The sequence below is a fragment of the Actinopolymorpha sp. B11F2 genome (assembly GCF_040195635.1).
Taxonomy (GTDB): domain Bacteria; phylum Actinomycetota; class Actinomycetes; order Propionibacteriales; family Actinopolymorphaceae; genus Thermasporomyces.
The window spans coordinates 57,672-114,821 of sequence record NZ_JBEFTX010000019.1 but is presented as its reverse complement, the minus strand read 5'-3'; the positions used below and the strand labels follow the sequence as shown (position 1 = coordinate 114,821).

Annotated in this window: 51 protein-coding genes, 2 pseudogenes and 1 riboswitch (1 of these 54 cut by a window edge); of the genes and pseudogenes, 24 read left to right on the top strand and 29 right to left on the bottom strand. The window is 68.2% G+C overall.

The window, feature by feature from the left end:
* The 4 genes from ABN034_RS28020 to ABN034_RS28005 all read left to right on the top strand — a co-directional run.
* A protein-coding gene (locus ABN034_RS28020; protein WP_349693976.1) for a cupin domain-containing protein crosses the window boundary here: on the top strand, window positions 1–302 show its 3' portion. The gene continues 67 nt to the left of window position 1, outside the view; only the last 302 of its 369 coding nucleotides appear in the window; the start codon falls outside the window, past its left edge; its stop codon occupies window positions 300–302.
* 188 nt (window positions 303–490) lie between these two features.
* On the top strand, window positions 491–2,293 hold the full coding sequence (locus ABN034_RS28015) for an ABC transporter substrate-binding protein (RefSeq protein ID WP_349693975.1): 1,803 nt from the start codon (window positions 491–493) through the stop codon (window positions 2,291–2,293).
* The gene (locus ABN034_RS28010; protein WP_349693974.1) at window positions 2,290–3,147 is read left to right on the top strand and encodes an NAD-dependent epimerase/dehydratase family protein; all 858 of its coding nucleotides are present in this window, start codon (window positions 2,290–2,292) and stop codon (window positions 3,145–3,147) included. Before ABN034_RS28015 ends, ABN034_RS28010 begins: the two co-directional genes overlap by 4 nt.
* 54 nt (window positions 3,148–3,201) lie before the next feature.
* Window positions 3,202–4,017, top strand: coding sequence for a phytanoyl-CoA dioxygenase family protein (locus tag ABN034_RS28005; RefSeq protein WP_349693973.1), 816 nt, complete (start codon window positions 3,202–3,204; stop codon window positions 4,015–4,017).
* Between the two features lie 30 nt (window positions 4,018–4,047).
* Here ABN034_RS28005 and ABN034_RS28000 read toward each other — a convergent pair whose 3' ends face one another.
* Together ABN034_RS28000 and ABN034_RS27995 are read right to left on the bottom strand one after the other, a co-directional pair.
* Window positions 4,048–5,880: an ABC transporter substrate-binding protein gene (locus ABN034_RS28000; protein ID WP_349693972.1), complete on the bottom strand. Its 1,833-nt coding sequence runs from the start codon at window positions 5,878–5,880 to the stop codon at window positions 4,048–4,050.
* Window positions 5,881–6,103: 223 nt separating this feature from the next.
* Window positions 6,104–6,316 (bottom strand): CsbD family protein, encoded by a 213-nt coding sequence (locus ABN034_RS27995; RefSeq protein ID WP_349329446.1) that lies wholly within the window; start codon window positions 6,314–6,316, stop codon window positions 6,104–6,106.
* 414 nt (window positions 6,317–6,730) lie between these two features.
* Between ABN034_RS27995 and ABN034_RS27990 the strand changes: the two genes are divergently transcribed.
* From ABN034_RS27990 to ABN034_RS27960, 7 genes are all read left to right on the top strand, one after another.
* Window positions 6,731–7,567, top strand: a complete 837-nt coding sequence (locus ABN034_RS27990; protein WP_349693971.1) for a class I SAM-dependent methyltransferase — start codon at window positions 6,731–6,733, stop codon at window positions 7,565–7,567.
* Window positions 7,540–8,145, top strand: a complete 606-nt coding sequence (locus tag ABN034_RS27985; RefSeq protein ID WP_502879104.1) for a DUF8737 domain-containing protein — start codon at window positions 7,540–7,542, stop codon at window positions 8,143–8,145. Before ABN034_RS27990 ends, ABN034_RS27985 begins: the two co-directional genes overlap by 28 nt.
* A 109-nt stretch (window positions 8,146–8,254) precedes the next feature.
* On the top strand, window positions 8,255–8,851 hold the full coding sequence (locus ABN034_RS27980; RefSeq protein ID WP_349693969.1) for a TetR/AcrR family transcriptional regulator: 597 nt from the start codon (window positions 8,255–8,257) through the stop codon (window positions 8,849–8,851).
* A gap of 108 nt (window positions 8,852–8,959) precedes the next feature.
* Window positions 8,960–10,519, top strand: coding sequence for a sodium:solute symporter family protein (locus tag ABN034_RS27975; RefSeq protein WP_349693968.1), 1,560 nt, complete (start codon window positions 8,960–8,962; stop codon window positions 10,517–10,519).
* Window positions 10,503–11,813 (top strand): AGE family epimerase/isomerase, encoded by a 1,311-nt coding sequence (locus ABN034_RS27970; protein ID WP_349693967.1) that lies wholly within the window; start codon window positions 10,503–10,505, stop codon window positions 11,811–11,813. The genes ABN034_RS27975 and ABN034_RS27970 overlap by 17 nt, the downstream gene beginning before the upstream one ends.
* The gene (locus tag ABN034_RS27965; RefSeq protein ID WP_349693966.1) at window positions 11,810–13,075 is read left to right on the top strand and encodes a neutral/alkaline non-lysosomal ceramidase N-terminal domain-containing protein; all 1,266 of its coding nucleotides are present in this window, start codon (window positions 11,810–11,812) and stop codon (window positions 13,073–13,075) included. The genes ABN034_RS27970 and ABN034_RS27965 overlap by 4 nt, the downstream gene beginning before the upstream one ends.
* A gap of 69 nt (window positions 13,076–13,144) precedes the next feature.
* Entirely contained in the window at window positions 13,145–13,702 is a 558-nt protein-coding gene (locus tag ABN034_RS27960; RefSeq protein ID WP_349693965.1) for a GNAT family N-acetyltransferase, read from the top strand.
* Between the two features lie 31 nt (window positions 13,703–13,733).
* Here ABN034_RS27960 and ABN034_RS27955 read toward each other — a convergent pair whose 3' ends face one another.
* From ABN034_RS27955 to metH, 4 genes are all read right to left on the bottom strand, one after another.
* A complete protein-coding gene (locus tag ABN034_RS27955) occupies window positions 13,734–14,825 on the bottom strand; it encodes a Gmad2 immunoglobulin-like domain-containing protein (protein WP_349693964.1) in 1,092 nt (363 codons plus the stop codon).
* Complete coding sequence (locus ABN034_RS27950) at window positions 14,822–16,504, bottom strand: ATP-binding protein (RefSeq protein WP_349693963.1); 1,683 nt, start codon at window positions 16,502–16,504, stop codon at window positions 14,822–14,824. Before ABN034_RS27950 ends, ABN034_RS27955 begins: the two co-directional genes overlap by 4 nt.
* 7 nt (window positions 16,505–16,511) lie before the next feature.
* Window positions 16,512–17,210 (bottom strand): response regulator, encoded by a 699-nt coding sequence (locus tag ABN034_RS27945; RefSeq protein WP_349693962.1) that lies wholly within the window; start codon window positions 17,208–17,210, stop codon window positions 16,512–16,514.
* An 80-nt stretch (window positions 17,211–17,290) separates the two neighbouring features.
* Window positions 17,291–20,986 carry a methionine synthase gene (metH, locus tag ABN034_RS27940; RefSeq protein WP_349693961.1) on the bottom strand — a complete coding sequence of 1,232 codons (3,696 nt, stop codon included), beginning with the start codon at window positions 20,984–20,986 and terminating at the stop codon, window positions 17,291–17,293.
* Window positions 20,987–21,002: 16 nt separating this feature from the next.
* Window positions 21,003–21,080, bottom strand: a riboswitch (S-adenosyl-L-homocysteine riboswitch).
* Between the two features lie 226 nt (window positions 21,081–21,306).
* Here metH and ABN034_RS27935 point away from each other — a divergent pair.
* Together ABN034_RS27935 and ABN034_RS27930 are read left to right on the top strand one after the other, a co-directional pair.
* Window positions 21,307–21,909, top strand: a complete 603-nt coding sequence (locus ABN034_RS27935; protein ID WP_349694015.1) for a ClpP family protease — start codon at window positions 21,307–21,309, stop codon at window positions 21,907–21,909.
* A 3-nt stretch (window positions 21,910–21,912) separates the two neighbouring features.
* Complete coding sequence (locus ABN034_RS27930; RefSeq protein ID WP_349329434.1) at window positions 21,913–22,533, top strand: ClpP family protease; 621 nt, start codon at window positions 21,913–21,915, stop codon at window positions 22,531–22,533.
* Here ABN034_RS27930 and ABN034_RS27925 read toward each other — a convergent pair.
* Window positions 22,520–22,852, bottom strand: a complete 333-nt coding sequence (locus ABN034_RS27925; RefSeq protein ID WP_349693960.1) for a helix-turn-helix domain-containing protein — start codon at window positions 22,850–22,852, stop codon at window positions 22,520–22,522. The genes ABN034_RS27930 and ABN034_RS27925 overlap by 14 nt on opposite strands.
* A gap of 114 nt (window positions 22,853–22,966) precedes the next feature.
* On the opposite strand from ABN034_RS27925, the pseudogene ABN034_RS27920 reads away from it, so the two are divergent.
* Together ABN034_RS27920 and ABN034_RS27915 are read left to right on the top strand one after the other, a co-directional pair.
* Window positions 22,967–23,242, top strand: a pseudogene (locus tag ABN034_RS27920) (aminoglycoside phosphotransferase family protein); the annotation flags it as partial.
* Window positions 23,243–23,383: 141 nt separating this feature from the next.
* A complete protein-coding gene (locus tag ABN034_RS27915; protein WP_349693959.1) occupies window positions 23,384–24,241 on the top strand; it encodes a sugar phosphate isomerase/epimerase family protein in 858 nt (285 codons plus the stop codon).
* Here ABN034_RS27915 and ABN034_RS27910 read toward each other — a convergent pair.
* Together ABN034_RS27910 and ABN034_RS27905 are read right to left on the bottom strand one after the other, a co-directional pair.
* Window positions 24,217–25,125 (bottom strand): HAD family hydrolase, encoded by a 909-nt coding sequence (locus ABN034_RS27910; protein WP_349693958.1) that lies wholly within the window; start codon window positions 25,123–25,125, stop codon window positions 24,217–24,219. The genes ABN034_RS27915 and ABN034_RS27910 overlap by 25 nt on opposite strands.
* Window positions 25,126–25,181: 56 nt before the next feature.
* Window positions 25,182–25,652, bottom strand: a complete 471-nt coding sequence (locus tag ABN034_RS27905) for a MarR family winged helix-turn-helix transcriptional regulator (protein WP_349693957.1) — start codon at window positions 25,650–25,652, stop codon at window positions 25,182–25,184.
* Window positions 25,653–26,023: 371 nt separating this feature from the next.
* Here ABN034_RS27905 and ABN034_RS27900 point away from each other — a divergent pair, with 371 nt between their 5' ends.
* Window positions 26,024–27,343 carry an MFS transporter gene (locus tag ABN034_RS27900; RefSeq protein ID WP_349693956.1) on the top strand — a complete coding sequence of 440 codons (1,320 nt, stop codon included), beginning with the start codon at window positions 26,024–26,026 and terminating at the stop codon, window positions 27,341–27,343.
* A gap of 72 nt (window positions 27,344–27,415) precedes the next feature.
* On the opposite strand, the gene ABN034_RS27895 is transcribed toward ABN034_RS27900, so the two are convergent.
* The 9 genes and pseudogenes from ABN034_RS27895 to ABN034_RS27860 form a co-directional block, all read right to left on the bottom strand.
* Entirely contained in the window at window positions 27,416–28,573 is a 1,158-nt protein-coding gene (locus tag ABN034_RS27895; RefSeq protein WP_349693955.1) for a Gfo/Idh/MocA family protein, read from the bottom strand.
* 176 nt (window positions 28,574–28,749) lie between these two features.
* On the bottom strand, window positions 28,750–28,950 hold the full coding sequence (locus ABN034_RS27890) for a hypothetical protein (protein WP_349693954.1): 201 nt from the start codon (window positions 28,948–28,950) through the stop codon (window positions 28,750–28,752).
* 47 nt (window positions 28,951–28,997) lie between these two features.
* Window positions 28,998–29,309, bottom strand: a pseudogene (locus tag ABN034_RS34610) (phosphotransferase); the annotation flags it as partial.
* A 33-nt stretch (window positions 29,310–29,342) separates the two neighbouring features.
* Window positions 29,343–30,137 carry an IclR family transcriptional regulator gene (locus tag ABN034_RS27885; protein WP_349329425.1) on the bottom strand — a complete coding sequence of 265 codons (795 nt, stop codon included), beginning with the start codon at window positions 30,135–30,137 and terminating at the stop codon, window positions 29,343–29,345.
* A 63-nt stretch (window positions 30,138–30,200) separates the two neighbouring features.
* Window positions 30,201–31,283, bottom strand: a complete 1,083-nt coding sequence (locus tag ABN034_RS27880; protein WP_349693953.1) for an ABC transporter ATP-binding protein — start codon at window positions 31,281–31,283, stop codon at window positions 30,201–30,203.
* Window positions 31,280–32,437 carry an ABC transporter ATP-binding protein gene (locus ABN034_RS27875; RefSeq protein WP_349693952.1) on the bottom strand — a complete coding sequence of 386 codons (1,158 nt, stop codon included), beginning with the start codon at window positions 32,435–32,437 and terminating at the stop codon, window positions 31,280–31,282. The genes ABN034_RS27880 and ABN034_RS27875 overlap by 4 nt, the downstream gene beginning before the upstream one ends.
* Window positions 32,438–32,448: 11 nt before the next feature.
* A complete protein-coding gene (locus tag ABN034_RS27870; protein ID WP_349693951.1) occupies window positions 32,449–33,522 on the bottom strand; it encodes an ABC transporter permease in 1,074 nt (357 codons plus the stop codon).
* Complete coding sequence (locus ABN034_RS27865) at window positions 33,519–34,511, bottom strand: ABC transporter permease (RefSeq protein ID WP_349329421.1); 993 nt, start codon at window positions 34,509–34,511, stop codon at window positions 33,519–33,521. Before ABN034_RS27865 ends, ABN034_RS27870 begins: the two co-directional genes overlap by 4 nt.
* A gap of 16 nt (window positions 34,512–34,527) precedes the next feature.
* The gene (locus ABN034_RS27860) at window positions 34,528–36,507 is read right to left on the bottom strand and encodes an ABC transporter substrate-binding protein (protein WP_349693950.1); all 1,980 of its coding nucleotides are present in this window, start codon (window positions 36,505–36,507) and stop codon (window positions 34,528–34,530) included.
* A gap of 256 nt (window positions 36,508–36,763) precedes the next feature.
* On the opposite strand from ABN034_RS27860, the gene ABN034_RS27855 reads away from it, so the two are divergent.
* From ABN034_RS27855 to ABN034_RS27845, 3 genes are read left to right on the top strand one after another with little or no spacing between them, the layout of a single operon-like run.
* The gene (locus ABN034_RS27855; RefSeq protein WP_349693949.1) at window positions 36,764–38,185 is read left to right on the top strand and encodes a hypothetical protein; all 1,422 of its coding nucleotides are present in this window, start codon (window positions 36,764–36,766) and stop codon (window positions 38,183–38,185) included.
* Window positions 38,186–38,199: 14 nt separating this feature from the next.
* Window positions 38,200–39,363: a Gfo/Idh/MocA family protein gene (locus ABN034_RS27850; RefSeq protein ID WP_349693948.1), complete on the top strand. Its 1,164-nt coding sequence runs from the start codon at window positions 38,200–38,202 to the stop codon at window positions 39,361–39,363.
* Entirely contained in the window at window positions 39,360–41,117 is a 1,758-nt protein-coding gene (locus tag ABN034_RS27845; protein ID WP_349693947.1) for a DUF4350 domain-containing protein, read from the top strand. Before ABN034_RS27850 ends, ABN034_RS27845 begins: the two co-directional genes overlap by 4 nt.
* A gap of 6 nt (window positions 41,118–41,123) precedes the next feature.
* Here the strand turns inward: ABN034_RS27845 and ABN034_RS27840 are convergent, their stop codons facing one another.
* The 7 genes from ABN034_RS27840 to ABN034_RS27810 all read right to left on the bottom strand — a co-directional run bounded on the left by ABN034_RS27840 (window position 41,124) and on the right by ABN034_RS27810 (window position 48,030).
* Window positions 41,124–42,113 (bottom strand): dihydrodipicolinate synthase family protein, encoded by a 990-nt coding sequence (locus tag ABN034_RS27840; RefSeq protein ID WP_349693946.1) that lies wholly within the window; start codon window positions 42,111–42,113, stop codon window positions 41,124–41,126.
* Window positions 42,114–42,220: 107 nt separating this feature from the next.
* Window positions 42,221–42,979, bottom strand: a complete 759-nt coding sequence (locus ABN034_RS27835) for an amidohydrolase family protein (RefSeq protein WP_349693945.1) — start codon at window positions 42,977–42,979, stop codon at window positions 42,221–42,223.
* Entirely contained in the window at window positions 42,976–43,866 is an 891-nt protein-coding gene (locus tag ABN034_RS27830) for an amidohydrolase family protein (protein ID WP_349693944.1), read from the bottom strand. Before ABN034_RS27830 ends, ABN034_RS27835 begins: the two co-directional genes overlap by 4 nt.
* Before the next feature lie 48 nt (window positions 43,867–43,914).
* Window positions 43,915–45,081 carry a mandelate racemase/muconate lactonizing enzyme family protein gene (locus ABN034_RS27825; RefSeq protein ID WP_349693943.1) on the bottom strand — a complete coding sequence of 389 codons (1,167 nt, stop codon included), beginning with the start codon at window positions 45,079–45,081 and terminating at the stop codon, window positions 43,915–43,917.
* Entirely contained in the window at window positions 45,078–45,860 is a 783-nt protein-coding gene (locus ABN034_RS27820) for an amidohydrolase family protein (RefSeq protein ID WP_349693942.1), read from the bottom strand. The genes ABN034_RS27825 and ABN034_RS27820 overlap by 4 nt, the downstream gene beginning before the upstream one ends.
* Before the next feature lie 2 nt (window positions 45,861–45,862).
* Complete coding sequence (locus ABN034_RS27815) at window positions 45,863–46,891, bottom strand: Gfo/Idh/MocA family protein (protein WP_349693941.1); 1,029 nt, start codon at window positions 46,889–46,891, stop codon at window positions 45,863–45,865.
* Window positions 46,892–46,989: 98 nt separating this feature from the next.
* Window positions 46,990–48,030, bottom strand: a complete 1,041-nt coding sequence (locus ABN034_RS27810; protein ID WP_349693940.1) for an acyltransferase domain-containing protein — start codon at window positions 48,028–48,030, stop codon at window positions 46,990–46,992.
* A 137-nt stretch (window positions 48,031–48,167) separates the two neighbouring features.
* On the opposite strand from ABN034_RS27810, the gene ABN034_RS27805 reads away from it, so the two are divergent.
* Together ABN034_RS27805 and ABN034_RS27800 are read left to right on the top strand one after the other, a co-directional pair.
* Window positions 48,168–49,289, top strand: a complete 1,122-nt coding sequence (locus ABN034_RS27805) for a glycoside hydrolase family 172 protein (RefSeq protein WP_349693939.1) — start codon at window positions 48,168–48,170, stop codon at window positions 49,287–49,289.
* Window positions 49,282–50,196, top strand: a complete 915-nt coding sequence (locus ABN034_RS27800; RefSeq protein ID WP_349693938.1) for a serine hydrolase — start codon at window positions 49,282–49,284, stop codon at window positions 50,194–50,196. Before ABN034_RS27805 ends, ABN034_RS27800 begins: the two co-directional genes overlap by 8 nt.
* A gap of 16 nt (window positions 50,197–50,212) precedes the next feature.
* Here the strand turns inward: ABN034_RS27800 and ABN034_RS27795 are convergent, their stop codons facing one another.
* Window positions 50,213–51,250, bottom strand: coding sequence for an aldo/keto reductase (locus ABN034_RS27795; protein ID WP_349693937.1), 1,038 nt, complete (start codon window positions 51,248–51,250; stop codon window positions 50,213–50,215).
* A 36-nt stretch (window positions 51,251–51,286) separates the two neighbouring features.
* Window positions 51,287–51,979, bottom strand: a complete 693-nt coding sequence (locus ABN034_RS27790; protein ID WP_349693936.1) for a polysaccharide deacetylase family protein — start codon at window positions 51,977–51,979, stop codon at window positions 51,287–51,289.
* 153 nt (window positions 51,980–52,132) lie between these two features.
* Between ABN034_RS27790 and ABN034_RS27785 the strand changes: the two genes are divergently transcribed.
* Window positions 52,133–52,933: a sugar phosphate isomerase/epimerase family protein gene (locus ABN034_RS27785; protein WP_349693935.1), complete on the top strand. Its 801-nt coding sequence runs from the start codon at window positions 52,133–52,135 to the stop codon at window positions 52,931–52,933.
* A 114-nt stretch (window positions 52,934–53,047) separates the two neighbouring features.
* Here ABN034_RS27785 and ABN034_RS27780 read toward each other — a convergent pair whose 3' ends face one another.
* Complete coding sequence (locus ABN034_RS27780) at window positions 53,048–53,638, bottom strand: TetR/AcrR family transcriptional regulator (protein ID WP_349693934.1); 591 nt, start codon at window positions 53,636–53,638, stop codon at window positions 53,048–53,050.
* A gap of 94 nt (window positions 53,639–53,732) precedes the next feature.
* Here ABN034_RS27780 and ABN034_RS27775 point away from each other — a divergent pair, with 94 nt between their 5' ends.
* On the top strand, window positions 53,733–55,523 hold the full coding sequence (locus tag ABN034_RS27775; protein WP_349693933.1) for a DJ-1/PfpI family protein: 1,791 nt from the start codon (window positions 53,733–53,735) through the stop codon (window positions 55,521–55,523).
* A gap of 87 nt (window positions 55,524–55,610) precedes the next feature.
* On the opposite strand, the gene ABN034_RS27770 is transcribed toward ABN034_RS27775, so the two are convergent.
* A complete protein-coding gene (locus ABN034_RS27770) occupies window positions 55,611–56,534 on the bottom strand; it encodes an NmrA family NAD(P)-binding protein (protein WP_349693932.1) in 924 nt (307 codons plus the stop codon).
* A gap of 99 nt (window positions 56,535–56,633) precedes the next feature.
* Between ABN034_RS27770 and ABN034_RS27765 the strand changes: the two genes are divergently transcribed.
* Entirely contained in the window at window positions 56,634–57,089 is a 456-nt protein-coding gene (locus ABN034_RS27765; protein ID WP_349693931.1) for a winged helix-turn-helix transcriptional regulator, read from the top strand.
* Window positions 57,090–57,150: the final 61 nt, after the last annotated feature.

Sequence of the window (57,150 nt, the reverse complement as noted above, 5' to 3'; positions counted from 1 at the left end):
GGCTGGTGTGGATGGTGTCGGAGAAGCTCGGCAACTCCACCACCATGACGGTGGGTCGGTGCTACATCGACCCAGGCATGGAGAATCCCCGGCACTTCCACCCCAACTGCGACGAGGTCCTCCACGTCCTGCAGGGGACGATCGAGCACAGCCTGGACGACCAGAAGATCATGATGTCGGCCGGCGACACGATCAGCATCCCGCAGGGCACCTTCCACAACGCGCGCAACGTCGGCGAGCAGCAGGCCGTCTTCGTGATCTCCTTCTCCTCCGCCGACAGGCAGACCATCGGCGAGGAGTGACCCACCAGCACGATAGGGGGAAGTCCATGACAACGAACCGTGGAAGCCTGCCCAGACGAGAACTTCTTGGTCTGGGTGGTGCCGCCCTTCTCACTCTGTCCTTGACCGGCTGCGATCTCTCCACCACACCGAAAGGGGATGGGCGAGCGTCCGGAAGTGACGGCCAGCTGGGGGCGAAGGAGGCACCCATGTGGGCGAAGCTCGTGAAGGACGGCGATCTTCCCCCGCTGAAGGAACGCCTCCCCGACAAGCCACTCGTGATCGAACCGGTCGAGCGGCCCGGCTTCTACGGCGGCACCTGGCACACCGCCCTGCTCGGCGTCGCCGACGCGGTCTGGATGGACCGCACGATCGGCTACGAAGGCCTGCTGCGGTGGAGTCCTGACTTCACCAAGATCATCCCGAACGTCGCCGAGTCCTACGAGAGCAGTGCTGACGGCACCACGCACACCTTCCACCTGCGGCCCGGAATGAAGTGGTCCGACGGCGAGCCGTTCACCGCCGACGACATCGTCTTCTACCAGAACGACGTGGTGAACAATCGGGAGATCACACCGATCGAGGCAAAGAACCCGTCGGTGGCGGAGAAGGTCGACGACCACACCGTCAGGTTCGTCTTCGAGCGGCCGGAGGGTCTGTGCATCAAGAAGCACGCGTCCAGCAGCGGTACGTTCGTACGCTTCCCGAAGCACTATCTCCAACAGTTCCACAAGTCCTACAACCCCGACGTCGACGCGCTCGTCGAGGAGGCCGGCGCCGACGACTGGGTGGAACTCTTCGGAACGAAGGCCTGCATCGGACTCGGTGCGGGCGAGACCTACATGAATCCCGAGTGCCCCACCGTCTATGCCTGGCGCACGATCACCGCACTCGGCGACGGCCAACGGGCCATCGTCGAACGGAATCCGTACTACTGGAAGGTCGACACCGAGGGCCGGCAGCTTCCCTACATCGACCGGGTGAACTACGAGATCCTTGGCGACGCCGAGGTCATGCTGTTGAAGGCGATGAACGGCGAGATCGACATGCAGAACCGCACGATCGGCAAGCCGAGGAACAAGCCCGTTCTCGCCAAGAACAGACAGAACGGCGACTACCGATTCTTCGAGACCGTTCCGACGTCGATGAACACGACCGTCATCGCGTTCAACCTCACCCACAAGGACCCGGCCAAGCGCGAGATCTTCAACCAGCGGGACTTCCGCGTCGGCCTTTCGCACGCGATCAACCGGCAGGAGATCATCGATGTGGTCTTCCAGCGGCAGGGTGAACCGTGGCAGACCAGTCCCCGCAAGGAGTCGGTGTTCTACGACGAGCGCCTTGCCACGCAGTACCTGGAGTACGATCCGGCCCTCGCCGACAGCATCCTTGACAAGACCGGCTACACCGAACGGGACTCGGCGGGTTTCCGCCTCGGCCCCGACGGCCGGCGGATCTCGGCACAGATCACGTTCGTCACCTCGTGGACTCCGCAGTGGGCGGACGTCGCCGACCTGTTGAAGTCGTACTGGAAGAAGGTCGGTGTCGACATCAGCCCGCAGGCCCAGGACAGGTCACTGTGGCTCGAACGCTCCGAGGCCAACGACTTCGACATCTCGATGTGGGAGGGAGAGCTCGGCTATGACGCCGACGTTCTTCTGCGTCCCATGTGGTATCTCCCGCTCGACGGAACCATCACCCCCGGGCCGCTGTGGCGGGAGTGGTACCACACCCGTGGCGCCTCCGGCGAGAAACCGCCCGAACTCGTCGCCCGGACGCTGTCGCTCTATGACGAGATCCAGGTGACGCCGGACGAGGCCGACCAGCACGCGCTGATGAAGAAGATCCTCGAGATCAACGCCGAGATGTTCAACGTGATCGGCATCAGTCTTCCGGCCAACAACTACGGCGTGGTCAAGAACAACTTCCGCAACGTACCAGCGTCGATGCGCGACTCGGTGACATGCCTGACGCCGGGCCTGACGAGACCTGAGCAATACTTCATCGAGTGAGCAGTCGCGCATCGAGCGTTCTTGTCGCCGGCGGGACCGGCGTCCTGGGAGCACGGATTGTCGACAGGCTCGTCCGGGCCGGTCACGACGTCTTCGCGACGACCAGGCGGCCCGAACGGACAGCCTCGATCGAGGCGTGTGGTGCCACCGCACTCCTCATGGACGCGTTGGTTCCTGCCGACGTGACGCGTGCGGTGGAGACGTCGCGACCAGACCTGATCATCCACGAACTCACCGACCTCGCGGAGTTCGACTTCGGCGGCAACGCCCGGTTGCGGGTCGAGGGGACGGCCAACCTCGTCGCCGCCGCCCACGCCTGCGGAGTGGACCACATGATCGCGCAGAGCATCGCCTGGGCGTACGAGCCCGGCGAGGGTCTCGCCGACGAGACTGTGCCCCTGGCGCGCGCCGAGGACGGGTCGCCCGCCTTCGGGTCAGTCGAGTCCCTGGAGGAGGCGGTGCTCAGCCTCGGGCGCGGAGTCGTCCTGCGGTACGGCATGCTCTACGGCCCCGGCACCTGGTACAGCCCGGAGGGCGGTGCCTTCCACCGCCGTGCCCGCGAGGGTGAGGTCGTGGCGACAACGGCGTGGACGAGCTTCGTCCACGTCGAGGATGCAACCGATGCGACGGTTGCGGCGCTCACCTGGCCTCGTGGCGTCGTCAATGTCGTGGATGACGCGGCGACCCATGTCGACGAATGGGGACCCGCCCTCGTCGCTGTCGCCGGGGGTGTCGTCTCCTCCATCTCCGCGCGGGCAGAGGGACGGGCGGCGAGCAATGCCCGCGCGAGGTCGCTGGGTTGGAAACCTCGCCATCCGTCGTGGCGAGAATCCTGGTCCCAGGACTACGAATGAACAGGTCAAGCTCTATACGCTCGAGGTCCTGCGTACACAGGAGGGACGAAGGCCGTGAGACACCAGCCGGACGTGTGGAAGGCCGCGTACGAACGCGATGGTTATCTGGTGGTCGAGGACTGCCTCGATGACAAGACGCTCGCGACACTTCGCGAAGCGATCGATCGCATCACCGACGACCCAGACGGAGTTCCGCCGCACCTGCGTTCGCATGTGCAGTTGGAACGGGACTACGCCCGCGACGGCGGTGACCGCCCGGACGCCGAGCGGGTGGGCAAGGCGGTCCGGCTGATCATGGAACTCCCGCTCTTCGATCCGGTGTTCGCGCGGTTGATCCGCTACGAACCTCTGCTGGACGTGCTCGAGACGCTGTTCGAGAGCAGGGAGTTCCACTTCCACAACTACAAGTGCATCAACAAGGAACCCCAGGCGAGCAGTGCGTTCGTCTGGCACCGCGACCTTCCGTACCTCTACCACTCCACGGCCAACCTGCTGACGGCGATGCTGTGTCTCGACGACATGACCGAGGAGAACGGCGCGACGGTCGTCCTCCCCGGCAGTCACCTGCTCGTCGACGAGAACGTCTCGGTGGGTGACCAGGACATCGACGAGGCCGACCTACCCGCCGGCATGGAACGCAGGACGGTCACCTGTCCGGCCGGGTCGGCCGTGTTGTTCCACGTCAACATCCTCCACGGCGGCGGCGCGAACCGATCCACCACACCGCGACGCAACGTCATCGGCATCTGGGCCGGACCGGACACCTATCCCATCGGCTCGAGTCGGTACGCCTACCAGGATCTCTACCCCCGCAGCGAAGATCCGGCGCGGCAACGTCAGCTCCGCATGACCTACGACGCGCTCGGCTGAGACTCGCACCGTGTGCCGGGCGCTGGTGTCTCAGCTGGCAGGCGCCAGCTTCCCGGTGAACATCGCCAGGATGGCGAAGTTGTCGGCGTACGGCGAGTTCTGCAGGATCGGATCGTCGTCGGCCGGCCAACCCTTCACCCGGGTGCCCTCCAATGCCGGGTTGTTTCCGTACCTCTCGAACAGCGGAATGATCGGGAGCAGTTCGTTGAACGCGAGTGCGGCCGTCGCCACGTTCTGCTTCTGCGCGGCCTCGTCGAGCCCTTCCCCTGCGGCGTTGACGATCTTCTCGAGGTCGACCGGCCCGAACGCGTCGGTGTCCTGGGTGAGTTCGAAGGCGATTCCCTTGCCACCCTGGTTGGCCGCGATAGGGATGTTGTGCGTGAACAGATCGGTGACGAACGAGAAGTGTGGGTGCGGGTGGCTCGATCCCCACGCCTGGATCGCCAGCTCGAACGCGCCCTTGTCGACGTCGATCGGTTGCTGGTTGGCGGTCACGCCGCGTGGACGAACGGCGATGCCGAACTTCGTCAGTTGCCGCGCGAGGTTGGTGCCCGAGGTCGACCAGTCGGCCCACTCCGCCGGGAACACGAGCGTGTAGCTCGCCTTCGTCCCGTCCGGTTTCTGCCACGCCCCACCGACCTTCTTCCAACCGGCGTCGGTGAGCATTGCCGCCGCCTTGGCCTGGTCGTACGCATAGGTGTCGAGCTTGGCCTGCTCCTCCTCGGACAGCCAGCCGGGAACCAGGATGTCGGAGAAGCCCGTCATCGACTCGACGCCCACACCCGACCTGCCGAGGGCGAACGTCCCGTTGGCCTTGCGGTCGATCGCGTGTGCCAGGGCGCGCCGCACCCGCACGTCCTTGAACTCCGGCAGCTTGTCGAGGTTGAACAGCAGGGCCGGACCTGAATAGACGGGCGGCCGGATGACCCGGACACCCTTTTTGACGAACTGCTGCTCCTCCGCGACCGCGAACCCGTGGGTGGCGTAGTCGACCTCCTTCGACAACACCAGCGGGGTGATCTGGCTCGCCGACTCACCGGCGTACAACGTGATCGTGTCGAACTTGATCCTGTCCGCGGCGAAACCCTTGTCGTTCTTGACGAGCGTGAGCTGCGCGTTGGTGATGCTGGCGAAGTCGTATCTGAACGGCCCGCTGGTCAACACGTCCCGTTCGGGATCCTGCGGGCGGTAGGCCTGGAGATCCTCGTTCAGGGTGCCGCCCTCGTCGGTGTCGAGATCCTTGCCGGACGCGAAGAGGTCCTCGGCCCGTTGCGCGAACTGGCCGTAGGTCGCGTCGGCCATGATGGGCGCCCGCAGCACGTACCGCTCGACGACGCTGGACGGATTGTTCATCGTGAACACGACCGTGCGCTCGTCGGTCGCCTCCATCGACGTCACGAAACCCCACTCGGTCTGCCGCATGATCCGCCGGCACCAGAAGGTCGTCATGACGTCCTTGCTGGTGAGTGGCGAGCCGTCGTTCCAGGTGAGGTCGGGCTTGATGGTGAGCGTGAACGTCTTCGCCGCCGCGTCGAACGCCCACGAGTCGGCGAGCAGCCGTTCCCACTTCTTGTCCTGCCAGTAGTACATGCCGCCGGGCAGGAAGATGAGGTCCTGGTAGATGCTGCCGGCGAGAATGCCGTCGGTGACGCCGGCCATGATGTTGAAGTGGCCCTTCGGCGGGACCTGGTACGGCCAGGCGCCCACGAACTCCGCCGTCCCGCCACCGCCCGCCCCGCGCCCTCCCTCACCGTCGCCGCCGCAGGCGCCCACGATGCTGGCGCCCGCCGCGCTCAGGCCGATGATCTCGAGCAGCCGGCGCCGGGAGAGGTCCGGGTGGTGGGCATTCGATGACGGACTCATTGGTCCTCCACGAGCTGGTGGCGGCTGGATTCTCCGCACGGTGCATGCGTCGTACCAGTGGAGTTGACCAAGACACAAGGCCATGCTCGAGGAGGGACCTGTAACGGACAGATTCACGTTCGTGGGGACAGCCAGATCGGACACCGACGTGCGACCCGACCCGCGCGATCCCGTCAGGCCGACGCATCCGGCCCAACGGGATCGCGGTTTCGGAGAAGTCGGCTCACTCGCTGTCGGTGAACTTCCGCTCCGCCGATTCCTTGACGTCGCGAGCGGCATCGCCCATCTTGTCGCCGGCCTGTCGTGCCTGCGCTTCCGCCTGCTCCGAACGTCCTTCCTTTTGGGCTTGTTCGTTGTGGGTGGCCTGGCCAACCTTCTCCTTGGCCATCCCCTTCATCTTCTTGACCTTGCTCTTTGCCTTGTCGGCCTTACTCATGCCGAGGATCTCCCTCCAGGCGCCACATGCCACGTCGTAGGACTGGCGCGGCCTCATCGCCTGGTCACCTACCCGCCTGGGCCTTGATTCCATTCGTCAGCTCCGCGCGTCCGCGACAGACAGGCGGGCATCGGCACGGTCGGTGACGCGGCGATCGGGCCAGTCCGGACAGGTGCTGCGCGTCTCGGCACAGGCGTTGTCGTACGGACAATCGGGAGGAATCGAGGTCTCGTTTCTCGGCGACGCCAGCCGAGGGCAGGCGATCTCGGCAACGCGGAGGACCCCGCAGCTACCTGAACACACCTGTTCAGGTTATCGTTAGCCAGGTACTATCCTTTACAACAGTGTTCAGGTTCCAGTCGGGGGGGTCACCCGCCCGGTGGAACGCGGAAGATCGACAGGAAGGGACCCCTCGTGCAATCGATCGTCAACACACACCAGGCCGAGGCGTGGAACGGATATGAGGGCGAGCACTGGGCTGCCCATCAGGACCGATGGGACGCGGTCAGCCGCGAGTTGAACGACCATCTGCTCGCCGGAGCCGCGATCGGCGTGCAGGACCGCGTGCTGGACGTCGGCTGCGGAAACGGACAGTCCACGAGGTCGGCGGCCGTCCGAGCGGCTCGGGGGTACGCCCTCGGAGTCGACCTGTCAGGGCCGATGCTCGAACGAGCCCGGGCCACCGCGGCGGACGAAGGCATCGACAACGTGCGCTTCGAACAGGGCGATGCGCAGGTGCACGCGTTCGAGTCCGGCGGTTTCGACGTGGCGATCAGCCGCGGCGGAGTCATGTTCTTCGCCGATCCGGTCGCCGCCTTCGCCAACATCGGACGCGCGCTCCGGACCGCTGGGCGCTTGTTGTTCGTGTGTCCGCAGGAGGTCCACCGGCAGAACTGGTTCGTCGCCCCGATGACGGCACTACTCGGTCGTCCGCCTGGACCTGCGGCACCAGGTGACCCCGGGATGTTCTCCCTGGCAGACCGGGACCACCTCGACAAGGTGCTGCGCGCCGCCGGGTTCGAGACGGTGACCGCCACGGAGATCGGCGTACGGATGACGTACGGCCGCGACGCCGACGATGCCGCCGAGTTCTTCCTCGGCATGGGCCCGGCTCGTTTCCTGCTCAGCCAGACCGGCCGGGCGCACACCGACGTCCGTCCCGCGGTCAGCGCGGCGCTGCGTCCGTACGAACAGGTCGACGGGGTTCACCTGCCGGGTCGCTTCTGGCTGGTCAGCGCGACCCGGCCCTGATCGAGACATTCTCCGGCGCCTACGTCCAGGGCTCCGGAGACGTCAGGCCATGGCTCGGACTCGCCGCCGTCTCGGTCCTCGCCGAAGTGCTCCTCGCCGGCCGGATTCCCCTCGTGTCCCGCATCCTGGCCCACCCTGGGGCTCTGTCCCTTCTCGTCCTCCCGAACGTATTCCGGATCGTCGGCGCAACGTTCCTGACCGTGATGGCGCTCGGGCACCTGCCCGCGGCCTTCGCGCTGCCCGCCGGTCTGGGAGACATCGCCGCCGGGGTGGCCGCGCCGTTCCTCGTCTGGCGGCTGGCACGCGGCGACCGGCGCGGTGGGGTGAGCTTCCACCTGTTCGGCATCCTCGACCTCGCTGTCGCCCTGGCCGTCGGCTACCTCGCCGGCCTAGGACCGGTCCAGCTCATCCACGTCGCCCCCTCTACGGAGGCGCTCGGGATGCTGCCGCTGGTGCTCGTCCCGACGGTGGCCGTCCCCCTGATCATCGGGCTGCACGTCCTGTCGCTTGGTCGGCTTCACGCCATGGCGCGGGCAAAAGTCCGCCACGCCCCGGAGCCGCTCCCGGCGGCCGGCTGATCCGCCGGCGTGCGCGGAGATCGGAGCGAGGCGTTCGCCCATCGGCATGGGTCTTCGTCCGCGCGGGTCATGTCCAGGCGCACCCCGTGCGTCGCCGTATCCTCACACCATGACCGGCGAGACGGCCGCGAACCGCGCCACGCCCCGGCGCCGACGCGCCGACGCGGAACGCAACGTCGCCACGATCATCGACGCCGCGTTGGACGGGATCCTCGCCGGCGGCGAGGTCAACATGGCGGCCCTCGCCCGTGCGGCCGGTGTCAGCAGGGTCACTCTCTACACCCATTTCCCTACTCGGGAGGCACTGCTCGAAGCCGTCGTGGACCGTGCCATCGCGGACGCGAAGGAACTGGTGAGTGAGCTGAGGCTCGACGATGGCCCGCCGCAAGAGGCTCTGTCCCGACTGCTGCGGTCCCAGTGGCGAACACTCGACCGGTACCGCACCCTCTACGCCCTCGCCGCCACCGATCTACCCCCACCCCGGCTACGCGCACTCCACGCACCGTTGTTCGGCCGGGTCGCGAAGCTCATCTCCCGAGGGCAGGCCGACGGCGAGTTCCGTACCGACCTGCCGCGAAGCTGGCTCGTCGCCAGCGTCTACGGCCTGATGCACCAGGCCGCCGAGGAGGTCAACGCCGGCCGCCTGTCCGCACGCAAGGCCGGCGACACGGTGACAGCGACGGTGCTGTCCGCCCTGGCCGGCTGACCGCAGGCTGGCTTGCCGAGTTGGCTTGCCGAGTTGGCTCGCCAGGTTCGCTTGCCAGGTTGACCGGCAACCGATTGCACGCCAAGGTGGCTGGCCAGGAGCCAGGCGGTGTCAACCCAGCGAGGAGACGTCATGTCGGCGTTGGACTGGACGGTGGTCGTCGGCTACTTCGTCGTGATGGTGGCCATCGGGATGTGGGCGAAGGCGCGCATCCACAACGCGGCCGACTTCTTCGCCGCAGGCGGCAGGATGCCGTGGTGGCTCTCGGGCATCTCGCACCACATGTCGGGTTACAGCGCGGCGGTGTTCGTCGGGTACGCGGCGATCGCCTACACCGAGGGGTTCGTTCTCTACATCTGGTGGGCGCTCGGCATCACCTTCGCCATGCTCGTGGGTGCTTTCGTGTTCGTACCTCGCTGGCCACGACTGCGCATGCGGCTCGGGGTGATCTCGCCGCTGGAGTACCTCAAGATCCGCTACAACCTCCCGACGCAACAGGTGCTCGCCTGGAGTGGCACGGCACTCAAGGTCTTCGACGTCGGCGCCAAGTGGACCGCCACGGCCCTGCTGCTGAACGTGTTCGCCGGCGTACCCCTCGCGTGGGGTGTCCTGCTCACCGGCGGCGTCACGCTGATCTACTCGACCATCGGCGGGCTGTGGGCCGACGCGCTCACCGACCTGGGCCAGTTCCTCATCCAACTCGTCGCCGGCGTCGTGATGTTCGTCGCGGTGCTGGCCCACCTCGGCGGCGTCTCGTCGATCTGGACCATGTGGGGCGACCTGCCCGAGGGCAACGCCGAACCGTTCAGCGGGCAGTACACCCCGTTGTTCGTCCTGGTCTACCTGCTCATCAACACCCTGTCCTACAACGGCGGCACCTGGAACCTCGCGCAGCGCTTCATCGCCTCGCCGAGGGGCAGCACCGCCCGCCGGGCCGCGCTGCTCTCCGCCGGCCTGTACCTCGGGTGGCCGCTGGTGATGTTCTTCCCCATGTGGGCGGCGCCACTGCTGCTGCCCGACCTCGCGAACCCGGAGCAGTCGTACGCCCTGCTCACCAAGGAACTGCTGCCGGTGGGGCTCGTCGGCCTCGTCCTCGCCGGACTCTTCTCGCACACCATGGCGATGACCGGATCCGACGCGAACGCCATCTCCGCAGTGGTCACCCGCGACATCCTGCCCGCCGTGTGGCGCGGCATCCGCGGCGCGGCAGCGCGCACGGAGCTCGTCGTCGGGCGGATCAGCGTCTTCACCTTCATCGCGCTGAGCATGGTCATCGCACTCACCGCCGACAGCTTCGGCGGCGTCCTCGGCCTGATCATCTTGTGGTTCGGCGCTCTCGTCGGGCCGATCGCGATCCCGATGCTGTTCGGCCTGCTTCCGGCGTTCCGGCGCTGCGGGCCGGCGGCCGCGATCCTGTCCTGGGCGGCTGGCCTGGCGACGTTCGTCGTCACGAGGTACGTCATCGACGCCTGGGTCGTCTCGCTGGCGCCCGACCTGGTGACGGCGGTCCAGGTCGGCGGACCGGTGGTCGTCGCGCTGCTGGCGTACATCCTCATCGGGTTGGTTCGGCCGTGGCACGACGTGCGCTCCGCCGAACTGGTCGAAGCCCTGTCCACCGACGCCGACGACGCCGGCACACCGGAGCGCGCCGATGCCCGAGCCGGCTGAGGCCGACCCGATCGGGGCCAATCCGATCGAAGCCAACACCGCCATCGGGCGGCACCTCGTCGATGATGTGCTCGCCTGGTGGATGCAGCACGGCCCCGACCGCGAGCACGGCGGCGTGTTCACCTGCTGGAACAACGCGGGTACGACGCTCGTGTCGACCGACAAGTACACCTGGTCGCAGGGGCGCTGGGTCTGGCTGATGGCGCGGGTCGCGACGGCCGCCGCCCGTGGGGTGGGCGATCTCGATCCCGCGATTTACCTTGCGCAGGCCCGGTCCACCGCTGCCTTCGTCCGCGACCACGCCGTGCGGCCGGACGGGACGACGGTGTTCGTGACCGACCGCGCCGGGCGGCCGAAGCCGGGTGCCGGTGAGGCCAGCGTGTTCGCGGACCTGTTCGCCGCGCTGGGCTTCGCCGGCCTTGCCCAGGCCGAGCGCGTCGTCGAGGCGCCGGACGGTGAGCGGTGGACCGACCTCGGCGAGCGGCTGCTCGCCACAGCCGCGGAACGCATCGCCGCCGGGACGTTCGAGTCGGCGCCCTATCCCGTGCCGGCCGGGCACGCGTCGTTCGCCCTCCCGATGATCCTGACCGGTGTGGGCGAGCAGGTGCACCGCGCGACGGGATCCGACCGGTCGGCGGGCATCGTCTCGGACGCCGTCGCCCAGATCGAACGGACGCACCTGCGCGAAGCGGACGTCGCCGAGATGCCCCCTCTCGTGTCCGGCCGGGACGACACCATGCTGGCGCGGCACCGGGCACCGGGGCACGTGCTCGAGGCCCTGTGGTTCCTGCGGCACGCGGCGGATCTCGCGCCGGGCAGCCTCGCCGACCGCCTGGACGACCTGTGTGACGTCGCGGTCCACGCCTGCCGGATCGGCTGGGACGACGAGCACGGCGGGTTGTTCCGGTTCGCCGACCGGGACGGGGGCGAACCGCGCGGCAGGCGTACGGACGATCGCTACGAGGCGCTGGTCGCCGACACCTGGGACACCAAGCTCTGGTGGCCACATGCGGAGGCGCTCTACACGTTGGCCCTGCTCGGCGCTCAGACCGGCCGGGCGGACGTCGCCGAGTGGTACGAACGGCTGCGTGCGTACACGATGGCGACCTTCCCGGCCGGTCCGGGACAGGAGTGGATCCAGATCCGCCGGCGCGACGGGAGTCCCTTGGAGGCCACCGTCGCGCTCCCCGTCAAGGATCCGTTCCACATCGCCCGCGCGCTGCTGCTCCTGGGCGAACTGGCCCACGACCCGCTGCCGCCGGAGGGTGGCCGCTCCGGGAGGGTGATCGCATGAGTGGCGAACGGACGGTACGCGCAGGGGCCGCCGTGGTCGACGTGACACCGCCCGCGGGCGCCACGATGTCCGGCTACGCGGCCCGCCTGGGCCCGGCGACCGGCGTCCACGACCCGATCACGGTGCGGGCGGTCTGTCTCGAGGACACGGCGCTGGTCGCGGTCGACGTGGTGGGCCTGCACGAGGACTTCTGCGCCACGGTGGCACGGCGGTGCCCGCTGCCCGATGAGGGCGTACGCATCCACGCCACGCATACCCACAGTGGTCCCGCCAGCGTGCCCGGCCGGCTGGGCGGCGGTGTCGACGCGGTCTGGCTGGCGAAGCTGGAGGACGCCTGTGTGGAGGCGATCGCCGCGGCCGTCCGGCGGCGCGTGCCCGTGCAGGTGCTGGCCGGCTACGCCGCCGAGGTCGACGTGGCACGCAACCGGCGGCGTATCGATGGTCCGGTCGACCACAGCCTGCCGGTGGTACGGCTCGTTGCCGACGATGGCGCTTCCGTCGCGGTGGTGATGTCGTACGCCTGCCATCCGGTCGTCCTCGGCGCGGACAACACGTTGCTCAGCGCCGACTATCCGGGCGTGGTACGCCGGCTGGTCGAGGCGCGCCATCCGGGCTGTGTGGCGCTGTTCCTCACCGGGTGTGCGGGCGACGCGAACACCGGACACGCGGCGAGCGCGTCCGTCACCCAGCAGGCCTCGATGTCCAGGACCTTCGCCGCCGCCGAGCAGGCGGGTGAAACGCTCGCGGCCGCGGTGCTGGACGCCCGCCTGGTCGCACACGCTGGGCCGGTGCGCGCGGCCAGGACCACGCTGGACCTGGACATCGCTGACGACCCTGGGGTGGACGGGGTCGACGAGTGGCGACGCCTCGCCGCCGATCCCGGCACCGACCCGGGCCTCACGGCACTGATGCGGTACTGGCTCGACTGGTCAGAACGCATCGCCGGCAGGGGCGAACGCCGGTGGCCCGCGCCCGTGGGGGTTCTCGACTGGGCCGGCGTACGGATCGTCACCCTGCCGGGAGAGCCGTTCGCCCAGCTCGGGCTCGACATCCGGGCGGCGGTCGGTCAGAGGCCCGCGGCGGTCACGATGGTGGCGGGCTACACGGACGGGTGCCCGGGCTACCTCCCGACCTCGCCGGAGTATGCGTTCGGTGGGTACGAAGTCGAGGAGGCTCACCGCTACTACGGCCTGCGCGGACCGTTCGCTCCCGGATCGGCGGAACGCCTGGTCGAGGCCGCCACAGCGCTGGCTCGGTCCTAGGCCCTGTCCTAGCCGGCACTCCGTCCGACCCCGCGTACGATCCCCGATCCCCGCAGACACCGCGCGCGAATGGTGTTGCGTCAGGCGGCGGTTGTCGTCGAGCCTGCCGTGGTGGCCACCTCGAATGTCAGCATCAAGCCGGTCGTTCCCGCGCTCCTGCCACCCACCATCCGGTTCCTGACCGACTGGGTGACCGGCAGCGAGGCGAAGGCCGACGAACACCTGGAGGACCACCCCTCCGGCGGCGGGTCCAGTTTCGTCGCCATGCACGGCGACGAGGCTGTCGGCATCGCCACCATCCGGTGGGAGTCCAGGTATGCCGGCTTCAGGGACCACGGCATACCCCTGCTCCACCAGGTCTCGGTGGCGGGACCATTCCGCCGGCAGGGCATCGCGACGAGGCTGATGGACACCGCCGAACGACTCGCCCGGGACCGTGGAGCCGCGACTCTCGGCATCACCGTCGGCCTGTTCGACGAGTACGGCCCGGCGCAGCGGATGTATGCCAGGCGCGGCTACATCCCCGACGGGCGCGGCGCGTGTGTCGGCGCCACGCCCGTCGGTGAGGGCACCACGGTGACCATCGGGCACGACCTGATCCTGTGGCTCACCAAGGATCTTCGCTGACCCGACTCCGGACCGCGATCATCGGATCGGGTCACGGACTGAGGGTGACCGGGATGTCGACCACGTGGATCCGTGAGCCGTTCTCGGCTGACACTTCGTACACCTGGATCGTCCCGGGTTGGGTTCTGCCGACCGCGAAGCGGACGGCTGTGGAGTAGCTCCCCCGGCAGCCGGTTCCGCAGGTGGCGGTGGTGAAGGCGGTCGCGATCTCGGCGCCCGAGGCGTCGAGAATGCGAATGCTCACCGTGGCCTCGAAGACGTTCGCGGTTCCGGAAACCGTGACCGGGCTGGTGACGGCCGCGCCGATGTGCGGCGACGTGACCACGATCGGCGGCAGCAGGTCGGCGTAGTCGGCTCGTCCGACCGGCATGTTTCCGGCGCCGTTGATCCGGAACTCCACCTTGGAGAACGTCGGATACTGCGTCAGCGTGTAGACGACCTGCGCCTGTCGTTGCCGAGCGAGGGTTCGACCACCGGTGAAGAACGACGACGGCAGGTCGATGCTGGCGACTCCTCGGGAGTACGACGCGATCGAGAACGCCGTGTCCGTACGAATCGGGCTGCGCATCCCGGCAGCGGCCTCGACCGCGGACGGCCCGGCGACCAGCTCGGTCACCGCGAGGTGGGCGACGGCGGGCGTCCAGGGCCTGGTCCTGCTGGTCACGGCCAGCGCGCCGTCCCGAACGAACCAGAGCTGGAACGTGTGGACCTTGCCGGGAGAGCCCGGATCCTTGGGCCGGGGACTCGCCGGCGTGGTGGTGGGCGGCGGGCCGGGCGGTCGGGGCGGACTAGTTCGGGTCGGTCCTTCGCTCGCCGACGTCCCCGGTGTCGGCGCAGGCGTCTTCGTGGTGGGCGGCGGCGTGGACGGGGACGGCGACTGGCTGCGCGGCGCCGACACCGTGGGCGCAGGGCCGAGCGCTCCTGAACCGGACGCCACGCAGGCCGGAAGTGCGAGCGAAGCGCCCAGGGCGAGTGCGACCAGCGGAACAGTGAGCCGACGACGCCCGGCGCGGACAGTGCGAACAGTGCGGACAGCGTGGCTAGTGCGGACAGCGTGGATGCTGCGGACGGGGCGGGAAGGGTGAGTTGTGCGTGGGACAGGGCGGGTGAGATGGGTGTTCATGGTGCTTCCCCCTTGAGAGGTTCGTGCACCTCACGGTCCGCGCCGAGTTCATCGGCAGCCTCACCGTCGCGTAACAGTCGTGTCGCTGCCGACGGCCCGGGCTGTGCACTCGCCGGCCCTGCGGCCACCGGCCCTGCGGCCACCGGCCCTGCGGCCACCGGCCCTGCGGCCACCGGTCCTGCGGGCGCTCGTGGCGTGGAAGCTCGTGTGGGGGCTGGGTTGGCGGTCACCGGTAGCCGCAACCGGAACTGCGTCCCCTCACCAACGTTGCTGCTCACCTCGAGGGTCCCGCCGAGCAGGCGGACGTTCTCCCGGACGATGGCGAGTCCGAGGCCGCTGCCGCCGCCGGAACGGGCCGTGTCGACCTTGTAGAAGCGTTCGAACAGGTGGGGCAGGTGCTCGCGCGCGATTCCCGGACCCTGGTCGGTGACGCTCATCGACACCCACTGCCCGTCCCTGCGTAGACTCACGGCGATCCCGCCACCGTCCGCGCCCGGATCACCGTGCTCGACCGCGTTGCCGACCAGGTTGGCGACGATGCGTTCCAGCCGCCTCTCATCACTGAGCAACGTGACGGGCTCCCCTTCCACCCGAACCGAGCGGTCCCAGCCGTGCCTCCGCAACACGGCGGCGACAAGTGCGGAGAGGTCGACCTCCGTCCGGCGTACGTCCTCACCACCCGCACTCAGCCGGGAGATCTCCATCAGCTCGTCGACCAGCCGCCGCAGCCGCAGGACGTCGCCCACCAGCAGTTCGGCGGGGCGGCGCGCCTCGGCGGGCAACCGGTCGAAGCTGTCGGCCAGCAGGGAGGCCGCCGCGACGAGAGCGGTCACGGGGGTACGCAGTTCGTGGGCGACGTCGGCGGTGAACCGCCGCTCCCGCTCCTGCGCCGCCGACAGCGCGGCGATCTTCGCCTCCAGAGCCCCGGCCATCCGGTTGAACGACGCGGCCCACGCGCCGAACTCGTCGCGACCCTCGGCGGGCAGGCGCGTGTCGAGCAGGCCTTCGGCCACGGCGCGCGCCGCCTCGCTCGCGCGTGCGACCGGGCCGAGGGTACGCCGTGCGATCACCGTGCCCACCAGGGTCGCCACCGCGACCACACCCAGCCAGCCACCCAGCAACGCGGCGGCAAGCTGCGCGAGGTCGGTATGGAGGCGATCCTCGACGAACACGACGAAGAGCTCCGCCGAGCACGTCGACGCGGGTGCTGTCGGGCCGACGCTCTCCGGGCTGGTGCAGCCCGGGATCCGACCACCGACGACGAGCAGGTGGCGGCCGACGTCCACAACGCGTTCGTACCCGATCTGACCGTTGGCGGTGACCGAGCGGAGGCGCTGCGACAACGGCGGATCGAAGCCCGGGTTGGAGGCCGCCGCCTGCGTGTCCTGCACGAGGATGACGTGCCGGCCGCTTTGTTCGAAACTCCCGAGCAGCCGGGCGCTGCGGTCGTTGTCCAACGGCAGGAACTCACGGGCCACCAGGAGCTGGAACCGTACGTCGGACTCCGCGCGCTGCAGGGACTCGGCGAACCGGGCGTTCTGGACCAGTGCGTACGCCCCGATCGCCAGCGCTGCCGCGGAGACGCCGGCGACGAGGACGAACGCGATCGTCAGCCTGCGCCGGAACCGCCACATCTGCGGAACCCTCGGCCGCCCCGCGACGAGCGTGCGCCGAGCCATGGCAGGCCTACTGACGCTCGACTGGCGCGCCGGGCGTGAGCTTGTAGCCGACGCCACGGACGGTCCGGATCAGCACGGGTCGGGTCGGATCGTCCTCCACCTTCGCGCGTAGCCGCTGGACGGCGACGTCGACGAGCCGCGAGTCGCCCAGCCGGTCGTACCCCCACACGCGGTCGAGCAACAGCTCCCTGGTGAAGACCTGGCCCGGTCGGCGCGCGAGCTCGACCAACAGCCGGAACTCGGTCGCGGTGAGGGCGAGTTCCCGGCCGCACTTGTGGACGGTGTAGCTCGCCGGATCGACCACCAGGTCTCCCACCGCGAACGGGGTGTCCAGCGGCGGCGCGGTCGCTCGACGCAGCACGGCCCGCAGCCGGGCGATGAGCTCGTGGATCTCGTACGGCTTGCGTACGTAGTCGTCGGCACCACCCTCGAGACCGACGACCACATCGATGGGGTCCGTCCGCGCCGTGAGCATGACCACCGGCACCCGGCTCGTCCGGCGAATCTGCCGGCACACCTCGAACCCGTCGAGCCCCGGCAGCATGACATCGAGCAGCAGCAGATCGAACGCTTCCCGCCGCGCCCGCGCGAGGCCCTCGCTGCCATCGGTTGCGGTCGTGACCCGGAACCCCGCCCGCGCCAGGCCAAGGGCGGTGATCTCCCTGATGGAGGCATCGTCCTCGACGAGAAGGACGTGGGCGTTCATGTCTCAGCGTAGAGCCGCTGGCGGCGGCACCACGGGCAAACGCCGACATCGCTGCCTTGCCGCCGGCCTCAGAGCAGCGTTCAGCCTTCGGCGGAGGGCTCCTGCGGCTCGTAGTCGAGGTTGGGACGCAGCCAGCGCTCCACCTCGGAAAGGTCGAGGCCGCGCCGCCCGGCGTACTCCTCGGTCTGGTCCCTGCCGAGGCGCCCCACCGTGAAGTACCTGGACGACGGGTGGGCGAAGAGCAGGCCGCTGACGCTGGCGGCGGGCGTCATCGCGAAGGAGTCGGTCAGCTTCATGCCGAGCCCGTGCGCGTCGAGCAGGTCGAACAGTTCCTGCTTCTGGCTGTGATCCGGGCTCGCGGGATAGCCGAGGGCCGGCCGGATGCCGCGGAAGCGCTCGGCGTGCAGGTCCTCGATCGCCGGGTCGGCGTCGGGTTCGTACCACGCCCGCCGCGCCTCGAGGTGGATGTGCTCGGCGAACGCTTCGGCGAGCCGGTCGGCCAGGGCCTTCGCCATGATCGCGCGGTAGTCGTCGTGCCCCGCCTCGAAGCCCGCGGCGAGTTCCTCGGCACCATGGATGGCCACCGCGAAACCGCCCAGGTGGTCACCGGCCGGGGCAACGTAGTCGGCGAGGCATCGGTTGGGCCGCCCGGCCGGCTTCGCCGTCTGCTGGCGCAGCATCGGGAACCGCACCCCGGTGCCGAGAACGATGTCGTCGCCCTCGGCATGTGCCGGCCAGAAGCCGTACGCGCCACGAGCTCTGAAGCTGCCATCGGCGACGATCTGGTCCAGCATGGTGTTCGCGTCGTCGAAGAGTTCGCGGGCCACCGGCTGGTCGAGAATGGCCGGGTACTTCCCCGTCAGTTCCCAGGCGAGGAAGAGGAACTGCCAGTCGATCATCTTCCGCAGCGTCGTCAGATCCGGTGTGATCGTGCGTACGCCGGTGAACGCCGGAACGGGGAGGTCCTCGAAAGGCACCTCCTCCCGGTTCGCCCGAGCCTTGGCGAGTGTCAGCAGCGGAGTACGCCGTCTGCCCGCATGCTGTTCGCGCAGCCGTTCCTGCTCGGCGCGGTTGGTCTGGGCGAGTTCCTCGGCCCGGTCGGTGTCGAGCAGGTTGGAGACGACGCCGACGACCCGGGACGCGTCGAGCACGTGAACCGTGGTGTTGTCGTAGGCGGGCGCGATGCGTACTGCGGTGTGCTGGCGCGAGGTCGTGGCACCACCGATCAGCAGCGGCTGCTTCAGCCCTCGGCGTTGCATCTCCGTGGCGACGGTGACCATCTCGTCCAATGACGGCGTGATGAGGCCCGAGAGCCCCACAGCGTCAGCGTTCTCGGCAGCCGCGGTGTCCAGGATGACCGACGCGGGCACCATGACGCCGAGGTCGACGACCTCGTAGTTGTTACAGCCGAGGACGACACCCACGATGTTCTTGCCGATGTCGTGGACGTCGCCCTTGACGGTGGCCAGGACCACCTTTCCCTGTCCACGAACCGATTCCGCCCGCCCGTCCTTGATCGCCTGCTGCTTCTCGGCCTCCATGAACGGCTCGAGATAGGCAACGGACCGCTTCATCACCCGCGCGCTCTTCACCACCTGGGGCAGGAACATCTTCCCGGCGCCGAAGAGATCACCCACGACCTTCATGCCGTCCATGAGCGGTCCCTCGATCACGTCGAGCGGACGCGCCGCCTGCTGCCGGGCTTCCTCGGTGTCCTCCTCGATGAAGTCGACGATGCCGTGCACGAGGGAGTGGGCAAGCCGCTCCTCGACGCCCGCTTCGCGCCAGGACAGATCGACGGTACGACGGGTGCCGGAACCGCTCACCGTCTCCGCGAAGGAGACGAGCCGGTCGGTGGCGTCAGGGCGCCGGTCGAACAGGACGTCCTCGACCAGCTCGAGCAGGTCCGCCGGCACGTCCTGGTAGACGGCCAGCTGGCCGGCATTGACGATGCCCATGTCGAGGCCCGCGCGTACGGCATGGAACAGGAACGCCGAGTGCATCGCCTCTCGTACGACATTGTTGCCACGGAAGGAGAACGACAGGTTGGAGATGCCACCGCTCGTCCGCGCGCCCGGGCACCGCTCCTTGATCAGCGGCAGCGCATCGATGAACGCCTTCGCGTAACCGTTGTGCTCACTGATCCCGGTCGCGACCGCGAGCACGTTGGGGTCGAACACGATGTCTTCGGCAGGGAAGCCGATCCGCTGCGTGAGCAGGTCGTACGCCCGGGCGCAGATCTCCACCTTGCGTTCCGTGGTGTCCGCCTGGCCCTGCTCGTCGAAGGCCATCACGACCACGCCGGCGCCGTAGGCGCGGATCTTCCGCGCCTGCTCGAGGAAGGGCTCCTCACCCTCCTTGAGGCTGATGGAGTTGACAATTCCCTTGCCCTGGACGCATTTCAGCCCGGCCTCCAGCACGCTCCACCGCGAGCTGTCGACCATGATCGGAAGGCGGGCCGCCTCCGGCTCCGTCGCGATCAGGTTGAGGAACGTCGTCATGGCCTGCTCGCTGTCGAGCAGGTCGGCGTCCATGTTGACGTCGAGCAGGTTGGCCCCACCACGGACCTGCTCCAGGGCGACGTCGACGGCGGCCTGATAGTCGTCGCCCTCGATCAGGCGGCGGAACCTCGCCGAGCCGGTGACGTTGGTGCGTTCGCCGATCATGACGAACCCGGTGTCCGCGCCGATCTCGAACGGCTCGAGACCACTGAAGCGGGTGTGTGTCGCGGCCGGCGGAACCTCGCGCGGTGACATACCGGCGGCGGCGGCCGCGATCTGCTCGATATGGGCCGGCGTCGTACCGCAGCAGCCACCGACGATGTTGACCAGGCCCGCGTTCGCGAACTCGCCGAGCAGCCGGCCAGTCTCCGGCGGTGTCTGGTCGTACCCACCGAACGCGTTCGGTAGGCCGGCGTTGGGATAGGAGGCGGTGTAGGTGTCGGCCAGCCGGGAGAGCTCCGCGACGTGCGGCCGCATCTCGTCCGCACCCAGCGAGCAGTTCAGCCCGACGACCAGCGGCTCGGCGTGTTCGACCGAACGCCAGAAGGCTTCGACGGTCTGGCCCGACAGCGTGCGGCCGGAGAGGTCGACGATCGTGACCGAGATCCACAACGGCAGGTGCGGCGCGACCTCGCGGGCGGCGGCGACGGCCGCCTTCGCGTTGAGCGTGTCGAAGATCGTCTCGATCAGCAGGACGTCGACGCCGCCCTCGGCCAATGCCTGGATCTGCTCGGCATACGCGGTCCGGACCTCATCGAAGGTCACCGCGCGATAGGCAGGGTCCTCGACGTTCGGCGACAGCGACAACGTGACGTTCAGCGGTCCGATCGAGCCGGCGACGAACCGGCCGCCCACCTCGTCGGCCGCCTGGCGGGCCAGCTGCGCGCCGCGCAGGTTCATCTCCGGTACCAGCGCCTGCAGCCCGTAGTCCGCCTGGCCGATGCTGGTCGCGGTGAACGTGTTCGTCGTGGTGATGTCCGCACCCGCCGTGAGGTACTGCCGGTGCACGTCGAGAACGACGTCGGGACGCGTGAGGTTCAGCAGGTCAGGGTCGCCGGTCACGTCGTGCGAGTGATCGCTGAGCCAGTCCGCGCGGTAGTCCGCCGGTTCCAGGCCGGCCTGCTGCAGCATCGTGCCCCAGGCCCCGTCGAGCACGACGATGCGCTGGTCGAGGAGTTCTCGAAGACCTTGAGCGGCTTCACCCGCCGTGACTCCGCGCGTACCTCTGGCGTCGTCATGTCCACGATCATCGTCGCGGCTCGAAGACCTGACCACTGGAGCACCTCCCACTCGCTGGGAGGCGCCCTTGCGATCAACAGTCCGGGTCGAGCGTGGCGGGCATCAGCCCGTTGCAGCGCCTCTCGACCCGGATCCGAGGATACCAAGGACGGGTCGACCCGGTGCTGTGGCGCATCGGCCGGGCGGTGCGGCGCCTGCCGTGGTGCGCCATCTGACGCGGGCGGGCTGGCACCGCGTGGGGCTGATCTCGTTCGCCCTCAGCGGATCTGCCCACAGCAGAGGATGAGCCGGCGAGCGCCGTTCCTCGACGACAGTGGTGGTCGGAACGGACTCGAGGAGGCACCGTGAACCTGTCCATGATCGAGGCGGCCACCGGCACGAACACCTTCGACGACCAGCTGGCCGCCCGCCTGTTGCACCATCGGATCGTCCTACTCGGCTCAGAGGTCGAGGACGTCAGCGCCAACCGGGTCTGCGCCCAGCTGCTACTGCTGTCGGCGGAGGACCCCAGGAGCGACATCAGCCTGTACATCAACAGCCCCGGCGGCGTGGTCTACGCCGGGATGGCGATCTACGACACGATGCGACTGATCCCCAACGACGTGTCGACCCTGGCGATGGGGTTCGCGGCGAGCATGGGCCAGTTCCTGCTCTGTGCCGGTACGAAGGGCAAGCGGTTCAGCCTGCCGCACACCCGGATCATGATGCACCAGGGCTCGGCCGGGATCGGCGGAACCGCCGTCGACATCGAGATCCAGGCGGAGAACCTGGAGTACTCCAAGGCCCAGATGCAGCGGCTCCTCGCCGAGCACACCGGCCAGTCGGTCGAGACCATCCGGACCGACAGCGACCGCGACCGCTGGTTCGCCCCCGAGGAGGCCCGTGACTACGGGATGATCGACACGGTGGTGGACTCCCTCGACACCATCGGTCACGGCATCGGCCGCAGGGGGTTCTGAGCCATGGCCCACTACACCATCCCCAACGTCATCGAACGCACCCACACCGGCGAACGCGCCACCGACGTCTTCAGCCGCCTGCTGTCCGACCGCATCATCTTCCTAGGCAGCGAGATCGACGACGACGTGGCGAACGTCGTCATGGCGCAGTTCGTCCATCTCGAGGGTGCGAGTCCGGACACCGAGATCTCGCTCTACATCAACTCACCCGGTGGTTCGTTCAGCGCACTGATGGCGATCTACGACACGATGCAGTACGTACTCCCCGACGTGGCGACGATCTGTCTCGGGCAGGCGAGCTCGGCCGCTGCTGTGCTCCTGGCCGCTGGCGCACCCGGCAAACGGTTCGCGCTCAGGCATTCCCGGGTGCTCCTGCACCAGCCGGAGGCCAGGGGGCAGGGCGCTCTGTCGGACCTGCAACTGCAGGCCCGGGAAGTCTCACGGGTGCGTGCCCAGATGCTTCAGGTCCTCAGCGAACACACCGGACGGTCCATCGAGTCCCTCCGCGCCGACACCGACCGCGAACGCGTGTTCGACGCCGACGAGGCGCGCGAGTACGGCCTGGTCGATGGTGTGATCACCAACCGCAGCGAGCTTCTGGAGCCGATGTTCACGCGGCCATGAGCACCGGGCCGGTGGGACGCCCGGCCGGGATGGCGCGGGCCTCGACGGTCAGCACCCGGAAGGTCCGCGCCACCAGGTCGGCAAGGCGGATGTTCAGGGCGGCGCACACGGCTTGGAGGATCTCCGAGGAAGCCTCCTTGCGGCCCCGCTCGATCTCGGAGAGGTACTGCATCGACATGCCAGCGGCGTCAGCGACCTCGGTCAGGGTCCGCCCCTGCTCGGTCCGGACGTCCCGCAACGCCCGGCCGATGGCCGCACGCAGAGGCAGTTCTTGCGGTCGTGTCCGAGGCCGTAGGGGAACCACCTTGTCCGTGCTCATCCATACCCTCCTCGCTGGTCCGGCCAGCGTACCGCGGCGCCCCGCCGGCGTCTTCGTGAGCGCGGAGACATCCCGGCCGGTGGTGACCGGCTGACCTCGACAGCGTGCCGCACGCTCGACCCCAAACCCCTGGCCGGCGACCCCGGATTCGAACTGCTCCCTGCCCTGCACAACCGATGGGACGACGTTGTCGCGACGGCAGACGTTCCGCGTGCCGTGCGACGCCGTTTCGACCTGATGACCGACACGCTCGGCCTTGACCGGCAGCGCGCCATCGGCTGGACGCTCGGACGCGTTCTGCAGAACGTCCTCTGGGATGTCGAGAACGCCGACACCACTGTGCACACAGGGCCGGACAGGGCGATCGCGCAGATCCTGCTCGACCAATAGCGAGGTACGTACGTCACAAGGCAGCAATTGGACATGTCTGCGCACGAAAAAAGCACCGGCCTTGTGTCGTCCCGGTCCGTCAAGTAGCGTCCGCGGATTCGATCCGATGGTGAAGCGGAGGTACCCAGAGTGTCGGTACGCGTGGGAATCCAGCTGTACTCCGTCCGGACCTCGATGGGCAAAGACCCGCATCGAACGCTCGAGAGGCTGGCAGAACTAGGCTTCACCCACCTCGAAGGCGCCAATCACCACGCGGACACCGATGACGGGATCGGGTTCGGCATGCCGGCCAGGGATCTGCGCGCGATACTGAACGAACTCGGCATGGACATCGTCGGCTGTCACATCAATCCGTTGAACCTGGACCGTCTGCCGGAAATCCTCGACTACCACGGGGAGCTGGGAAACACGCGGGTCGGTTGTGACATCGAGTTCTTCCCGTACGCGGACATGGACTACATCCTCCGTCGCGCCGAGTTCTTCAACGACATAGGTGAACTCTGCCGGGCGCGCGGGATGCGGTTCTATTACCACAACCACTACCAGGAATTTCAGATTGTCGACGGCCGTACGGTCTACGACCTGATCATGGAGCACACCGATCCTGGCCTTGTCTACGTGGAGATGGACACCTACTGGATGGCACGGGGCGGCCAGGATCCTGTCACGATGATGAAGAAGTACCGTGACCGCCTGATCCTGCTCCATCAGAAGGACTTCCCGCGCGATGCGCCGCAACCTCTGGTCATGTTCGAGGGGATTGTCGACCGGAACGCGCCGATCACGATGGAAACGTTTCTCGAGACGAAGGATCCCCGCTGCTTCACCGAGATCGGAACGGGCATCATGTCGATCCAGGAGATCATCGACACCGCTCTCGACTGCCCGAACTTCGAGTACCTCCTGCTGGAGCAGGACCACAGCCAGCTGGACGATCTCGCCTCAGTGGAACGCAGTCGTACGGCCTTCGACCGCTACACCGGCGTGTCGTGGGACTGAGCCGGCGACTGACCTGCAGCGGTCGGTGGGGTGGGCGGGGTAGTCGCGGTCGGTGTGACCAGCGCGGTCACCGCGGTGAGCGCCTCGATCACACCTGCCCCCACCCTGGCCTGCGCCACGTAACCGCCGCATTTTCTGACCGCGTCCTTGACCTCCGTGTCGGCGTTGCCGGGTGTCGCGGCGCGGAACCCGAACGCGCCGTCCAACATCGACATGTCGTTGGAGGAATCGCCGATCGCGAGGACCTGATCGGCAGGGACGCCGCACAGGTCGGCGAGGGTCGCCAGGACGTTGCCCTTGCCGGCTTGGCGATCGACCACCTGGACCAGCCGGGTGTTCCGGTTGCAGGCGAGCTCGCTCTCCGCGTCCAGCAGCCGGTCCGCCAGCCAGTCGCGAAGGACGGCGGCGTGCTGGGACAGCTCCAGCCGGATGGTCGCCAGCCCACGGCGCGCGATCTCGCTTCGGTCGAACCTCCTGGACGTCCACCCACGGCGATCGGCCTCCGCCGCCACCCTGTCCACCCACCGCATCGCCTCGTCGAGAAGCGCGTCCCAGCGTTTGCGGATGACGACGTTCCATTCGTCGTACGAGTGGTAGGCGGGAGCGGGTTGCCGGTGCTCGTCGAGAAGATGGATCTCTCGCTCGTTGGCGATCAGTGCTGCGAACCGGCCGGTCGTCGGGCCGACGTTGTGTCGCTCGAAGAGCTCGACCTGGAAGTCGAGCGGACGTCCGGTCGCGGTCACGCACATGACGCCCTTGGTCTGCAGGGTTTCGAGTGTCGTGAGCACCTGGTGGTCGATCGTGGTGCCCGACTCGAGGATGGTCCCATCGAGATCGAGGGCGACCATGCGGACGGGTGGAGCGACGCGACGGTCGACCGACAAGCTTCTCAACTCCACTCAGGGACAGGGCTACAGGTAGGACGCGACACCACAGATCATCACCCGCGTCGCCGTACGCCTGGTTGGTCGTGGTCAGGTTTGGTCACCTTGAGCTCGTCGACCAGCGCCTCCAGCGCGGGCAGGGCATCGAGGAGAGTGCGCGCGGCCTCGTCCGGCAGCCGTTCCAGACACAAGGAGACGGCTCGTGTCCGCAGTGTCCGGATGCGCTGGTGGACGCGCCGCCCGGCCGGGGTCACCTCCACCCGCACCACGCGCAGGTCGGCCGGATCCGGACGTCGCTGAACAAGTTCCAGCTCGTCGAGCCGGCCGACGACCCGGGAGAGCATCGTGGGGTTCAGACCCTCGAGCCCGGCGAGTTCTGCCATGCCCAGCGGGCCGCGCCCCGTCACCAGGCCGAGCACCGACGCCTGGGTCGGCGTCAGGCCCTCGCCGGTCGCCGTCGCGTTGAGCTCTCGGGCCAGCCGGCCGATGACGACGCGCAGGCGGGTAACCGTGTCGGCGTCCACCATCTCTCCACCCCTTAGTTGCCTGCCGGCAAGCAATGTAGTCTGACACGGTGCGCACATCGGAGCCGTCATCACCTGAGGACCACCCTCTCCGGCGACGAGCTGGCTCCACCACCCGCCTCGGACGGGGGCGCGGGAAGCGCAAGCATATGGTCCGTACGCCTGCGCCCGGACCGGCCTCGGCCAAGCAGGAGAAGTCCACCGAGCCGACATCGACGTCCGCACCGACATCGGCACCAGCATCCGGCTCGGCGCCGGCCTCAGCGTCGGTCTCGGCGTCGACGTCGGACAGCCAAGGGAAGCCCCCAGCAGCGCCGGCCACCACCAGCGTCGGAGACGAACCGCTCCCCCGTCGCGGCATCGTCTTCGCCATCGTGTCGATCGCCCTCTTCATGGGCTCGATCGACCAGACCAGCGTGGCGACCGCTCTCACCGCGATCCAACAGGACATGCAGACGCGGATCAACTGGAGTGGCTGGACGATCACGATCTACGCCCTCGGCCAGATCGTGGTACTGCCACTCGCCGGCAGGCTCAGCGACCAGTACGGCCGCAAGCGCGTCTTCCTCGGCGCCATCGTGGTGTTCGTGACCGCCTCCCTGTGCTGCGGTCTGGTCGACAACATCTACCTGCTGATCGGGTTCCGTGCCCTGCAGGCGCTGGGCGGCGGCGCGTTCATGCCGTCGGCCACCGGCATCGTCGCCGACCACTTCGGCAGCGGGCGGGACCGCGCACTCGGCATGTTCACGAGCATCTTCCCGATCGGCGGCATCGTGGGGCCGATCATCGGGAGCGTCTTCGTGACGTACTGGTCCTGGCGTGGGATCTTTCTCATCAACGTCCCGATCGGCCTCGTCCTCTTCGGCCTCGCGGCGGCGCTCATCCCGGCGGGTGCCCGCAAGCCGGTCGCTCGGACCGACGTCCGCGGAGTCGTGCTGTTCGCCGGCGCGATCCTGGCGGCGATGTACGGAATCACCACCCTCGGCAACGCCAGTACGCGGCTCCTGCATCCGGCGTTCCTCGTCTCGGAGGTGCTCGCCCTGGTATTGGCGGTGCTCTTCGTCCAGCACACGAGAAAGTCCGCTGCCCCGTTCATTCCCTGGCGACTCCTGCGTGGCAAGGGATTCGGGATCATGAACCTGATCAACTTCTGGTTCGGGACCGCCGCACTCGGGTTCGGGGCACTGCTCCCCCTCTACGCCGAGGCGCGCTTCGGCTTCGACGGGCTGGAGGGCGGGACGCTCCTCACCGCCCGTGCGGTCGGGATGATCTGTGTCGCCGGGCTCGCGGTCCTGGCGTTGCGCCGTACCGGCTGCCGGCTACCGATCGTCATCGGATTCCTGCTCGTGGCCGGCGGGCTGGTCGGACTGGCGTTCGCGCCGGTGGGGAGTTCGTCGTACGGATGGCTGGCGGTCGCCACCGGCGTCACCGGCCTGGGCATGGGCCTCGCCGTACCCGCGTCGAACAACGCGAGCCTGCAACTCGCGCGCGACCACCTCGCCGCGGTTGCCGGGCTCCGTGGGATGTTCCGGCAGTCCGGGTCCATCGTGGCCGTATCGATCTCCACCGCCGTGCTCGCGCGAAGCAGCGATGCCGGGGCGACGCAGGCGTACATCTTCCTCGTCTTCGCGATCATGCTCGTGTGCATCACCCCCCTCGTCCGCCTCGTTCCCGAGCACCGCGGAAGGTGGTAGCCGACGCTGGCGACCGCTCGCTCTCGGTGCGGTGGTCGTCGGATGTCAGCCGTGGATGTCAGCCGTGGGATGTCAGCCGTCGAACGACGGGACTGTGAGGCGCTCGCCGCCTCTCAGCGCGGATTCGTGCGCGACGATTCCGGGCGCGGTCCACGCGGCCGAGGTCACCGCGTCGATCGCTGGCGGCCGTGTCTCGACGATGCTGGAGATGAACTCGTGTACCAGATACGGATGGGATCCGCCGTGCCCGGCCGTCTTCGTGGTCGCCGGCCCACCGTCGTGCGATTCCAGCGTGTACGTACGGACGAACCGGGCGAGCTGCTCCGGCAGCCGGTGCGCGTAGTCAGGCGGCTCCAGGACGGACTCGCGGGCGTGCCGACCGCGTGAGCCCTTGGGTGACTCCGCCGGGCCGGCCGGCCGCAGTTCGAACAACCGCATCGCCTCGCCCGGCGCCCCCGACCACTCGAGGCTCCGACGGTCGCCATAGACCGAGAAGCCCTCCACGTAGGACCTCGCCGTCTGGAAGAACGACATGGTGACGTCGGCGACGACATCGGAGTCGACCAGCCGGAAGAGTCCCACCTGCAGCGGGAAGGGGTTGTCGTACGACCCCACCCGATCGGCGGTCAGCTTCGACGAGCCGTACGCGGTGACATCGGCGACCGTGCTGCCCGTGAGTGCGAGGATCGGCGCCAGCGCGTGGGTGATGTACTTCATCGGCGGATAGCCTCGCCAGTACTCCGGGTATCCGTCGAGGTTCTGGATGTGGTAGCCGCGGTAGAAGGTGAGGCCGCCCAGCTCACCCTTGCGATACATCTCCTCCGCGACGAGATACTCGCGCCCGTAGACGGCGGTCTCCATCATCATGTAGTTCTTGCCGGACTCGCGCTGGGCGGCGACGATCGCGTGCAGGTCCGCGACGTCGGTGGCCATCGGCACTGCACATGCGCAGTGCTTCCCCGCCCCGAGCACGGCCAGCGCGTACGAGGAGTGAAAGGCGACCGGCGCGAGGATGTGGACGGCATCCCAGCGTTCGTCGGCCAGCACGTCGGCAATATCGGTGAAGCGTTCGGCGATCCCGTGCCTGTCACCCACCTCGGTGAGCCGCTCCCTCGACTGGTCGACAATCCCCACCTCACCCACCGACGGATGGGCGGCGTACAACGGCAGGAAGTCCTCACCGAACCCCAACCCGACAACGGCGACGTCGACTGCTCCGGTCCCGTTCATCCTGCCTCATTCGTTGTTGTCGTCTGCTGGACTGCGCGATCCGTGCCGCTATGCGGTGTCTCGTGGGGAACTGGCGTGTGTCGCATCCGCTGTCTCACATCGCGTACACGCTGGTCTCGGATCCCGAGACCAGCGCGCGTACGATCGTTGCTCTCTGGACAAGTGCTGCTGTCGTACTACGCAAGGTGTCCTTGCCACTCCTTCCTCATCGAGTCGAGATAAGGAACGCTCCGCTGAGCGGTCGGGCTGGTGTGGGCGACCAGATGAGTACGTACGGCGTCGAGGAAACTCTCGCGCTCCTGCGGTCCGTAACCGTCGCAGAACTCGCGGAGCCGAGGCCCGCGCGGAAGCACCGGGAGACCGATCCGGACGCACACCTCGTCGGGGTAGAGCGGGACGAACGACCATGCCGCGTGGCCACGTCGGCGAGGGCCGGCGCCGGACCGGCGAGATCCCAGTCGATGAACGCCGTGGGCCTCCCCTGCCGGTAGATCGTGTTGTACGGCGCCAGATCGTGGTGGCAGATGATCAGTCGCCCCAAGGACTCGTCCGGCGATCCCGTCCGGTGCCACACCGCGTCTGGTGGCGGTCGGAACCCCTGCACGGCATCGTGAAACCGTCGGACCAGCTTCCCGGCAAGGGCCGGCGTCTGCGGTCCCACCGGTCTGCGTACGGTGTCATCCAACCGCCAGATGACGCGACCCTTCCCAGCTCCGGCGAGACGTTCCTGCCGCATGACCCCCTACCTCACAAGGCCGGGCCGGCCCCACTAACGGGGCAGCTCCACGACGCCGAGGTCGGTGGAGATCGCCGCGGCGGCCTTCTGCACCGCCGCGATGATGCCTGGCAGCGCGTCCTCGGTGAAATCACGGGAGAACCCGGTGACGCCCACCGCGTACCTCACCCGGTCCGAGGCGTCGAAGACCGGGGCGGCGACGCAGCCGATCTCTGCCTGTTCCTCTTCGATTTCGATCGCGTATCCGTTGGCGCGGGTCGTTGCGAGTTCCTTGCGGAAGCCCTTGACGGCGGGGCGTCGGGCATTCGGACCGGATCCGGCGACCAAGTGGTCGAGCAGCGGCGTGAGTTCTGCGTCGGGCAGGTGAGCGGCGATCGCCCGGCCGAGCGCGGTCAGGTTGAACGGCGCGACCTTACCGATGAACGTGTCGAACTGGATGAATCCGGGTGTCGCCGCCTTCGCTACGTAGACGATCGCCGTCCCGTCGAGAGCGCCGAGGTGAGCCGGCATGCCGACCGTGTCGCTCAGGGCGCGGAGGTGCTGGCGGGACACACTCGCGGGATCGATCTTGCGGACCAGGCTCGAGGCCATGGCGTACAGCCTGAGGGTCGGCTGCCAGAAGTGGCTTCGGCCGACGATCTGGCGGGCGGCGTATCCGCGTTCCTCGAACGTCTGGACGATCGACGCGCACGTGGCCAATGGGACACCCGCGGTCTGGGCGAGCATGGTCAATGTCAGCGGGCCTTCGGCCTCGATCAGCGTTTCGAGGACGGTCAAGGCACGATCGGTCGACGGCGAGGCCGGCCGTGCTGCTGGCTTGGCGCTCACAGGGGCCCCCTTGCTCCCGCGTTCGCAGGTTCTTACGACATATCGAAGATTAGCCTGGGCCGGTCAGTCCGCCACGACACCCTCCAGGTCGAGCGTGTCCGCGTAGTGGCACCGGGCGGTACGACGAGAACGCAGCGGAAGGAGAGCTGGCTCCTCGGTGTCGCAGCGCTCCTGCGCGTACGGACATCGGGGATGGAAAGTGCACCCGGCCGGCGGGCTCGCCGGGTCTGGAACCTCGCCCCGCAAGGGGATCCGCTTCCTGCTACCCCGTAACCGGGGGTCAGGCAGTGGCAACGCCCGCAGGAGCGTCTCGGTGTAGGGGTGCCGGGGCCGTTCGAAGAGATCGTCGGTCGTGGCTTCCTCGACGATCCGGCCGAGGTACATCACGGCGACCCGGGAGCAGAGGTGCTGGATCACGGAGAGATCGTGCGAGACGAAGACGTAGGTCAGGCCGAGCTGTTCCTGCAGATCGTCGAGCAGGTTGAGGATCTGGCTGCGGACGGACACATCCAGGGCCGACACCGCCTCGTCAGCGACCACGAGGCGCGGCCCCGTGATCAGGGCCCGGGCGATCCCGATGCGCTGCCGCTCGCCGCCGGAGAACGCGTGCGGGTAACGCCGCATGTACTCCGGCCGGAGGCCGACGAGCCGAAGCCCTTCGGCGACCCGCTCCCGGAGTTCATCTCCACGGGCGAGATCGTTTGCCAGCAAGGGCTCCCCGACGATCTGGAGCAGGGTCATCCGCGGGTTGAGCGACGAGTTCGGGTCCTGGAACACGGTACGGATCTGACGCCGGTACGGCCGTAGCTGACGCGTGCCCAGCGTGGCGAGGTCGACGACTGCGCCGTCCTCGCGGCGATAGCGGAGTTCGCCGGACGTCGGCTTGTATGCCCGTAGGATGCAGCGGCCCAGTGTCGTCTTGCCGCACCCGGACTCGCCCACCAGGCCGAGCGTTTCCCCTCGACGCACGGTCAGGTTCACGTCGGACACGGCATTGACGGTCATCCGTGCGCCCATGCCGAGGAATCCCCGACCGACGTGGAACCGCATGGACAAGTTGCGGATGTCGAGCAGCGCCTCGGGATCGCTGCCTGTGCCAAGTGCGGACGCGTCAGAACGTTCCCGCTCCGACCGTACGGCCGTCATCGGCGGACCTCCCGTCGTGCCGTCGTTCCGTCCCGGACGGCCTCGGGCGTCTCATAGAGCAGGCAGCGAACCGAGCGCCCACCGCCGTGGACCTCCGCCGACGCCGAGCCGTCCGTTGCGAGTCTGGGCGGGACTGTCGTCTCGCAGAGTTCTGCCATCGCGTCGCGACACCGCGGATGGAACGGGCAACCGGCAGGGCGCTCGTACGGATGCGGAACCATCCCGGTGATGGTGGCGAGCCGATGTCTGGCCCGCCGACCGACTCTGGGCACCGACTCCAGAAGTGCCTTGGTGTACGGATGACGTGGATCGTGGAACAGTTCGTCGACCGCGCAGTACTCCGCCACAATGCCGAGATACATCACCGCTACGTCGTCGGCGATCTCCGCGACCACACCGAGGTCGTGGGTGATGAAGACGACGGCCATGCCGGACTGCGCCTGAAGTTCCTGCAGCAGTTCGAGGATCTGCGCCTGCGTCGTGACGTCGAGCGCCGTCGTGGGTTCGTCGGCGATGAGGAGCTTGGGCCGGCAGGCGAGGGCCATCGCGATCATCGCGCGCTGCCGCATGCCACCGGACAGCTGGAAGGTGTAGGCGTCCACCCGGCGCTCCGGCCGTGGGATGCCGACCCGGCGGAGCTCCTCGATCGCGCGGTCGCGGGCGTCGCGTTTCGTGACATCTTCGTGCGTACGGATGTTCTCGGCGATCTGGTGCCCGATCGTGTGCACCGGACTCAGCGACACCATAGGCTCCTGGAAGATCATCGCGACGTCCCTGCCACGGATCTGCCGGACGGCGGTGCCCTTCGGATCGAGCTGGGCGAGGTCGAGTACGCCGTCCTCGGCCGCCGCGACGGCCGCCCGGTCACGCCGAGACGGGTGCCGTGCCGTCAGGACCTGATGATCGGGGCCGAGGCGCAGGAGCACTTCACCGGCGACGATCCAGCCCGGGCGCTCGACGAGTTGGAGGATCGACCGCGCCGTGACGCTCTTGCCGCAGCCGGACTCTCCGACGATGCAGAGCGTCTCACCGGCCCTGACAGTGAGGTCAACGCCGTCGACGGCACGCACACGACCTTCGTCGAGCTCGAAGTGGGTCCGTAGCCCGCGAACGTCGAGCAGTGGAGCGCCGTTCTGCCCAGCATGGCTAGCCATCGTTCCTCCCCTCAGGTTTCGTACGGATCGGCGGCGTCGCGGAGGCCGTCGCCGGCGAAGTTGAGCGCCACGACCGCGACGATGACAGCCGCGCCCGACAGGAGCAGCCAGGGAGCCGTCGACAGCACACGGATGTTCTGCGCGTCCTGCAGCAGGACGCCCCAGCTCACCACGGGCGGTTGCAGTCCGAGGCCGAGGAACGACAGTGCCGTCTCCCCGAGGATCATGCCGGGAATGGTGAGGGTGAGCGTCGCGATGATATGGCTCGTGAACGCCGGAAGCATGTGCCGGTTGATGATCCGCATCCGGCGTACCCCATCCAGCTCGGCCGCGAGCACGTAGTCCTCCGACCTGATCTGCAGGAATCGGCTGCGGACCACCCTCGCCAGCCCGGTCCAACCGATCAGGGACAGGATGATGGTGATGGCGAAGTACGTCTTGATCGGCCCCCACCCCGGCGGCACAGCCGCTGCCAGGCCCAGCCAGAGCGGCAACGTGGGCACGGACATGATGAACTCGATGACGCGCTGGATCACGGTGTCGGTGACACCGCCGAAGTAGCCCGAGATCCCACCGAGCAGGACGCCCAGGACCAGTCCGACGAGGACACCGATCAGTCCCACCGACATTGAGATCCGTGCGCCGTAGATCAACCTGGTCGCCAGGTCACGACCCTGCTCGTCGGCACCGAGGGCGTAGAACGGACGGCCGGGATCCACCGGGCCGAAGAAGTGGATGTCGCTCGGGAACAGCCCCCACAGGTTGTACTTCTCGCCTTTGACGAAGAAGCGGAGCGGAACGCGCGTGGACGTGTCGACGGTGAACTCCCGCAGCATCGTGTCGGGGTTCGCCCGGGTGCGGTAGTCGTGGACGAACAGCTGAACACCACCGTCGAAGGAGACGTGCACGCGCTGGGGAGGCGCGTAGGAATAGGTGGCGCGATACGTGTCCGGCGTTGCCGGTGCCCAGAACTCACAAAGCGCCGCCGTGAGGTAGATCAGGCCCAGCACGACCGCCCCGACGACTGCGAGCCTGTTCCGGCGGAACCTCCACCAGACGAGTTTGTACTGCGGTGCCTGCCTCATCGGTATCCCTCCCGCACGCGGGGGTCGACGAGGGCGAGCAGGATGTCGGAGACCAGGGTGCCGATGACGGTGAGGACGCAGGCGATGAAGATGATGCTGCCGGCGAGGTACATGTCCTGGCTCTCCAACGCCCCGAGCAGCAACGGCCCGGTGGTCTGCAGACCCAGCACAGTCGCGACGAGCACCTCCCCGTCGAACAGTGCGGGGATGAGCCAGCCGATCGTGGCGATGAACGGGTTGAGCGCGACGCGCACCGGATAGTGCGCGATCAGCCGGCGCTCGGAGAGTCCGCGGGCCCGACCGGTCACGACGTAAGGCTTGTGGAGTTCGTCGAGCAGGTTGGCCCGCAGAATGCGGATCGTTCCGCCGATGCCGCCGAGGGACAGGACCAGGACCGGCAGCCACACGTGGTCGAACAGGTCGAGCAGTTTGCCGAGGTTCCACCTGGCGCCTACGTAGTCGGGTGAGAGCAGTCCGCCGACGGTCTTGTCGAAGTAGCGGAACTGGATGTACGCGACCGTGAGAGCGAGCAGGAATCCCGGTATCGCGATGCCGAGGAAAGCTACGGCGGTCAGCACGTAGTCGCCGACGGAGTACTTTCGTACCGCCGAATAGATTCCAGCGGGCAGCGCGACCGCCCAGGTGAACAACAGGGTCGAGAGGCCGAGTGCGAGAGTGAGCGGAAGGCGCTCGGCGAGCAGGGACGACACGGAACGCCCATACTCGAACGACTGGCCGAAGTCGCCGTGGAGGATGATGTTGGTGATCCACTTCCAGTACTGCGCGATGACCGGCTGGTCGAGGGCGTACCTCTCCTTCAGCGCCGCGAGCTGCGCTGGATCGACGTTCTGGCCCGTGCGTGACAGGTTCGCAACCACCGTGCTGAGGTAGTCACCGGGTGGCAGTTGGATGATCAGGAACGACACCAACGACACCAGGAACACCGTCGGTACGACGTAGAGCAGCCGACGCAGCAGGTAGGCGACCATGACCGGGCGGGCCCGCTCAGGTGTGTTGCTCGGGGTGTTTGAAGTACAGCTGGGACAGGTCCATCGCCGCTTCGTACAACGTGCGGTAACTCGCCACCGCGTCGTCGCGAACATTGCCCATGTCCGCGCTCACGACCACCGGCGCGAATGCCGACTGGACCGTGCCGATGATCCAGACGTTCTTGTCGTGCAGCTTCAGGATCTGCTGCCCGAGCGCGAGTCGCTGGTCGTCGTCGGCCTGCTGGACGAGCTCGTCGTAGAGCACCTGCAGCTGGCGGATCTCGCCGTCGGGCTTCATCGAGAACTCCCCCGCAGGATCGTCGTACCAGTTGCCGTACTTCGGTGCCCAGTAGGTCAGACCGCTCGTCGGGACGTACCACAGCGAGTCGATGTCCCACAGGTAACCCGCGGGGACATAGCAGTTGAGGTCGAAGTCTCCGTGCCAGATGCTCGCGTACCAGAGCTCGGACGAGACGATCTTGATCGCCATGTCGATGCCGACCTGCGCCCAGTAGCGCTTGACGAACTCGAGAATCTGGACGGTCGGTACGCCGACCCCGATCGTGAACGTCTGGGCGACGAGCTTCATCGGTTTGCCGTCCGGGCGTAGTCGCATGCCGTTGTCACCGCGGTCGGTGAGCCCGGCCTGGTCGAGCAGGTCGTTGGCCTTGGCCTCGTCGAACTCCGTGAACCGCATGCCCATGCCGTCGATGTAGTACGGATCCTCCGGCTGTGCGCAGGGGTGCTGCAGCCGCCCCTGGCCGGCGAACAGCGCGTCACGCATCTCCTCGCGGTTGATCGCGTGCGAGACGCCGGCGCGGAAGTTGATGTCCTGGAAGAGCTCGCGTAACACCGGGTCGGGATGGCTCTGGTTGAGGTTGAGGGCATGGAAGAGTCCGTCGGGCTTCCACCGCAGGAACCGGAAACCCTTGTCCTCGGCGTTCCTGATCAACAGCGGTGCCGACTGGTAGCTCAGGTCCCAGGCGGCGAGGTCGACCTGCCCGTTCGCCGCCCGGAGCCCGAACGCCTCCTGGTCGAGGAAGGTGTAGGTCGCCTTGTCGATGTAGGGCAGCTGCCGACCGTCGGGATCGACCTTCCAGTAGAACGGGTTCCGCTCCGCTGTGGCGTTGTTGCCCTGGGGCTCTTTGGTGATCCGCCACGGGCCGAGCACCGGCAGGTCGGCGTTCTTCCAGTGGTCGTGCCGGGAGTGGTAGTGGTCGATCCACGCGTCGACACCCGCCTCCGCGAGCAACGCCTGCACCTTCTCCTCCCCGGCGATGTCAGGGTGGAAGGTGCTCATGTAGTGCTTCGGCTGCAGCAACGGGTTGACGCCACCTGCGAGACCGACGAAGCAGAGGTACTTCAGCAACAGGCCGTGTGGCGCGGCGAACTCGATCCGGAACGTCTGCTTGTCCTCCTGCACGAACTTCCCGGGCTCGCCAGCGGTGGACAGCCAGCCGGGGAAGACCGGGCACAGCTCCTTGTTGAGGTAGACGTACTCGTAGACGTACATGAGGTCGTCGGTCGTGCAAGGTACGCCGTCGGACCACTTCAACCCGTCGCGGAGGTGGAAGACGTAGGCACGTCCCTCGTCCTCGACCTCCCACGACGCGGCGACGCCGGGGCTCGGTTCGGGCGGGGTCGTCGGACTCCACTCGACCAGCCCCGCCCAGCCCATGTACTGCAGGCCGTCGCTGTTGAGGTCGATCTGCCCGCGCTGCATCGTGCCGCCGTAGATCCCCGCTTCGTTCAGCGGCTCGACCACGAGCGGATCCTTCGGCAGGCGGGCACTGAGTTTCGGCAGCTGCCCCGCCTTGACGCGTTGGGCCAACATCGGCGCCTCCTTGGCACCTTTGGCCGCGGCCTCCGGCCCTGCTGCCCGGTCGGGGTCGGTGGAGAAGAACGAACAACCGGTGAGGGCGTAGGCGCCCATGGCCGCGCCACCCAGCGCCAGCAGGTCTCTGCGGGTGTAACTCGAGGTCGTCCTGATTGACATTGGGGCCCTCCTCGTGGTCCACGACCGAGGCGACTCTACGAAACCTGAGATACATATACGAGATGCGAGATGATACCGCGTAGGGGCTTGCGTGGCCACAGTCCAGCCGCCTAGCATCCTTCGAAAATACAGATATGTATCTGAAATCCCAGAACAAGGTTTCAGAACTACAGTCCCAGCAGGATCCGAGAAACCAGTGGCGGGGCCGTTCTCGGCACAGCTCGTGGCCGTCGGCCTCACGGACCCGGAGGTCCCCATGGCAGGCACGCACCGGGCGGCACACCTGATCCCGCGCGGCGGCATCCGGGCGTCGCAGTGCGGCGGTAACACGGTCGGGGCGACGCTGCGTGAGCCCGCGCCCCGAGCCGACGGCTACCGTCACATCGACACCCCGGCGATGCTGGCGAAGCTCACCGAGCTCGGCGCCAACACCTATGTCTATGGCATCTGGGACTCGCCGACGGACTGGGACGACCTACGGCTGGAGTTCGCACCCGCCGCCGCGCGGGCCGGGATCGACGTGTGGGTCTACCTCGTACCACCGAGTGAGACCGACCGGCACGGTGGTCGCGCCTCCCGGCCGTATGTCATGGACTATCTCGCGTGGGCCCGTGCCTGCGCCGAACTCTCGGTCGAGCAGCCGAACGTCAAGGCCTGGGGCATCGACGACTTCGAGTTCAACCAGGACACCTTCACCCCCGACTACGTGGCGCGGATGCGCAAGATCGCACAGGACATCAACCCCGACCTGGCGTTCTACCTGTGTACGTACTACCACGCGGCGACAAGCGACGAGTTCCTCGCGAAGTACGGGCCCCATCTGGACCTCGTGCTCTATCCGTTCCTCGACGGGCACCATCTCAACACCCTCGTCGCCAGCAGCGTCGGACCGTGTCTCGACCACATCCGCGCCGCCGTCGAGCCGTACGACCTCGGCGTGGTCCTGCTCGCCTACACCGGACGCTTTCTCGACGCGTGGAACGAACCGAGCCCCGACTACAACGCGGCAGTCGTCCGTGCCGGCCTGGACTACGCCCGCGACGGTCGGATCGCCGGCGTCACCGCCTATGGCCTGCAGCTCGACGACGCGCCCACGATCTCCTCGACCAACAAGGCGATGTACGGCAACGGCCGCCTGAGTTTCCTGGTGCCGCCGGTACGAACGAAGAAGGGCGCGTACGCCGAGGCGTCCCAGGTCGTCGCCGTGGAGCCCGACACCGCCCGCCACGAACTTTCCTTCTGGCACAACGACATCTTCAGTGCGCGGTTCGGTGAGCCAGGTACGCATGTCAAGCAGGTGCTCATCGACGGCGAGGTGATCTGGTCCGAGGACGTGTGCCAGCACGGGTTCGCGCTGTGGCAGCAGTGTTCGACCCTGCACGGCCCGATCGACGTGAGCGACCGGTTGCGGGGAAAGACCAGCGCCACCCTCGCGTTCCGGCTCCTCGAGGCTGGAAGCAGCGACGGCGTGTTCCCGGTCGACGTCGGATTCGACCACATCGAGACCATCGGGTTCACCGTGGAGAACCCTGGCTTCGAGACCACGGAAGGCTGGCGTCTGACGACGAGCCACGGCGTCCCCGTCCCCAGCATCGACATCGCGGTGCCCGACCGGCCACGGCAGTCGTTCGCCGCAGTGGCGGCCGAGTACCACGCGGCGGCCGCCGAGCTGGCCTGAAGCCAGTCTTCGACATGGACGAGATCCGGATCGGCGTGGCGGGCCTCGGCCCTCGAGCGGTCGGCACCTGGATCCCGATGCTCCAGCGGATACCAGGGTTCCGGGTCACGGCGCTGTGCGACCCGATCGCCCCCTTGTTGGACCGGGCGCGGGCGCAACTGAGCTTTCCGTCGAGTGTGCGTACCTACCAGGCGTACGACGAGCTGCTCGGCGATCCACGGGTCGACGCCATCGCGCTGACGGTCCGGACCGCGCGTCAAGGCGACCTTGCCGCCATTGCGCTGGAGGCCGGAAAGCACGTCCATGCGGAGGTCCCGGCCGCCCACGCGATCCAGGACTGCTGGCGGATCGTGCTCGCCGTCGAACGCACCGGCCGGATCTACCAGCTGGCCGAACAGACACGGTACTGGGGCTTCGTCGAGGCCTGGCGGTCACTGGTCGCGAGCGGAAGGCTCGGCCGGATCACCTTGTGCGAGGGGCAGTACTTCCACCACTACGTCGCAGGAATGTTTCAGGATCCGCACACCGGCGACCTGCTTGGTCCCGACGCGCTCGCGGCCCATCCCGATGCCCGGCCGACGTGGGCGCAGCTGATGCCGCCGATCCACTACCTGCCGCACGAGCTGAGCCCGATGCTGCGGGTGCTCGACGACCGGGTGACGCAGGTGGTGGCTATGAGCACGGACGCGCCGAGCGCCGCACATCCTGCCCTCGCCCAACCAGACATGCAGGTCGCTCTCATGCGTACCCGGAAGGGCATCCTCCTGCGGATGGCTGCGAGCTTCGCTCAACCGCATCCTGACGGCAACTGGCACTGGTACCAGGTCCTCGGCACCGGCGGCCGGGTGGAATGGTCCCGTGGCGCCGGCGACCGGCCGAAGCTGTGGCTGGCCGACGAGCAGTTGGCCGACCTCGCCGACGCCGACTGGCGCTACGAACGCACCGACGCTCCATCCGAGGCTCGCGGCAGCGGCCATGGCGACGCCGACTACTACACCCATGTGGCGTTCCGGGACGCCGTGCTAGCCGGCCGGCAGCCAGAGTTCGACGTCTACCAGGCGATGGACACCGCCGCGCCCGCGGTACTCGCCGCGGAGTCGATCGCGCGCGGCAGCGAACTGCTGACCGTCCCGGACTTTCGGCCACACCCCGGGCGGCAGGAAGGAGAGGGCCCATGACCATCGGTGTGGTGCTGAGCGGGGACCAGACCGTCGGCCGGTTCGGCCGCTACCTTGCCGAGATCCTGCGGGCCGAGGGAATGGTCGACCACGAGATCCTCGACCTGTCCGACGAGAACCTCGGTGGCCTTGCACGTTACGACCTCGTCCTCGTCGCGCGGATTCGCCCCACCAAGGCGCAGGTCGGCCGGCTGCTCGACTACGCCGCTGCCGGCGGCCGGGTGATCCTCGTCCGCCCCTCCCCGCTGCTGGCCCGCACCCTCGGCCTCGTCTCCACGCACACGATGGTGGCGCCCGCGTACGTACGACCGGGTACGGCGAGTCCGCTCGGGAGCGGCGTGCCCCAGGAACCGATCGAGACGCACGTGCCGGCTGATGCGTACGCACCCGACGCATTGCCCGACGGTGCGGTGACCGTGGCGCGGCTCCAGGCCGACGCCCGCACGCCCACAGCTTTCCCGGCCGTCGTCGAACTGCCCTACGGCGCGGGCCGCGTGGTCGTGTTCACCTACGACCTGCCACACGCCGTCGCCCTGATCCGACAGGGCGACCCTGCCCGGATCGGTGGCCACGGTCTCGGCGCCGGCGAGCCCTACCGGATCCAGGACCTGCTCACCGGTTTCGCCGACCCGCGGTGCTGGCACCTTCCGCAGGCCGACATCCACGCGATGCTGCTCGGCAATGCGGTCAACCACCTCGCCCGCCACCCGCAGCCGCGCTGGTGGTACTACCCGACGCCTGAGCTACGGAGCGTTCTCGTCCTGGACTCCGACGACGACTGGTCGGAGCCGGAACACTTCGACGCCCTCATCGACGCCGTCGAGTCCCACGGTGGACAGGTCACGATCTACCTGATGTCAGGCACGACCCGTGGGACGGTCGCCACGAAGGAAAGGGTCGCGCGGTGGCGCGAGCGCGGGCACTCGTTCGGGATCCACCACGATCCCTCCGATCCGGCGTACGGCGGGGAGGACCAGGAGGAGATCCTCCCCGAGGTCGTACGCAAGGACGTCCGTGAGTTCGCGGAGGTCTACGGCGGGGTTCCGGCCACGAACCGCAACCACTGCGCGGTCTGGAAGGGCTACGCCGACCTACCGAAGCTCTACGCCGAACTCGGGATCGACATGGATCTCAACTCCATGAACGCGGGCCCGTCATGGCTTGCCTATCTCACCGGATCCGCCCGACCCATGCGGTTCGTCGACGCCGACGGCACGGTGATCGACTGCTTCCAGCAGGCGACTCAGGCCTATGACGACCTGTCCGTCAAGGAGTTGTTGACAGCGGATCCACTCGGCCAGGCCAACCTGACCCGTCGGCTGATGGAGGACAAGCTCGACCGCTACTTCAGCCCGCTGTCGATGCTGTCCCATCCGGTGTCCTTCGCGACCTACTCCAGCACGTACATGCACCGCTGCTGGACGTCGGCGCGCGAGCTGGGGATGCCGATCTGGAGTGCGTTCGCATGGGCGGAGTTCACCAGGGCCCGCGACGCCGCACGGATCCACGACACCAGGTGGGAGGGTGAGACCTTCTCGTACCAGGTGACCGGCCGGTCGCCTGCCGGAGGGTTGACGGTGGTGCTTCCGGTCCCGCTCACCCGCGTGCACGAGGCACTGGTCGATGGCGAACCGGCGAGGATCGGCGGGCTGGAAATGTTCGGCTGGCCGTCGGTCCTGGTTCATGTCGAGCTGGACCCCGGCGACGACCGCACCCGCCACCTGTCGTTGACCCTGCACCCGGATGCGAGCTGACGAACGTCAGGACAGCGCAGCCGAGCTGAGGTCAGGAAGCAGGTCGGCGAACTCGGCGAGCATCCGGTCGATCATCGCGACTTCCTCGGCGTCGAGAAGGTGCGCCGGCGCCCGGCAGTGCGCGCTCTCGAACAGGCCACGGCGTACCGAGATCAGCTTCTCCGCGGCGATGATCAGCTCGGTGTCCAGCATCCAGTAGGAGATGTACGGAAGCAGCCGCCGATGCAGCTCGGTCGCACCCTTGGTGTCGTCCCGCTCGAACCGGCGCCAGATCTCCACGTAGACCTCGGTGAGCGAGCAACCCGGCTGGACTCCGATCGCACCACGGCGTACGGCGTCGGGAAGCTGCACACCGGCGTACCCCACCAATGCCGGTAGTGCAGGGTCCTGAGTGCCGAGTGCGGCGATGAACGCGCCGGGCGGCGTCGATTCGACCTTCACCAACGCAAGGTTGGGGAGGTCACGGGCGACGGTCGCGATCGTCGCCGCGTCGAGGCTGGTGCCGGTCTGGTGCGGTGCGTACTGCAGGACGACCGGTGTCGGCGCCACCGCCTCCAGGACGTCGCGGACGTGCCGGCGCACGGCGGCGGGCGAAGGGCCGAGGAAGTACGGCGGCAGCAGGTTGATCAGGTCGGCGCCTGCGTCGACGAGCCGGCGCGCATGAGCGACCGCCAGCCTGGTGGCATGGTCCTGGACGGCGATGACCGCCGCGACGTCCGGCCGGTCCCGCGTCTGCGCGAGCACGATCTCCGCGAGTCGCCAGCGCTCGTCGTCGGTGAGCTTGTGGAACTCCGAGGCGAACCCAGGAAACATCACGCTGGTGACTCCGGTGCGCAGGACGTAGGTGACCACTCGCGCGAAGCCTGCATAGTCCACGTTGCCCTGCTCGTCGAACGGGACCTCAAGGACCGGCGAGACCCCACGCACCAGGAACCTCGATGCGGGCACCTGCTCCGGTGCTGTCGCGGCCTGCCGTGGGTCGTCAGTCGCGGTCATCCGCACCCCCGTTCCCAGCCGGACTCTCGAGAACTTTCAGTATCTCAGTCATATTTCTCGTATTCCGAACGACGCCATTCAACCACAGCGGAACAGCGGGGGAAAGGTCATGACCAGCGTGGCGGCAGGTGGCGGCCCAGGAGGCGTGCGACCACCCCGCCGAGGACGCCGGCACGTTGCTGCTCGGTGATGCCTTTCCAGTCCTGGACGCGGGCGAGTTCCGCGCGCGGCACGGTGTAGGGGGCATCGGTCGAGAACACGCACCTGTCCGTCCCGATCTCCTCGTCGCGGGCGAAGTCGCTGAGCACGGTGTCCCAGGGCGCGTACGACGTGTCGGCGTACAGGTTCGGTGCATACCGCAACGCCGGCGCGGCATCGATCCAGAAGTCGGTCGCACCGCTTCTCCCCATGAGGAACGACGACTCCGGATGGCGGCGGGCCAGGGTCGCGACCGGGAGCGGCAGGGCGGACGGCGGGGTGCCGGTCCGGAGGTAGACGATCCAGTCCTGCTCCGACGCGAACGCGAGCAGGGGGTCGAGCAGCCCGTCGAGGACGTCGAACCCCTGCAGGACCGGGTCGACGGCCAGGGCGACAGCGCCCGCGTCCCGCGCCCGGGCGAGCTCGTCGACCGCCCGCGGGCCCGCCCACGGGTTGGCGACCGCGTACGCCGCGAGGCGTCCGCCCGAGGCGAGCGCGGCGCGGCAGACCGTCTCGTTGCCTTCCCGGTTCGCGAAGGCGGTGCAGCGCTCGTCAGGAGAGACGAGCGCCCGGTCGATACCGAGCTCGGTCATGGTGGCGAGAAGGTCGTCGACGCTGAGTGCAACCTCGCGTCCCACGCCGAGCCGGACATGCGCGTCGATGATCATGGCGTTGCCGCCTCTCCCGGCTTCCCCAGTCCGAGTGCGGACAGGGCGTCGGCGTGGATGACCTGCTCGATCGCCTCCGCCGGCACGCGCGGGAGTTTCGTACCCTCCACGATGTCGTTGACGCTGCGGAGTCCGGCCATCGCCTCGCCCGAGGTGGAGATCGGATAGTCCGAGCCGAACAACAGCTTGTGCGGCACACCCCATTCGGTCGCGAAGGTCAGCGCCTCCCACAACAGCCACGGCCGCAGGTAGACCGACGACACGTCGGCATAGACGTGCGGGTGCTTGCGGATCACCGCCACCGTCTCCCGCACGAACGGATGCCCCATGTGCGCCATCACCACCCGCAGCTCCGGAAAGCGCAGTGCGATGTCGTCCATCACCAGCGGATGCGTGTACAGCAACGGAGCTTCGCGAATCGGCGACGTGCCCTGATGGAACAGGATCGGCAGCCCGGCACGCTCACAGTAGCCGTAGAAGCGTTGCGCCTCGTCGCACAGCGGGTCGAAGTTCTGGTAGTTGGGACCGAGCTTGACACCCACCAGGTTGAGCGCACGACAGCGTTCGACCTCCTCGAACACCTCCGGCGTGCGGGGATCGACCGACATGAAGCCGATCCGCTTGTGCGGGGCGGCGGCGACGAACTCGGCCGTGGCGTCGTTCGTACGTTCCGGTGGATACGGCAGACCCGTGGCGCGCAAGGGATCATCGACCGCGATGTTGAACACGATGGAGATGTCGGCCGCCGCCTGCTGCCGGTCGAAGTCGGCCCAGGAGTTCGTCGTCACCACCGGCCGGTCCGAGCGCCATCCTTCGAAGACGAGCCGCTCGTCCTCCGGCACCTCACCAGGGTGGGTCGGCGTGTGGTTGTGGACGTCGACGATCACCGGGCCACCACATCCCTTCTGCTGTTGGCTCTGTCGGGTTCTGGCCGCTCAGTGCAGCCGCGCCAGCACGTCGTCGCGCAGCCGTACGCCGAGACCGGGTCCGGGCGGAAGCCGCACGGTCCGGCCGTCGCTCGGCAGCGGTTCGGCCAAGATGTCCTCGGCGTAGTAGTGCGCGCCGATGATGTCGGACGGGAGATCCGTGGTGAGGCCAGGCATCGCGGCCGCGGCATGGACCTGTGCGGCGGCGCCGAGACCAAGCTCGCCGTTGGACCCGAGCAGGCTCTGGAGCCCGAACGCATGGGCGACCCTGGCGAGCTCGACCGCGCGACCCGGCCCACCCGCCTTGCCCACATAGACACTCACCACATCGGCGGCATCGGCACCGATCAGCCGGCGGAGATCTGGCAGGTCGAAGACCGACTCGTCGGCGACAATCGGAAAACCGAGGTCGCGAAGTGCCGCCATTCCCTCGAGGTCGGATCTCTCGACCGGCTGCTCGACGAAGGCGATGTCGTAGGGTCGAAGCGCCTCAACGGCGCCCCGCGCCTCACCGCGACGCCAACCTCCGTTGGCATCCACACCCAGGAATCCCTGCTCACCCACCAGCCTCCGAGCGAGCGCCACCCGCGCGAGATCACCGGCAACCCCCAGACCCACCTTGACCTTGAACGCCGCAAAGCCCGCCTTGACGGCCGCGGCATGCACCTGTTCCAGCCGTTCGCCGTCGCCGGAGAGCGAGAGTTTGATCGGAACCTCCGTCCGCAGTGGCCCGCCGAGCGCGACCGCGAGCGGTACGTCGAGGCTTGTGGCGTACGCATCCCAGAGTGCGGTGGCGACGCCCGCCTTCGTGAACGGGTTGGCCGCCAGCCGGTCGTCCATCAGGTCCTCCAGCGCCGCGACCGGCGCCAAGGGACGGTTGACAAGGGCCGGAGCGAGCACGGTCTCGATGAAGTGGCGGGCGGAGACCCCGTCCTCACCGCTCCACAGCGGCGTGGCACTCACCTCGCCGAACCCCTCGACGCCCTCACTCGTCACCACGCGGACGACACAGAAGTCGGAGTGGTCGTGGCTTCCCCTGGCTCCGTGGACGATGAGGTCCGGGTGCGCCGGAAGGCTCACCAGGGCGGTGTGGACCGCAGCGACCGTGGCAGCGACCGGTTTCGGGCTCGCCTTGCCGGCCAGGACCTCTGCCGCTGTCGCCGTCGTATCGCTCATGTCGCCACCTTCCGCGGGCCGATCCACTTCTCCAGCAGTGCATGTGGTGCATCGACGAGCATCGCCCGCCGCTGGTCCGGCGTCGCTCCCCAGCCGTCGATCTCCCGGACCCGCGCGACCGCGTAGTCCTGGCTGGGCTTGTCGGACAGTCCCGCGTCCGTACCGAACAAGACCTTTCCCGGCGGCGCCTGCGCGAGAATCCTGCGGGCGGCGTACGGCGGGGTTCCGCACACACACAGGTAGAGGTTCGGCGTCTCCACCGTCGCGGCGAGCGCCTCCCGCCAGCAGTCGTGCAAGCCGCCGTGGCCGAGGACCACCGGAAGCCGCGGATGCCGCCGCGCCAGCGCGGCGATCTGCAGCGGCGTGGAGTACGGCGGCGTGCCGTCGTGGCAGAGCAGCACGCCGCCGGCCGCGGTGACGACCTCGCAGATCGGATCAAGGCTGCGCTCGTGCATCGAGAACCCCTGCAGCCACGGATGGAGCTTCAGGCCGGCCATGCCTAGCGTCGTGAAGCAGCGTTCGACCTCGGCGACCGCCGTGCGCTGGCGAGGACTGGCCGTCCCGAAGGCCAGCATGCGGTCGGGATACTCGGCGACGAATCCCGCCACGTCGTCGTTCGCCTCGGGTGTGGGGTCGAAGAGGCCGTCATGACTCAGCACCACGGCGGCATCGATCCCGGCAGAGTCCATGAACTGCACGAACTCACCGGCACCGAACGCCGCACCGGCAAGCCAGGTCGCGCTCTTCCACGCCGGTGTGTGCGTATGAAAGTCGATCACGGCTACTCCCTCCGCCCGGATGGACCTGTAGTCGCCCGCCGGGCGACCTCCTCTGCCAGGCTGAGACTGGCAAACCCCTCCGCGAGGCCTGGCACGGCCTTGTCCACGCGTCCCTTCACCAGGTCGACGAATGCCGCCACCTGCCGGTCGAAACACCGGGTGGTCCGATCGACGGGATCGTCGACGACCTCGACACCGGTTGCCATCGTCAGCCGCAGCCGGAAGGTGAACCCGTCGAGCACGGCGTAGGCACGCTGGCCCAACAGGCTCAGCTCACAGCGCGGCAGCCCGTCGGTCAGCCAGCCGAACTCCACCAGGGCGGTCGTCCCTCTGGGGTACGCGAGCCGGGCGCCGGTCAGGTTGGGCGAGGCGAACGTTGCGTCCGTGCGTACGGCCCAGGCATCGGCCACCCGCTCCGGCGAACCATCCAGCAGGTACGCCAGCCAGTCGAACACGTGCGCACCCTCGTGGACGACCGGCGAGCCATGGGCGAGCGCCTCACGGATCCGGTGACTGTGGGCGGGGTCGGTCGGGTCCAGGCGTTCGTCGTAGATGTGTGCGCGGATCAGCAGTGGACCATCGAGCGGGCCGTCGCGAATCCAGGTCCGCAGCCTGGCAAGAGCCGGATCATGTCGATAGGTGAGGCCCACCTGGAGCCGCGCGAGGTCCGCAGGCGGAAGCTCGACGAGAGCGTGGGTCGCCGCGACGGAGGTGGCCAGGGGTTTCTCCGCCAGCACGTACTGCCCGGTCCGGAGGATCGTGGCGGCGAGACCGGTGGTGACCCAGGGTGGGGTGGCGAGTACCACGGCGTCGGCGGCGGTAGCGCTGCCGAGGTCGTCGATGTCCGCGTACGCCGGAACGTCGCTGCCGGCGGCCTCGACGGCAAGCGCTCGACGCTCGGGACGCGGATCGACGACACCGACCAGGGCGACCCTCTCCGAGCGCAACAGAGCTGGAAGATGTGCGCCGAGTCCGATGTCACCGAGCCCGACGAGCGCAACACGGACCGGGGTGGTCGAGCCGTCGTCCATGCGTCCACCGACCCTCCCCAACAATCTGAGATATCGGAAATGACTCCGAGATACAGTGAAAGGCTAACAGGTCGTTCCCGGCCAGGGCCATCGTCGTTTCACAGCTCGAACCAACCAGTGCGGAACTTCCAGTGGCGGCCCGCGCGGATGTGGTCGACGATGGCCCGCTGCAGGGTGGTCTCTCGGGGAAGGTCGTCGAGTTCGGCCAATCGGCGCCGGAACACGAACTCGACCACTGTCGCGTTGTCGCTCGCCTCCCCCGCCGGCAGCAGCGTGAACCGCCGCTGGAACTGCACGATGTTGGTCGCGGGCGACAGGTACTCCTCGAGTTGGGGGTCGAGGATCCACGAAACACAGGTGGCGTACCGGCAGTCCTCGCCGGGGAAGTGCCTCGGGAAGAACGCTCGCGCCCTCGCGAAGGAGGCCTCACAGGCCTCCGGCGTCAGTCGACCCTGCGGAATGTGCACGCCGAGAGACCAGTCGCCGCGTTGTGGCAGACGGCGCCCGCCGACCGAACCCGCGGCGTCGAACCAGATCGGGAGCCGCTCGAAATAGAGCCGTCCCAGTGCGTACAGCAGGCCGCGGAAGTGCACCGTCATCCACTCCTGCGTGTGCAGCCCTCCCGTGCCGAACAGCGCCCGGTGGTTGGCAACCTGGGCCCCCAGTGCCGACAGGGTCTCCCATGAGGTCTCCTCGGAGATGCCGCGCTCGCGGTGGTAGCGCCCGACGGCCGGCACGGTGGCGAGGAGGACCCAGATGTAGAGGTAGCGCCCAGCCGGCCCGACCTCCTCCGGTAGCGATGGCCAGGGCCCCAGGTCGCCTGTGCGACCCATGCGCTGGAGCAGCCGATGGTGGCAGCGTTCGAGCAGCCACCACAGCGCCGGCTGCCTCCGCCTGTCGGGTCGCGCGGCGATCGCTTCTTCGATGTCCCGCGAAGCCAGCCCCAGCCGGTCGAACAGCGCGGCTGCCGCAGCCGGCGGGGGCAGCCGCACCGGATCGGGCGGCGGCCCGACCTCGGCAAGCGTCGTCAAGGCGTTCCGGTGGAGGTCCTCGAGACCCAGCTTCGAGAGAGCCCACGCGACCTCGCCCGCCAGATCCCGCTGGCTTGCCAGCTCCCGCCCCTCCTGCGACGTGCCCATGTCGTTCAGCCTCCCTCTTGTTGTCGCCGTCGGCCCATGGTGAGATCGGGGCGGCGGCTCGGGCGCGCTTGCGGAGCGCGGCCACGCGGGAGCCCTGGACGCGACCCCTTCGGCAAACGTAGACCGAGGAGTTGGCAGTGGAGGACTTCAACTGGTTCAGCTTTGTCCGCGTCGACAACTCCCGCCGATCCCGGCGGGCATCGAGCTGGGACCGCACCGGCGGGAATCTCGACCGGATCAGCCTCGCCCGCGGGCAGACGGCCACCCTGCTGGAGACCGAGGGTGCCGGCTGTGTGACGCACATCTGGATCACCAGTGAGAGCCTCGAGCCACTGTGGCTGCGCAAGCTCGTCCTGAAGATGTACTGGGACGGCGCGAGCACGCCGTGCGTCGTGACACCGCTGGGCGACTTCTTCGGCGTGGGCCACGCCACGTCGACGACCTACTCGTCCCTTCCGATGGTCATGGCGCCGCGCGATGGCAGCGGTCTGAACTGCTACCTTCCGATGCCCTTCTCCACCGGCGCGCGGATCGAGGTGACCAGTGAGAACGACGTCACCGAGACGCGGCTCTACTACAACATCGACTACGAGGAATGGGACTCTCCCCGCGAGGATCTGGGTCGCCTGCATGCGTGGTGGAATCGCCAGAACCCCACGGACGGCATCGTCGAGCCGCCGGAGATGCCCGACCACACGTTCCAGCACGCTGACACCAATCTCAGCGACGAAGGGAACTACCTGATCCTCGACGCGGAGGGATCGGGGCAGTACGTCGGATGCAACCTGAACATCCATCCCCTGCGCAACAGCAAGATCGACGGCTGGAACTGGTACGGCGAAGGTGACGAGATGATCTTCGTCGACGACGATGCCGAAGGAACCCGCTGGCCACCCACTCTGCACGGCACCGGGACTGAAGACTACTTCAACACCGCCTGGGGACCGGACGAGAAGTTCGACTCGCCGTTCTTCGGGTTGACCCTCTCACAGGGCCACAACTTCACCGGATACATCTCGTGGTACCGATGGCATCTGCTGGATCCCGTACGGTTCAGCCGGAGGATTCGCGTCTCGATCGAACACGGGCATGCCAATCGGCGCAGCGACGACTTCTCCAGCACCGCCTACTGGTATCAGCTCGAGCCGCACACTCCGCGGTCGATCCTGCCGGTCCATGAGCGCCTGCCACGCGCGGACTTTCCGCCGCTCCCGCCACCGTCGCCGGGCGGGCCAGACTCGGAGGCCACAGATGCGTGAGCTCTCCCAGCGGGTCACCGCCGCGATCGAGGCGTCGAAGGCGGAGGTCGGGGTGGTGATCCGGCACGTCGAGTCGGCGCAGGAGGTCGCGCACCGCGCAGACGTTCCCGTACCCCTGGCCAGCGTGGTCAAGGTGCCCGTACTCGTGGAAGCGTTCCATCAGATCCGCACCGGAAAGGTCGCGCTGGACGACCGACTCGAGCTGTCCGCTGACGTCAAAGCGCTGGGCAGCGGAGTGCTGACTCTGCTCGACGATGGCCTGTCGCTGACCGTACGCGACCTGCTCACGCTCATGACGGTGATCAGTGACAACACGGCGACCGATCTGCTGATGCGGAGGCTCGGCATCGACGCCATCGCCGAGCGGATGCGGCGTCTCGGGCTGGCCGGCATTCATGTGGTGCACACGATCGGCGAGATCTTCGCCGACATGCTGCCCAGCGCTGATCCTGATCAGGACCGCGCCGCGCTGGCGGCGTGGGAGGCCGCCAACGGAGTACGCAGGGACGGGTTCGCCTACAGCCTCGGGCCCGATAACAACGTGGGCACCCCACGCGACATGGCCCGTCTCCTGGAGATGATCGTGACGGGAGTTGCTCTGGACCGCCAGGGCTGCGACGCGATGCTCGACATTCTCCATGCCCAGCAACTACGCGACCGGCTGCCACGGTTCCTGCCGCCAGGCGTACGCATGGCACACAAGACAGGCACGTTCAGCGGCATCCGCAACGACTGTGGGGTGATCTCCGGAGAAGGAGGCCGTGGGCATGTCGTGATCGCGATGCTCACCAGCTGGGACCACTCCGCGGTCCGCAACGATCCCAGGGCCGATCGCCGCCGAGCCCAGCAGATCGACGACTGCTTCGGTGAGGTCGGACTGGCCGCCTACGAGACCTTCTTCGCCTGAGGTCGTCGGAGTTCCGTCACCTCGCCGACTCGCCTTGTGGAACACGCACATCCGCCCGGATCAGGCCCGCGGCACGCAGGTCGCTCCACAGCACCTCAGGGATCGCCGCACTCGCCCTGGCCACGTTCGTCTGGACCTGTTCCGGGCTCAACGCGCCAGCCAGCACGGCCGCAACGCGCGGGTGCGCGGCCGGGAACTGAAGTGCGCCGGCCGCCAGCTCGACACCGTGCCGGTCGAACAGGTCCGCGATCCGTCCCACCCGCTCGAGCTGGTCGGGGCTCGCCTCGGCGTAGTCGTACTGTGCACCACGGATCGGTCCGGTGACGAGGATCCCGGACTGGAAGGGAGCACCGACAACGATGTCGATCCCGCGCTCCTCGCACAACACCAGTTCCTCGGCGGCGGCGCTCTGGTCGGCGAGGGTGCATCGCATCGCGACCAGAAAGAAGTCGACGTCGAACAGCGCGGCAAAGCGCGGGATCATCCCGATCTCGTTGAATCCAACGCCCACGGCGCCGACGCCGCTGCCACGAAGTTCCTCGAGAGCACGCCACCCGCTTGTCACGAGTTGGTTCAGGTACGCCTGCACACGGGGTTCGGGCGCGTGGAACCAGTGATCGAGATCGTGCACGACGAGGGCATCGACCCGGGCCAGGCCCAGCCGCTGCAGGCTGTCCTCATAGGACCGCATGATGCCGTCGTAGGTGTAGTCGAACACGACGTCGAAGGGAAGCCCGCCGACCCAGGGTGCCGGATCAAACCGTTGCGGCTCACGAGCTGGCCGCAGCACGCGCCCGACCTTGGTGGAAACGGAGAACTCGTCACGGGGACAGCGCGAGAGGAAACGGCCGAACCGGTGCTCGCTCAGCCCGCGTCCGTACCACGGTGCCGTGTCGAAGTACCGCACACCGGCGTCCCACGCCGCCTGCAAGGTCGCCCATGCCTGCGCCTCATCGACCCGCTCCCGCATGTCGCCCAAGGGTGCGCCACCCAGTCCGAGGCGGGTGACCGTCACCCCATGACGACCCAGAGGACGCACACTCGCGGGTTCCATGGCGACAGATGCTATGCCATCCGCGGCACACGGCCCTCAAGGATTGCTTGTGGTTTGGGCCGCCCGGTGGAGTTCCGGTTGCGGAACCTCCGGATTCCACGGCACCGGATCAACGAGCTCCAGCTGGTCGAGCCCGACGAGCTCGTAGCCCCGCTGGCGTAGCGTTCGCAGGACGGTGGGAAGAGCTTCGATCATCGGCACCGGACGACCGAGGCGGTGCGCGGCGTCGTCCTGCTCCGAACTGTCATGCAGGACGATGATCGAACCGCCCTGGAGGTTCGGATCGGACAGGACCGCCTCGGCGATGGCGTCCGGGTCCGTCTTGGCCCAGTCCGACGGTTTGACGTCCGCGTCGATCAGGACGAGCTCACCCGAGGCGACGAGCGGCGACTGCGCACACGAGGTGTAGTCGAACGCCGGTGCCCGGGCGAACCTGCTGAGGCTTCCGGTGACATGAGAGATCGCCGCCTCGGCGTCGTCGTAGTCACCGACACCCACCACGTGGGTGTGACTGTGGTTGCCGATCACGTGACTGCGGTCCATGATCCGGCGCACGGTGTCGGGCCATCGTTCGACCCACTTCCCGATGAGGAAGAACGTCGCCTGGCATCCTTCCGCAGCGAGGATGTCGAGGACCTGCTCGGTCCGCGGTGGATTCGGTCCGTCGTCGAACGTCACGGCGACACGAGACGAATCACGCGACCCGTGCATGAAGTAGTGCAGCGTCATCCCCTTCGGCCCGCCTTCCCGCCTCTGCCGTGCTCCACGAGGTCTGGACTCAAGGTTGTCCCTCGGCACGCCTCTCGGCAAGGATCGCAGGCAAGGAGTACGACGCGTCGACCTCGCATCCGCGCCCCCGCCCCGGAGGAGCACGCATTTCTCATGAGTGCCGTCTCGAGCTGGTCACTTCACCGCACCCTTGGTTCGTACGTCTCCGGCGACGCAGCCGGCCGCCCGGCAGGCAGCCTGGCCGAACCCGCTGCCGGGCTGGCGCTGTTGGACCTGCCCGCCGAACTTCGGCGCCGCGGCTACGACACCCTCCAGATCTGCCACTTCCACCTCCCCAGCCGCGAGCATGGCTACCTGACTGACCTGCGCGCAGCCCTCGACGCCGACGAGATCACCCTCGACGCCGTGCTCATCGACGACGGCGATCTCACCCACCCCACGGACGCCGACGCCCACCAGGCCTGGATCGACGGCTGGCTCGACGTCGCCACCGCCCTGGGTGCCCACCGGGCCCGCGTGATCGCCGGCAAGCAGCAGCCGACCCCGGAGCGACTGCACACCAGTGGTCGCCGGCTCGCCGCACTGGCGGCCGACCATCCCGACATCCGCGTCGTCACCGAGAACTGGTTCGACCTGACGGCCGGGCCCACCAAAGTGCACACCATCCTCGATGCCGCCGACGGGCAGGTCGGCCTGCTCATCGACCTCGGCAACTGGACCGGGCCCGGCAAGTACGACAACCTGGCCGCTGTGGCCCCCCGCGCCGAGACCTGCCACGCCAAATGCCACTTCACCGCCACCGGTCCCGACCACGACGACTTCAGCCACTCGCTCCGAGTCCTCCGGCAGGCCGGCTACGCAGGGCCCCTCGCACTCGTCTACGACGGCGACAACCCAGACGAGTGGGCGTGCCTCGAACTGGAACATGCGATCGCCGCACGCGTTTTCGCCTGACCCAGCAGTGGCCTGACGTCGCCGACTCATCCGCGGTCGGATTCCCCGCCCTCGACAGACTCCGCTCCCGGGTAGACGGGTTGGCCGGCCCGATGGCCCGACTCGGCCAAGCTCTTAGTCGGGACCGGGCACGCGGTGCGCGAGGACGTCGAGGAGCCGGTCGACCAGGCGCTCCACGTGCTTGGCCGGCACGGGTTGGGTGAAGAGGGCCCGGAAGTACAACGGTGCCACCAGGAGTTCGAGCAGCTCCTCGACGGTCGGCACCTGCTCGCCCCGGTCGGCGGCGCGGTCCAGCATGACCTGGAGCTGCTGCTCGCGCGCCTGGAACGCCGGCGACGTCTGGCGTACCTCCCCGGGGCGGATCTCCATCACCGTCGCGCGCAGGATCAGCGGGACCGCCCCGTCTTCCAGACTCTCGGCCACCTGTGCGGTGTAGCGCAGGAGATCCTCGCGCAGCGAGCCGGTGTCGGGGACGCCCCCGGCAGTGGTGAACCGCTCGATCATCACGTCGTTCAGGAGGGCCGACATGGTCCCCCACCGGCGGTAGATGGTCGCCTGGTGGACGCCGGATCGCTCCGCGACGAGGGGCACGCTCATCTCCTCCCACGGGTGCTCTTCCATCAGGTCGATGACCGCCTCGTGCACGGCGGACCGCACCCGGGCGGACCGCCCTCCGGGCCGTTGCATGGCTCGTCCGTTACGCACACCGAAAGCATAACGCGAAATATCTTGCGTTAGGTAACCGACCGGCGTACTGTCACTGACGCGAGAATCCTCGCGTTTGCGGCTGGAGGGAATCATGAAGCGTTGGACGTCCCGGATTCTGACCGGGCTGTGGATCGTGCTCGCGGCGCTGGCGGTGATGGTGCTGGTGGGGGTGATGCCGGCGCGGGACGCGATCGCGGTCGCCTACCCGGATCCGATCGTCATGACCGAGGATGTCCGGGCATCCGTCGCCGCGGCGCGGCGTCCCGACCATGATCCGACGCTGCCGACGGCCGTGATCGTGGCCAGCTCGAGGGGCGCGAACGCGGCCGACGCCCTTGCTCCGTACGAAGTCCTCTCGGTGTCCGGCGAGTTCAACGTCTACACTGCGGCCCCCGTGCGTCGACCGGTGCCGCTCTCCGGCGGGCTGGACCTCGTCCCCGACTTCAGCTTCACCGAGCTGGAACGTCAGTTCCCCGAAGGCGTCGATGTCGTGATCGCACCCGAGGTGCCGGACGGGAGAGAAGTGACCTCGGATCCGGTGCGCGACTGGCTGGCCGCGCAGGCATCCGCTGGCGCCACGGTGATGGGTGTCTGCGTCGGCGTCGAGTTGCTCGCCCGCGCCGGCCTCCTGGACGGCCAGGAGGCCACGTCGAACTGGCTCGCCCTGAGCATGGGCGGCATGGAGAAGCGCTATCCGCAGGTGCGGTGGGCCAAGGACGTCCGGTACGTCGACAACGGCCGGGTCATCACGACCGCGGCGGTCCTGTCCGGAGTGGACGGCGCCCTGCGCATCCTCGAGCGCCAGGCCGGGCAAGCCGTCGCCCGCAGGGCCGCGGCCGCGGTGGGATGGTCGCACTACCGGCCGGGTCGGCCCGCGCCGGTGCCCGGATCGCAGGTCGAGCTCCCCGACGCGGTGGCGCTGTTCAATCTCGGCTACCGCGAGCCCGGCCGGATGGGTGTCATGCTGACCGACGGGGTCGGCGAGATCGAACTCGCCTCGGCCCTGCGCCCCTACACCACGCTCGCCTTCATCGCCGAGCCGCGGACTGTCACGATGGACGGTGGGCCGATCCGGTCGCGGCACGGGCTCACCTTCGTCCCGAGAGCCACTCTTGCCGACGTCGGTGAGGATCTTGATCGCCTCGTCGTGCCGGGTCTCGCGGCTTCGCAGGTGGCCGACCCCGCCCTCGCGAAGGCGGCCGCCGCCGTCGGGCTCGAGGCGGAGTACCTCCACGCGGAGCGGGAGTTCCCGTTCGACGCCGCTCTGCGTGACGTGGCCGCGACGACGGACGTGGCCACCGCCACCTGGGTGGCCAAGACACTCGAGTATCCGGTACGCACGGAGCTCAACGGTGCGGCCTGGCCATGGTCACCTACCGGCCAGGCACTGGCCGCAGCGCTCGTCGGAGCCGCGGTCGCCGCCGGCATCGGCTGGCTCCTCCACCGTCGACCGCCGGTGCGGCACTTCATCCGGCACGCGATCGAGATGTTCCTGGCAATGGCTGTCGGGATGATGCTGCTCGACCCGGTGTGGAGCATGTTCTGGCCCAGCCTGAGCGACCGCCCCGACGCGCACGTCCTTGTCATGGCCCTCGACATGACCATCGGGATGGGACTGTGGATGTGGATCCGTGCGCACCACTGGCGGATGATCGCCGAGATGGGCGTGGCCATGGTCGCGCCGTTCGTCGTACTCCTTGTTCCGTACTACCTGGGACTGCTGTCGGGCAAGGGACTCATGGACATCGGCCACGCGGCGATGATGCTGGCGATGATCGCCGTGATGCTGCTTCGGGTCCACCACTACGCGCAGCCGCAGGGGTGGAGGTGGCGTCAGCGTCAGGCTGTGAGCGCCGAGACCGAGCCGATATCAGTCGCCTAGTGTCCTGCGCCAGGACACTAGCCCGGCCGTACGTACGGACGAACGCCACGGTATGAGTGCGGCACGATCCTCGGTCGGCACACAGGGTCAAGGTGTGCCGACCGAGCCGAAGTGGTTCGCGTTGCTGCGCAGGAACTCCTCGAGCGTCTGTGCGCGCTGCCCACCGATGCGCGCGATCGCGTCGTCGCGCTCATACGCCGGGTCGACCCAGTTCGCTGCCCCCGCAGCCCGGAACACCTCCCACAGGCTCGTCAGGTGCGCGGCTGCGTGCGCGTTCAGGCCGTTGTCGAGCATCGACTGCTTCCAGGCCTGGCTCGGCACGTCGACGTAGCGCAGTGGCCGACCCGTGGCGACCTCGAACGCCGTCATGACGTCGGAGACGCTGGCGAACTCGGCGACGAGCCGATGAAAGCCCGCCGGCCGCACTTCCGGCGCGGCCAGGACCCCGACGGCGACCCGGGCCACGTCCCGCCCACCGACCAACGGAAGCACGGCGTCCTGTCCACCCAGAGGCATGACCAACTGGTAGCCGTTCGGTCCGGTCGTGATGAGTGCGCGGATGTTCTCGTAGAACACAGTGGCGCGCAGATGGACGGCGCCGACACCAGCATGGTCGAAGACCTGCTCGGACACCCAGTGCTGGCGAAGCCGAGGCGTACCGGCGTGCGGTTCCGGGGCGAGCTGGGAAACCTCGACGACCTGCCGGACACCCTCGCGGGCCGCCGCGCCTGCGAACACGGCGCTCGCTTCGAGCAGCCCGTCGCGTACCGGGTAGGTGAAGAACGCCCGCTCGACACCGCGCAGAGCAGGGCCGACGTCGGCGATCTCGCGCAGGTCGCCGACGTACACTTCCGCACCCTGCGTCCGCAGCGCTGCCGCGCGGTCGTCGTCGGTGCGAACGAATGCGCGCACCGGAATTCCCTTCTCCAGCAGGCCTCGCGCCACGAGGTTGCCCGTCGATCCCTGAACTCCGCCGGCCGCGCCGGCGACAAGGACTGGTGCGTTCGCCATGATCGTGCTCCGCCCATCTCTCGCTAGTTTCATCATGAAACTCACACACTAGACCTCGTGGGTTGTTTCACGCAACCGTCAAGTGGTACGGTCGCTCTCGTGCTTGGGCGTACCTACGAGGACCAGATCTGCTCGATCTCCCGGACCCTCGAGGTCGTCGGCGAGCGCTGGACCCTGCTGATTTTGCGTGACCTGTTCTTCGGACTGCGGCGCTTCGGCGACCTGCAGGACAGCCTGGGCATCGCACGGAACGTCCTGACCGAACGGCTCAACCGGCTCGTCGAGGACGGGCTCGTCGAGCGGGTTCCCTACCAGGAGCGCCCGGTGCGCAACGAGTACCACCTCACCGCGAAGGGGCTCGACCTGCTGCCCGTCCTTCTCGCGCTCATGCGATGGGGCGACCGGCACCGTGCCGGGACCGCCGGTCCCCCGCGCCTGGTCCACCACGCCAGCTGCGGAGGCGAGGTCGAGATGCCGCTCTCCTGCTCGTGCTGCGGGCAGACGTTGCAAGGACCCGACGAGGTCGAGATCCTCCCCGGCCCTGCCGCGCGCTGACCGCCCGACGGCGACTCGACCGCCTGGCGATAGACGCGGCGACGAGAACCCGCGGTCCAGT

What these genes read in the sequence shown, in the direction of transcription:
- ABN034_RS28015 (WP_349693975.1), top strand. Translation starts at nt 491, where the DNA reads ATGTGGGCGAAGCTCGTGAAGGACGGCGATCTTCCCCCGCTGAAGGAA.
- ABN034_RS28000 (WP_349693972.1), bottom strand. Translation starts at nt 5,880, where the DNA reads ATGAGTCCGTCATCGAATGCCCACCACCCGGACCTCTCCCGGCGCCGG.
- ABN034_RS27995 (WP_349329446.1), bottom strand. Translation starts at nt 6,316, where the DNA reads ATGAGTAAGGCCGACAAGGCAAAGAGCAAGGTCAAGAAGATGAAGGGG.
- ABN034_RS27980 (WP_349693969.1), top strand. Translation starts at nt 8,255, where the DNA reads ATGACCGGCGAGACGGCCGCGAACCGCGCCACGCCCCGGCGCCGACGC.
- ABN034_RS27970 (WP_349693967.1), top strand. Translation starts at nt 10,503, where the DNA reads ATGCCCGAGCCGGCTGAGGCCGACCCGATCGGGGCCAATCCGATCGAA.
- ABN034_RS27965 (WP_349693966.1), top strand. Translation starts at nt 11,810, where the DNA reads ATGAGTGGCGAACGGACGGTACGCGCAGGGGCCGCCGTGGTCGACGTG.
- ABN034_RS27960 (WP_349693965.1), top strand. Translation starts at nt 13,145, where the DNA reads ATGGTGTTGCGTCAGGCGGCGGTTGTCGTCGAGCCTGCCGTGGTGGCC.
- ABN034_RS27955 (WP_349693964.1), bottom strand. Translation starts at nt 14,825, where the DNA reads ATGAACACCCATCTCACCCGCCCTGTCCCACGCACAACTCACCCTTCC.
- ABN034_RS27950 (WP_349693963.1), bottom strand. Translation starts at nt 16,504, where the DNA reads ATGGCTCGGCGCACGCTCGTCGCGGGGCGGCCGAGGGTTCCGCAGATG.
- ABN034_RS27945 (WP_349693962.1), bottom strand. Translation starts at nt 17,210, where the DNA reads ATGAACGCCCACGTCCTTCTCGTCGAGGACGATGCCTCCATCAGGGAG.
- ABN034_RS27935 (WP_349694015.1), top strand. Translation starts at nt 21,307, where the DNA reads ATGATCGAGGCGGCCACCGGCACGAACACCTTCGACGACCAGCTGGCC.
- ABN034_RS27930 (WP_349329434.1), top strand. Translation starts at nt 21,913, where the DNA reads ATGGCCCACTACACCATCCCCAACGTCATCGAACGCACCCACACCGGC.
- ABN034_RS27925 (WP_349693960.1), bottom strand. Translation starts at nt 22,852, where the DNA reads ATGAGCACGGACAAGGTGGTTCCCCTACGGCCTCGGACACGACCGCAA.
- ABN034_RS27905 (WP_349693957.1), bottom strand. Translation starts at nt 25,652, where the DNA reads ATGGTGGACGCCGACACGGTTACCCGCCTGCGCGTCGTCATCGGCCGG.
- ABN034_RS27895 (WP_349693955.1), bottom strand. Translation starts at nt 28,573, where the DNA reads ATGAACGGGACCGGAGCAGTCGACGTCGCCGTTGTCGGGTTGGGGTTC.
- ABN034_RS27880 (WP_349693953.1), bottom strand. Translation starts at nt 31,283, where the DNA reads ATGACGGCCGTACGGTCGGAGCGGGAACGTTCTGACGCGTCCGCACTT.
- ABN034_RS27875 (WP_349693952.1), bottom strand. Translation starts at nt 32,437, where the DNA reads ATGGCTAGCCATGCTGGGCAGAACGGCGCTCCACTGCTCGACGTTCGC.
- ABN034_RS27870 (WP_349693951.1), bottom strand. Translation starts at nt 33,522, where the DNA reads ATGAGGCAGGCACCGCAGTACAAACTCGTCTGGTGGAGGTTCCGCCGG.
- ABN034_RS27865 (WP_349329421.1), bottom strand. Translation starts at nt 34,511, where the DNA reads ATGGTCGCCTACCTGCTGCGTCGGCTGCTCTACGTCGTACCGACGGTG.
- ABN034_RS27860 (WP_349693950.1), bottom strand. Translation starts at nt 36,507, where the DNA reads ATGTCAATCAGGACGACCTCGAGTTACACCCGCAGAGACCTGCTGGCG.
- ABN034_RS27855 (WP_349693949.1), top strand. Translation starts at nt 36,764, where the DNA reads ATGGCAGGCACGCACCGGGCGGCACACCTGATCCCGCGCGGCGGCATC.
- ABN034_RS27850 (WP_349693948.1), top strand. Translation starts at nt 38,200, where the DNA reads ATGGACGAGATCCGGATCGGCGTGGCGGGCCTCGGCCCTCGAGCGGTC.
- ABN034_RS27845 (WP_349693947.1), top strand. Translation starts at nt 39,360, where the DNA reads ATGACCATCGGTGTGGTGCTGAGCGGGGACCAGACCGTCGGCCGGTTC.
- ABN034_RS27840 (WP_349693946.1), bottom strand. Translation starts at nt 42,113, where the DNA reads ATGACCGCGACTGACGACCCACGGCAGGCCGCGACAGCACCGGAGCAG.
- ABN034_RS27835 (WP_349693945.1), bottom strand. Translation starts at nt 42,979, where the DNA reads ATGATCATCGACGCGCATGTCCGGCTCGGCGTGGGACGCGAGGTTGCA.
- ABN034_RS27825 (WP_349693943.1), bottom strand. Translation starts at nt 45,081, where the DNA reads ATGAGCGATACGACGGCGACAGCGGCAGAGGTCCTGGCCGGCAAGGCG.
- ABN034_RS27815 (WP_349693941.1), bottom strand. Translation starts at nt 46,891, where the DNA reads ATGGACGACGGCTCGACCACCCCGGTCCGTGTTGCGCTCGTCGGGCTC.
- ABN034_RS27810 (WP_349693940.1), bottom strand. Translation starts at nt 48,030, where the DNA reads ATGGGCACGTCGCAGGAGGGGCGGGAGCTGGCAAGCCAGCGGGATCTG.
- ABN034_RS27800 (WP_349693938.1), top strand. Translation starts at nt 49,282, where the DNA reads ATGCGTGAGCTCTCCCAGCGGGTCACCGCCGCGATCGAGGCGTCGAAG.
- ABN034_RS27795 (WP_349693937.1), bottom strand. Translation starts at nt 51,250, where the DNA reads ATGGAACCCGCGAGTGTGCGTCCTCTGGGTCGTCATGGGGTGACGGTC.
- ABN034_RS27790 (WP_349693936.1), bottom strand. Translation starts at nt 51,979, where the DNA reads ATGACGCTGCACTACTTCATGCACGGGTCGCGTGATTCGTCTCGTGTC.
- ABN034_RS27785 (WP_349693935.1), top strand. Translation starts at nt 52,133, where the DNA reads ATGAGTGCCGTCTCGAGCTGGTCACTTCACCGCACCCTTGGTTCGTAC.
- ABN034_RS27775 (WP_349693933.1), top strand. Translation starts at nt 53,733, where the DNA reads ATGAAGCGTTGGACGTCCCGGATTCTGACCGGGCTGTGGATCGTGCTC.
- ABN034_RS27770 (WP_349693932.1), bottom strand. Translation starts at nt 56,534, where the DNA reads ATGGCGAACGCACCAGTCCTTGTCGCCGGCGCGGCCGGCGGAGTTCAG.